At 54.6% G+C, this 57,671-nt stretch carries 55 protein-coding genes and 2 tRNA genes (1 of these 57 only partly in view); 28 read left to right on the plus strand and 29 right to left on the minus strand.

What is annotated here, in order from left to right:
* Positions 1–150: 150 nt before the first annotated feature.
* Positions 151–615 (plus strand): cytochrome c, encoded by a 465-nt coding sequence (locus tag FHI25_RS18720; RefSeq protein WP_210520368.1) that lies wholly within the window; start codon positions 151–153, stop codon positions 613–615.
* Between the two features lie 109 nt (positions 616–724).
* Here the strand turns inward: FHI25_RS18720 and FHI25_RS18725 are convergent, their stop codons facing one another.
* The gene (locus FHI25_RS18725; RefSeq protein WP_210520377.1) at positions 725–1,426 is read right to left on the minus strand and encodes a cytochrome b/b6 domain-containing protein; all 702 of its coding nucleotides are present in this window, start codon (positions 1,424–1,426) and stop codon (positions 725–727) included.
* 342 nt (positions 1,427–1,768) lie between these two features.
* Between FHI25_RS18725 and FHI25_RS18730 the strand changes: the two genes are divergently transcribed.
* The 4 genes from FHI25_RS18730 to FHI25_RS18750 all read left to right on the plus strand — a co-directional run bounded on the left by FHI25_RS18730 (position 1,769) and on the right by FHI25_RS18750 (position 7,218).
* Entirely contained in the window at positions 1,769–3,037 is a 1,269-nt protein-coding gene (locus FHI25_RS18730) for an imelysin family protein (protein WP_210520379.1), read from the plus strand.
* Between the two features lie 357 nt (positions 3,038–3,394).
* On the plus strand, positions 3,395–4,858 hold the full coding sequence (locus tag FHI25_RS18740; RefSeq protein WP_210520384.1) for a di-heme oxidoredictase family protein: 1,464 nt from the start codon (positions 3,395–3,397) through the stop codon (positions 4,856–4,858).
* 68 nt (positions 4,859–4,926) lie between these two features.
* Entirely contained in the window at positions 4,927–6,054 is a 1,128-nt protein-coding gene (locus FHI25_RS18745; RefSeq protein ID WP_210520386.1) for an imelysin family protein, read from the plus strand.
* Between the two features lie 24 nt (positions 6,055–6,078).
* Positions 6,079–7,218, plus strand: a complete 1,140-nt coding sequence (locus tag FHI25_RS18750; protein WP_210520388.1) for a DUF1513 domain-containing protein — start codon at positions 6,079–6,081, stop codon at positions 7,216–7,218.
* Between the two features lie 457 nt (positions 7,219–7,675).
* On the opposite strand, the gene FHI25_RS18755 is transcribed toward FHI25_RS18750, so the two are convergent.
* Genes FHI25_RS18755 through FHI25_RS18780 form a run of 6 tightly spaced genes read right to left on the minus strand, consistent with a single transcriptional unit; the run spans position 7,676 to position 11,864 of the window.
* Positions 7,676–8,434 carry an IclR family transcriptional regulator gene (locus tag FHI25_RS18755; RefSeq protein WP_210520389.1) on the minus strand — a complete coding sequence of 253 codons (759 nt, stop codon included), beginning with the start codon at positions 8,432–8,434 and terminating at the stop codon, positions 7,676–7,678.
* Positions 8,435–8,475: 41 nt separating this feature from the next.
* Positions 8,476–8,862: a RidA family protein gene (locus FHI25_RS18760; protein WP_210520392.1), complete on the minus strand. Its 387-nt coding sequence runs from the start codon at positions 8,860–8,862 to the stop codon at positions 8,476–8,478.
* Positions 8,863–8,879: 17 nt separating this feature from the next.
* Complete coding sequence (locus FHI25_RS18765; RefSeq protein WP_246879222.1) at positions 8,880–9,644, minus strand: amino acid ABC transporter ATP-binding protein; 765 nt, start codon at positions 9,642–9,644, stop codon at positions 8,880–8,882.
* A 10-nt stretch (positions 9,645–9,654) separates the two neighbouring features.
* Entirely contained in the window at positions 9,655–10,314 is a 660-nt protein-coding gene (locus FHI25_RS18770) for an amino acid ABC transporter permease (protein ID WP_210520394.1), read from the minus strand.
* 11 nt (positions 10,315–10,325) lie between these two features.
* Positions 10,326–10,988, minus strand: a complete 663-nt coding sequence (locus FHI25_RS18775; protein ID WP_210520396.1) for an amino acid ABC transporter permease — start codon at positions 10,986–10,988, stop codon at positions 10,326–10,328.
* Between the two features lie 27 nt (positions 10,989–11,015).
* Entirely contained in the window at positions 11,016–11,864 is an 849-nt protein-coding gene (locus tag FHI25_RS18780) for a transporter substrate-binding domain-containing protein (protein ID WP_210520398.1), read from the minus strand.
* 172 nt (positions 11,865–12,036) lie between these two features.
* On the opposite strand from FHI25_RS18780, the gene FHI25_RS18785 reads away from it, so the two are divergent.
* Both FHI25_RS18785 and FHI25_RS18790 read left to right on the plus strand, forming a co-directional pair.
* On the plus strand, positions 12,037–13,083 hold the full coding sequence (locus tag FHI25_RS18785) for a D-TA family PLP-dependent enzyme (protein ID WP_210520400.1): 1,047 nt from the start codon (positions 12,037–12,039) through the stop codon (positions 13,081–13,083).
* Positions 13,084–13,104: 21 nt separating this feature from the next.
* Complete coding sequence (locus FHI25_RS18790) at positions 13,105–14,016, plus strand: sugar kinase (protein WP_210520402.1); 912 nt, start codon at positions 13,105–13,107, stop codon at positions 14,014–14,016.
* A gap of 81 nt (positions 14,017–14,097) precedes the next feature.
* Here the strand turns inward: FHI25_RS18790 and FHI25_RS18795 are convergent, their stop codons facing one another.
* From FHI25_RS18795 to FHI25_RS18805, 3 genes are all read right to left on the minus strand, one after another.
* A complete protein-coding gene (locus tag FHI25_RS18795; protein WP_210520404.1) occupies positions 14,098–16,518 on the minus strand; it encodes a heavy metal translocating P-type ATPase in 2,421 nt (806 codons plus the stop codon).
* Positions 16,519–16,647: 129 nt separating this feature from the next.
* On the minus strand, positions 16,648–17,658 hold the full coding sequence (locus tag FHI25_RS18800) for a sulfotransferase (protein WP_210520406.1): 1,011 nt from the start codon (positions 17,656–17,658) through the stop codon (positions 16,648–16,650).
* Positions 17,659–17,711: 53 nt separating this feature from the next.
* Positions 17,712–18,146, minus strand: coding sequence for a metalloregulator ArsR/SmtB family transcription factor (locus FHI25_RS18805; RefSeq protein WP_210520408.1), 435 nt, complete (start codon positions 18,144–18,146; stop codon positions 17,712–17,714).
* Between the two features lie 177 nt (positions 18,147–18,323).
* Between FHI25_RS18805 and FHI25_RS18810 the strand changes: the two genes are divergently transcribed.
* The 4 genes from FHI25_RS18810 (at position 18,324) to FHI25_RS18825 (ending at position 20,524) form a co-directional block, all read left to right on the plus strand.
* Positions 18,324–18,878 carry a DUF2975 domain-containing protein gene (locus tag FHI25_RS18810; protein ID WP_210520409.1) on the plus strand — a complete coding sequence of 185 codons (555 nt, stop codon included), beginning with the start codon at positions 18,324–18,326 and terminating at the stop codon, positions 18,876–18,878.
* Positions 18,878–19,087, plus strand: a complete 210-nt coding sequence (locus FHI25_RS18815; RefSeq protein ID WP_210520411.1) for a helix-turn-helix transcriptional regulator — start codon at positions 18,878–18,880, stop codon at positions 19,085–19,087. The genes FHI25_RS18810 and FHI25_RS18815 overlap by 1 nt, the downstream gene beginning before the upstream one ends.
* Before the next feature lie 130 nt (positions 19,088–19,217).
* Complete coding sequence (locus FHI25_RS18820; protein WP_210520413.1) at positions 19,218–19,634, plus strand: MAPEG family protein; 417 nt, start codon at positions 19,218–19,220, stop codon at positions 19,632–19,634.
* A 131-nt stretch (positions 19,635–19,765) separates the two neighbouring features.
* The gene (locus FHI25_RS18825) at positions 19,766–20,524 is read left to right on the plus strand and encodes an SDR family oxidoreductase (RefSeq protein ID WP_210520420.1); all 759 of its coding nucleotides are present in this window, start codon (positions 19,766–19,768) and stop codon (positions 20,522–20,524) included.
* 227 nt (positions 20,525–20,751) lie between these two features.
* On the opposite strand, the gene guaA is transcribed toward FHI25_RS18825, so the two are convergent.
* Positions 20,752–22,305 (minus strand): glutamine-hydrolyzing GMP synthase, encoded by a 1,554-nt coding sequence (gene guaA / locus FHI25_RS18830; protein ID WP_063090262.1) that lies wholly within the window; start codon positions 22,303–22,305, stop codon positions 20,752–20,754.
* A gap of 290 nt (positions 22,306–22,595) precedes the next feature.
* On the opposite strand from guaA, the gene FHI25_RS18835 reads away from it, so the two are divergent.
* Positions 22,596–22,889, plus strand: coding sequence for a hypothetical protein (locus FHI25_RS18835; RefSeq protein WP_210520423.1), 294 nt, complete (start codon positions 22,596–22,598; stop codon positions 22,887–22,889).
* Positions 22,890–23,020: 131 nt separating this feature from the next.
* On the opposite strand, the gene FHI25_RS18840 is transcribed toward FHI25_RS18835, so the two are convergent.
* The 5 genes from FHI25_RS18840 to FHI25_RS18860 all read right to left on the minus strand — a co-directional run bounded on the left by FHI25_RS18840 (position 23,021) and on the right by FHI25_RS18860 (position 28,991).
* Entirely contained in the window at positions 23,021–24,358 is a 1,338-nt protein-coding gene (locus tag FHI25_RS18840) for an RsmB/NOP family class I SAM-dependent RNA methyltransferase (protein ID WP_008892167.1), read from the minus strand.
* Positions 24,359–24,556: 198 nt separating this feature from the next.
* On the minus strand, positions 24,557–26,023 hold the full coding sequence (gene guaB, locus FHI25_RS18845; protein ID WP_064782292.1) for an IMP dehydrogenase: 1,467 nt from the start codon (positions 26,021–26,023) through the stop codon (positions 24,557–24,559).
* 197 nt (positions 26,024–26,220) lie between these two features.
* Complete coding sequence (locus FHI25_RS18850; protein WP_040824713.1) at positions 26,221–26,745, minus strand: PAS domain-containing protein; 525 nt, start codon at positions 26,743–26,745, stop codon at positions 26,221–26,223.
* A 188-nt stretch (positions 26,746–26,933) separates the two neighbouring features.
* A complete protein-coding gene (locus FHI25_RS18855; protein ID WP_082923611.1) occupies positions 26,934–27,740 on the minus strand; it encodes an RlmE family RNA methyltransferase in 807 nt (268 codons plus the stop codon).
* Positions 27,741–27,800: 60 nt separating this feature from the next.
* Positions 27,801–28,991, minus strand: a complete 1,191-nt coding sequence (locus tag FHI25_RS18860; protein WP_349238035.1) for a Ppx/GppA phosphatase family protein — start codon at positions 28,989–28,991, stop codon at positions 27,801–27,803.
* Positions 28,992–29,236: 245 nt separating this feature from the next.
* On the opposite strand from FHI25_RS18860, the gene FHI25_RS18865 reads away from it, so the two are divergent.
* The 4 genes from FHI25_RS18865 to thpD all read left to right on the plus strand — a co-directional run bounded on the left by FHI25_RS18865 (position 29,237) and on the right by thpD (position 31,066).
* A tRNA-Gln gene (locus tag FHI25_RS18865) sits at positions 29,237–29,310 on the plus strand.
* An 80-nt stretch (positions 29,311–29,390) separates the two neighbouring features.
* Positions 29,391–29,464: transfer RNA gene (locus FHI25_RS18870), tRNA-Gln, on the plus strand.
* A 122-nt stretch (positions 29,465–29,586) separates the two neighbouring features.
* Positions 29,587–29,979 carry a GFA family protein gene (locus tag FHI25_RS18875; RefSeq protein ID WP_210520425.1) on the plus strand — a complete coding sequence of 131 codons (393 nt, stop codon included), beginning with the start codon at positions 29,587–29,589 and terminating at the stop codon, positions 29,977–29,979.
* Positions 29,980–30,154: 175 nt separating this feature from the next.
* A complete protein-coding gene (gene thpD / locus FHI25_RS18880) occupies positions 30,155–31,066 on the plus strand; it encodes an ectoine hydroxylase (RefSeq protein ID WP_210520428.1) in 912 nt (303 codons plus the stop codon).
* Between the two features lie 5 nt (positions 31,067–31,071).
* Here thpD and FHI25_RS18885 read toward each other — a convergent pair whose 3' ends face one another.
* The 3 genes from FHI25_RS18885 to FHI25_RS18895 form a co-directional block, all read right to left on the minus strand.
* Positions 31,072–31,743, minus strand: coding sequence for a 5-formyltetrahydrofolate cyclo-ligase (locus FHI25_RS18885; protein WP_210520431.1), 672 nt, complete (start codon positions 31,741–31,743; stop codon positions 31,072–31,074).
* Between the two features lie 140 nt (positions 31,744–31,883).
* Positions 31,884–32,090 carry a cold-shock protein gene (locus tag FHI25_RS18890; RefSeq protein ID WP_008892097.1) on the minus strand — a complete coding sequence of 69 codons (207 nt, stop codon included), beginning with the start codon at positions 32,088–32,090 and terminating at the stop codon, positions 31,884–31,886.
* Between the two features lie 200 nt (positions 32,091–32,290).
* Complete coding sequence (locus tag FHI25_RS18895; protein ID WP_210520433.1) at positions 32,291–33,016, minus strand: hypothetical protein; 726 nt, start codon at positions 33,014–33,016, stop codon at positions 32,291–32,293.
* Between the two features lie 544 nt (positions 33,017–33,560).
* Between FHI25_RS18895 and FHI25_RS18900 the strand changes: the two genes are divergently transcribed.
* The gene (locus FHI25_RS18900; protein ID WP_210520441.1) at positions 33,561–34,586 is read left to right on the plus strand and encodes a GGDEF domain-containing protein; all 1,026 of its coding nucleotides are present in this window, start codon (positions 33,561–33,563) and stop codon (positions 34,584–34,586) included.
* 217 nt (positions 34,587–34,803) lie between these two features.
* A complete protein-coding gene (locus FHI25_RS18905) occupies positions 34,804–35,838 on the plus strand; it encodes a hypothetical protein (RefSeq protein WP_210520444.1) in 1,035 nt (344 codons plus the stop codon).
* 82 nt (positions 35,839–35,920) lie between these two features.
* On the opposite strand, the gene FHI25_RS18910 is transcribed toward FHI25_RS18905, so the two are convergent.
* Both FHI25_RS18910 and FHI25_RS18915 read right to left on the minus strand, forming a co-directional pair.
* The gene (locus FHI25_RS18910) at positions 35,921–36,253 is read right to left on the minus strand and encodes a hypothetical protein (RefSeq protein WP_008892093.1); all 333 of its coding nucleotides are present in this window, start codon (positions 36,251–36,253) and stop codon (positions 35,921–35,923) included.
* Between the two features lie 130 nt (positions 36,254–36,383).
* Positions 36,384–37,007, minus strand: coding sequence for a LysE family translocator (locus FHI25_RS18915; protein WP_210520447.1), 624 nt, complete (start codon positions 37,005–37,007; stop codon positions 36,384–36,386).
* Between the two features lie 630 nt (positions 37,008–37,637).
* On the opposite strand from FHI25_RS18915, the gene FHI25_RS18920 reads away from it, so the two are divergent.
* The 7 genes from FHI25_RS18920 (at position 37,638) to rodA (ending at position 46,334) form a co-directional block, all read left to right on the plus strand.
* Positions 37,638–39,188, plus strand: coding sequence for a 2-isopropylmalate synthase (locus tag FHI25_RS18920; RefSeq protein ID WP_008892090.1), 1,551 nt, complete (start codon positions 37,638–37,640; stop codon positions 39,186–39,188).
* Between the two features lie 116 nt (positions 39,189–39,304).
* Positions 39,305–40,228 carry an alpha/beta hydrolase gene (locus FHI25_RS18925; RefSeq protein WP_210520449.1) on the plus strand — a complete coding sequence of 308 codons (924 nt, stop codon included), beginning with the start codon at positions 39,305–39,307 and terminating at the stop codon, positions 40,226–40,228.
* Positions 40,229–40,410: 182 nt separating this feature from the next.
* A complete protein-coding gene (locus FHI25_RS18930) occupies positions 40,411–41,451 on the plus strand; it encodes a rod shape-determining protein (RefSeq protein ID WP_008892088.1) in 1,041 nt (346 codons plus the stop codon).
* 126 nt (positions 41,452–41,577) lie between these two features.
* Positions 41,578–42,573: a rod shape-determining protein MreC gene (mreC, locus tag FHI25_RS18935; RefSeq protein ID WP_210520451.1), complete on the plus strand. Its 996-nt coding sequence runs from the start codon at positions 41,578–41,580 to the stop codon at positions 42,571–42,573.
* A complete protein-coding gene (gene mreD, locus FHI25_RS18940) occupies positions 42,570–43,085 on the plus strand; it encodes a rod shape-determining protein MreD (protein WP_008892086.1) in 516 nt (171 codons plus the stop codon). Before mreC ends, mreD begins: the two co-directional genes overlap by 4 nt.
* A 165-nt stretch (positions 43,086–43,250) precedes the next feature.
* Positions 43,251–45,167 carry a penicillin-binding protein 2 gene (mrdA, locus tag FHI25_RS18945; RefSeq protein WP_064781899.1) on the plus strand — a complete coding sequence of 639 codons (1,917 nt, stop codon included), beginning with the start codon at positions 43,251–43,253 and terminating at the stop codon, positions 45,165–45,167.
* Positions 45,168–45,170: 3 nt separating this feature from the next.
* The gene (gene rodA / locus FHI25_RS18950) at positions 45,171–46,334 is read left to right on the plus strand and encodes a rod shape-determining protein RodA (RefSeq protein ID WP_063090283.1); all 1,164 of its coding nucleotides are present in this window, start codon (positions 45,171–45,173) and stop codon (positions 46,332–46,334) included.
* A gap of 56 nt (positions 46,335–46,390) precedes the next feature.
* Here the strand turns inward: rodA and FHI25_RS18955 are convergent, their stop codons facing one another.
* From FHI25_RS18955 to FHI25_RS18975, 5 genes are all read right to left on the minus strand, one after another.
* Positions 46,391–47,857: a diguanylate cyclase gene (locus FHI25_RS18955; RefSeq protein ID WP_210520453.1), complete on the minus strand. Its 1,467-nt coding sequence runs from the start codon at positions 47,855–47,857 to the stop codon at positions 46,391–46,393.
* A 47-nt stretch (positions 47,858–47,904) separates the two neighbouring features.
* Positions 47,905–49,038, minus strand: a complete 1,134-nt coding sequence (locus FHI25_RS18960) for an ABC transporter substrate-binding protein (protein WP_210520455.1) — start codon at positions 49,036–49,038, stop codon at positions 47,905–47,907.
* A 260-nt stretch (positions 49,039–49,298) separates the two neighbouring features.
* Complete coding sequence (locus tag FHI25_RS18965) at positions 49,299–49,499, minus strand: hypothetical protein (RefSeq protein WP_008892081.1); 201 nt, start codon at positions 49,497–49,499, stop codon at positions 49,299–49,301.
* A gap of 237 nt (positions 49,500–49,736) precedes the next feature.
* Positions 49,737–50,078, minus strand: coding sequence for an Hpt domain-containing protein (locus FHI25_RS18970; protein ID WP_210520457.1), 342 nt, complete (start codon positions 50,076–50,078; stop codon positions 49,737–49,739).
* A gap of 88 nt (positions 50,079–50,166) precedes the next feature.
* Positions 50,167–51,060: a phytanoyl-CoA dioxygenase family protein gene (locus tag FHI25_RS18975; RefSeq protein WP_246879223.1), complete on the minus strand. Its 894-nt coding sequence runs from the start codon at positions 51,058–51,060 to the stop codon at positions 50,167–50,169.
* A 117-nt stretch (positions 51,061–51,177) separates the two neighbouring features.
* Here FHI25_RS18975 and cobD point away from each other — a divergent pair, with 117 nt between their 5' ends.
* The gene (gene cobD, locus FHI25_RS18980; RefSeq protein WP_246879224.1) at positions 51,178–52,278 is read left to right on the plus strand and encodes a threonine-phosphate decarboxylase CobD; all 1,101 of its coding nucleotides are present in this window, start codon (positions 51,178–51,180) and stop codon (positions 52,276–52,278) included.
* Between the two features lie 6 nt (positions 52,279–52,284).
* Here cobD and FHI25_RS18985 read toward each other — a convergent pair whose 3' ends face one another.
* Positions 52,285–53,895, minus strand: a complete 1,611-nt coding sequence (locus FHI25_RS18985; RefSeq protein WP_210520462.1) for a sigma-54 dependent transcriptional regulator — start codon at positions 53,893–53,895, stop codon at positions 52,285–52,287.
* A 182-nt stretch (positions 53,896–54,077) separates the two neighbouring features.
* Here FHI25_RS18985 and FHI25_RS18990 point away from each other — a divergent pair, with 182 nt between their 5' ends.
* On the plus strand, positions 54,078–54,383 hold the full coding sequence (locus FHI25_RS18990; RefSeq protein ID WP_063090454.1) for an STAS domain-containing protein: 306 nt from the start codon (positions 54,078–54,080) through the stop codon (positions 54,381–54,383).
* A gap of 3 nt (positions 54,384–54,386) precedes the next feature.
* Positions 54,387–56,447, plus strand: a complete 2,061-nt coding sequence (locus FHI25_RS18995; RefSeq protein WP_210520464.1) for a SpoIIE family protein phosphatase — start codon at positions 54,387–54,389, stop codon at positions 56,445–56,447.
* A gap of 12 nt (positions 56,448–56,459) precedes the next feature.
* On the opposite strand, the gene FHI25_RS19000 is transcribed toward FHI25_RS18995, so the two are convergent.
* Both FHI25_RS19000 and FHI25_RS19005 read right to left on the minus strand, forming a co-directional pair.
* Positions 56,460–57,071, minus strand: a complete 612-nt coding sequence (locus FHI25_RS19000; protein WP_210520466.1) for a hypothetical protein — start codon at positions 57,069–57,071, stop codon at positions 56,460–56,462.
* A 164-nt stretch (positions 57,072–57,235) separates the two neighbouring features.
* A protein-coding gene (locus FHI25_RS19005) for an EAL domain-containing protein (protein WP_210520468.1) crosses the window boundary here: on the minus strand, positions 57,236–57,671 show its 3' portion. It continues 1,517 nt past the right edge of the window; only the last 436 of its 1,953 coding nucleotides appear in the window; its start codon lies off the right edge, out of view — the gene reads right to left on this strand; it ends in the stop codon at positions 57,236–57,238.

A 57,671-nucleotide genomic window follows, 5' to 3' on the forward strand; every position in this document is an offset into this window, starting at 1 on the left:
GCTTGTGATTACAGTTTCGGGGGCACTGCTGGGACACTAAGCCTTGCGGCGGGCTAATGGCAATAACGTGCTTACATCTCAATATAAAAAACTAAACTGAACGCTGCACTCAGAGAGACACTTTAACGCGTTTTGGAGAGAGAACCCAAGATGAAGAAGCTCCTTTTTGCCGGTCTCCTCGGCACGATCTTAACTGCAGGTGCCGCATTCCCGATGATGGCACAGGCCGATGAAGCATCCGACAACGCCGCGGTTGAAAACCGCAAGATGCTGATGGATGGCATCGGCGGCGCGATGGGCACACTTGGCTGCTATATGAAGGGTGAATGCACCCTGCCCGATCCGGTTCTGGCCAACCTGGCCAAGGGCATTGCGTTTTCAGCGGGGGCTGCCGCGGCGGCGTTTGAGCCGCAAACCCCGGATGCATCCGTCAAGACAACGGCAAGTGCCGATATCTGGACCAACTGGGATGATTTCTCTGGCCGCTTCCCGGAAATGAAGCAGGCTGCGCTTGCGCTGGCCGATGCGGTTGGTGACAAGGGTGCGATGGGCGCTGCGATGGGCAATCTGGGCAAGTCCTGCAAAGGTTGCCACGACGAGTTCCGAACCAAGTAAAATTTGATCTTGCGGCCCTGCCCAGTCATGGGGTTTGCAGGCAACTCAAAAAGGCCAACGTTCCATCTGCAGAACGTTGGCCTTTGTCATTATTATCCGCAGCCCCGAACTAACCGCGCGCCAGCGTGACACCGCCCCAGACCACAAGTGCACAGACAATCAGGATCACAATCCCCAGCACCGGTGAGGCAAAACGGATGTTTGCAAAGCGCCCTGCCAGTTCGGCCGGCACGCGGCGGGTGCCAATCACAATCGCCCGGATCAGGTTTTCGCGTTTGACAACCAGATAAAACAACGCGGCAAAGACATGCAGGCCGACGGCCCCATAGATCAGGTTGATGTTGGTGTGATGGATCCAGTTCATGGTGCTGGCAAAATCGGAACTGACATAAGCCACAAGCGGCCCGTCAAAGAACAGGAAGGTATCCTCGCTGGCAAACAGGCCAGATACCGCTTGCACCCCGACCAGCAAAATCATGACCAAAACCATCCAACCACCGGCCGGGTTGTGCCCGGTATATGTCAGCTCAGAGGTCGAACCCTTGGGTAATTTTCCGAGATAACCGATCACATGGCGTGGACCGGTCAGGAAGTCGGCAAAGCGGGCGTTTGAGCTGCCGACAAAGCCCCAGATGATACGAAAGATCACAAGAGCAAGCACGCTGTAACCGGCGAGGGCATGGATATCAATCATCACCTGTCGATTGCTCCACCAGGCCGTCACAATGGCAACGACAAGAGCCCAATGAAACAGGCGAACCGGGAAATCCCAAAGTTTGACTTTCTTTTCGTCTGCGGACGGGGTGCTCATCGGGCCTCTCTCTTTGCACGAACAGGGGTTATTCATTTGCGGAAAATATCGCACAGCAGTTTCCGTCAAGAAACTTAAAGACAGATCAATTTTCCATACCAGTACAAATTGCCCGCGGATGCCGGGTCAACCAACGGTTATCACATTACCGAAACCTAAAACTTTGCGAATTGGCAATTCTTTAATTGAAAATCATTCTCACAAGCAGTATCAATTGGCGGAAGCAAAGTGATCAGGGTCACAGTTCCTGTGCGCGTCCATTCTTTGGGCGTGACGGATTTTCACCTTGATCGAAGGGGCTTTTGCCCTTGGCTCACCATTCAGGGATAGATGGGAACTCCTATGAAGATCGCAAAGATTCTGGGTACGGCCGCACTGGTCACTACCCTTGGCGCGCAGGCATATGCCGCACCGGCCGCCAAAGACGTGCTGACCACTTATGCCGATATCGCGCATGCCGGTTACGAAGATTCACTGATCACCGCCAAGGAACTGCGGGCGGCGATTGATGAGCTGGTTGCAAATCCGTCGGCCTCGACCTTTGATGCCGCGAAATCAGCATGGCTGGCGTCGCGCGCCCCCTATCAGCAGACCGAAGTTTACCGTTTCGGCAACGCGATTGTTGATGACTGGGAAGGCAAGGTAAATGCCTGGCCACTTGACGAAGGTCTGATCGACTATGTCGAAACCGGCCTTTATGGCGAAGAAAGCGAAGAAAACCCGGCTTACACCGCCAATGTGATTGCCAACCCGACCCTGACCATTTCGGGCGAAACCATTGATGCCTCGACCATTGATGCGGCTCTGCTTGAAAGCCTGCATGAAATCGACGACGTCGAAGCCAACGTTGCCACTGGCTACCACGCGATTGAATTCCTTCTTTGGGGTCAGGACCTCAATGGGACCGATGCCGGTGCTGGTGAACGCAAATGGACCGACTACGCAGCCGGTGATGCCTGCACCAATGGCAATTGCGACCGTCGTGGTGAATACCTTCAGGCGGCAGTTGATCTGATGGTTTCTGATCTTGAATGGATGACCGCGCAGTGGGCCGAAGGCGGCGAAGCACGCGAAACCGTTCTTGAAGGTGATGGCGTTCCGGGCCTGACCGCGATTGTGACCGGCATGGGTTCGCTGTCTTATGGCGAACTGGGCGGCGAGCGCACCAAACTTGGCCTGCTGCTGCATGATCCGGAAGAAGAGCATGATTGCTTCTCGGACAACACCCACAACAGCCACTTCTACGACGCACTGGGCATCCAGAACGTTTACCTTGGCCGTTACACCCGTGTTGACGGTTCGGTTGTTGAAGGTCCGTCGCTTTCTGATCTGGTTGCGGCCAATGACGCGGCACTGGACACCGAACTGCGCGCCAAGCTGGCAGCATCGGTTGTTGCCGGTAAAGTCATGGTCACCCGCGCACAGGGCGGCGAAGCCTTTGATCAGCTGATTGCCATGGGCAATGAAGATGGCAATGCCGTCGTTCAGTCCTTTGTTGATGCGCTTGTCGATCAGACCAAATCGATCGAACAGATCATTGCTGCGGTTGGCATTGACGGTATCGAGTTCGAAGGTTCTGACAGCCTCGACAACCCGGCTGCTGTCAACTAATCCTGATCATCAGGCACCTGCCTGACTGACTGTGAACGGCGGGGGATGAATTCTCCCGCCGTTTTGCTTTGGCTAGGGTCAGGACCTATTAATTTGATTGGAATGGCAGAGTTTATGTTTGTGATATCGAAGGAAAAGCCCGCTGGGCGGGTTGGTATCCCGCGCGAGGGGTTTGACGTCGGAGTTTGCAAACATAAACTCTGTCCTTCGGATCGCTCAGATTTGCACGGGCTACTTTGTCGCAAAACCTTGAAAGATATATATCTTCCGGCGGCTTCGCTCCGCGTATCCGCACAAATCTGAGCGACCATTCAAACCAAATTAATAGATCCTGACCCTAAAAATTAGAAGACTTCCATGAAACGTCCCGCACTCACGCCACTGTTTTCATTCCCGTTCTGGCTGGCATCCATTGGCCTTGCTATTGCGCCGATCGCCGTTAATGCACAGACCATCGGTGACCCGGCGATGCCCGGCGGCGAAACAAGCTGGACCGGGGCAAAGGGGCGCAATGCCTTCATGCACCAGTCAGCCAACATGAGCTTTGAAAAGCGGCTTGATTTCAAGCTGGGTGAAGCCCTTTTTCAAAGGTTATGGGTCACCGCCCCGACCCGGACCAAGGCAGCAGATGGTTTGGGTCCGCTGTTTAATTCACGCGCCTGCAGCGGATGCCACATCCGCAATGGCCGCGGCCATCCGGTTGACGAAAATGATAGCGAAGCCGGGGCAACATCGATGTTGCTGCGCCTGTCCATCCCGCCACAAACCGCCGAGCAACTCCGCGACCACCTGGAGGGCAAGCTGGCCACCCTTCCCGATCCGGTTTATGGCGGCCAGTTTCAGGATTTCTCGATCCCCGGCATTCAGGCAGAGGGACGGGTCAAGGTGACCTATACAACAACCGACGTTCTTGTGGCCGGGGGTGAGACGGTTACCTTGCGCAACCCAACCTACGAGATGACCGACCTCGCCTATGCGCCGCTGCATCCCGACATTATGGTGTCCCCGCGCCTTGCCCCGCCGATGATCGGGCTTGGGCTGCTGGAAGCCATTCCTGACAGCGCCCTGATGGCGGCAAGTGATCCGCAGGATGAAGACGGCGACGGCATATCCGGACGATTTAATCAGGTCTGGGACATTGCCAATTCCAAGATGGCGATTGGCCGGTTTGGCTGGAAGGCGGGGATGCCGAGCCTTGATCAGCAAAACCAGAATGCGTTCCAGTTTGATATCGGCCTTTCCACCCCGCTGTATCCAAATGCCAGCGGTGATTGCACGACTGCGCAAACGAATTGCATCACAGCGCCCGATGGCAATGATGATGAGTTCGAGGGGCTGGAAGTCCATTCGGTGATGACCGATCTGGTGCTGTATTACGCGCGCAACATTGCCCCGCCAATCCGAAAGAACGCCAATGATGCGGATGTTTTGGCGGGCGAAAAGATCTTTGACGCAGTCGACTGTGCATCCTGCCACACGCCGAGGTATGACTTGCCCGAACGTGCCGACATGCCAGAACAATCCGGGCAGGTGATCTGGCCTTACACGGACCTGTTGTTACACGACATGGGCGACGGCCTTGCCGATCACCGGCCAGAGGCACAGGCATCGGGCACTGAATGGCGCACACCACCGCTGTGGGGGATTGGCCATGCGCAGGAAATTGATCCGCGTGCCCGCTTCCTTCATGACGGCCGGGCGAGAACCATTCTTGAAGCGATCCTGTGGCATGGCGGCGAGGCCGAAACCGCCCGCGATGCAGTCACAAAGCTGCAACCATCGGAGCGCAGTCAATTGTTGGCATTTCTAAAGTCATTGTGACGCGGTATATGTCGCAAGACCGAACACCAAACCAGATACCAAATCACGTGAATATCGGGATAAGTCATATGTTCTGCAAACCGAGCTGGCGCACCTTGTTGCTTTCGACCACCACCGTTCTTGCTGTTGGTGTCATCAGCCCCGATGCCCGTGCCGATATTCCCGATGAAAACTACCAACCGGTTCTGGCGCACTTGCTGGGCACCGTGATGCCACCGAAGCTTGATGACTTCCACGCGGCAACGGAAAATCTGACCAGCGAGTTCAAGGATTTCTGTTCAGATCCCGATAAAGACGGACTTGAAGACACCCAAGCGGCCTTTCACGCGGCGATGGCTATCTGGCAGGAAATCCAGCCCTGGCGCATGGGGCCGCTGGTTGCCAATGGGCGTGATCAGCATATCGAATACTGGCCAGACAAACACGGCACGGCCGCCCGGCAGTTCCGCAAGCTGATGTTTGATAAACCGGCCGCCTATACCGATCCCGAAAAGCTTTCCGGTGCAAGTGCAGCACTTCAAGGCTTCCCAGCACTTGAGGAAGTCCTGTTTGCCGATGATCACGGCGATCAGATGATTGAGGCCGATGAAGATGGCGTGTTCCTGTGTCAGTACGGCACGGCAATTGCCACCAACCTTGGTACGCTTTCGGGAGAATTGCAGGCCGAATGGCCGGAATTTGCCACAGCGATGGAAAATGCGGGACCGGACAGCATGGATTATCCCACTGCCAAGTTTGCCGCGACCGATCTGTATCGTGCCCTGCATGAAGGGCTTTTGATCATCTCAAGCCAGAAGCTTGCCCGTCCGCTTGGCGATGGGGCCGAGGACGCCAGTGCAGGCCGTGCGGAAAGCCCGATTTCAAAACGTTCCCTTCGTAATATCGAACATAACCTGATTGGTCTGTTTGCTATCTATGACGGTGCCTGGGGTGATGTCGGTGAAGAAGGCAAAGGCCTGGCCGCGTTGATTGATAACAGCCTCCTGGATCGGTCATTCAAGCTTAACTGGCAGACTGTTGGCGACACAATGGCAGAGCTCCCGCCCTCTGTTGCCGAGGTGCTGGAACAGCCGAATGGCTATGCCGTGCTAACAGACCTTAAGGGGCAGATTGATTTCCTGACTATGCTGGTTGAAAACGATGTCGGCGGCAATACCCAGCTTGGTGGTGGCTTTAACGCGCTCGACGGTGACTAGGGCCCAGACGGCAGGAGATCAAAGATGGCATATCAACGTCGCAGCTTCCTGAAACTCATGGGTGTTGGCGGGGCCTTTACCCTGTTACCGGTGGGTCTTGCCCGTGCGGCAACCACGCCAAACCCCGAAGACCGCGCAGTTTATATTTCCGCCAGTGCTGGAGATGATGGCGATTATTATGTCAGCGCGTTTAATGCTTCGGGCAAAATCCTGTTTGAGCAGCCCCTGCCCGGCCGTGGTCATGATATCGGCCTGCGCCCAAACCATGTTGATGTCGCAGCCGTCGAACGCCGTCCGGGGCTTTATGGCCTGATCCTGGATCGCCATACGGGGGATGTGCGCGCCAAACTGCATTGCCCGGAAGACCGCCGGTTTTATGGCCATGCCATCTATTCCAATGATGGCCGATATCTTTACATCACTGAAAACGACTTTGATCATGCCCGCGGCGTTGTGTCCGTCTGGGATGCTGAGGATGGCTATCGCCGGGTGGCGGAGTTCGACAGTTTTGGCACAGGCCCGCATGAATTGCATCTGATGCCGGATGGCGAGCATCTGGTGATTGCCAATGGCGGATTGCACACCCATCCCGATCAGGATGGGCGCACGCCGCTTAATATCAGCTCGATGGAACCCAACCTGTCGATCATTGATCGCCGGACTGGCAAGCTTGTTCATCAGGCAGCGCTGAAGCATGACTGGCACAAACTTTCGATCCGTCACCTTGATGTGGCATCGAATGGCACGATTGCCGCTGGCTTCCAGTATCAGGGCGATCTGACCGATCAGGTGCCGCTTGTCGGTATCTGGCAACCGGGATCAGACATCCGCCCGATTGAGGCCCCGGATACGGTTCAGTACCGCATGCGGCAATATTGCGGGTCGGTGCGGTTTGATGCATCGGGCCAGGTGTTTGGTATTTCCTGTCCGCGCGGCGGGCTTGTGACCTTCTGGGATGCGCAAACCAATGACTTCCTGACCCATATCGCCGCCCCGGATGGCTGCGGTCTTGCCGCGACGGATCGGGCCGGTGAATTTGTTGGCACCAGCGGCCTTGGCAATGGCTGGCGGATGGATGCGATTCGCCGTAAACGCGTGGAACTGCCCGACGATTCTTTGAAATCGCAGCACTGGGACAACCATTTACGCCGGATCATTGCCTGAACCAACCCGACGATAAAGCCATTCAAAACCCGCACAAACACTGCGGATTTTCCTATTTCCGCCATCTGAAAATCGCGGAAATCCGGGCATAAACGCCGCGCTTAACCAACTGTTTTTGTCGGGATATTTATATCAGAAATCCATCAACCAAAAGTTTTTCGCAAATGAGAACGATTTTCACTTGCGTCGGTGTTTTTTCTTACCTATAACGGGCCTCGACACAGCCCGCGAATGAAACCCATTCGCACTTGTCCCCAAGCGGCTTGTCTCTCAGACCTATGGGTCCTCTCTCCCCATAGGCCTCTCAAGGTGGAAAAGCGGTGGTTATCGATGCGGGAAACGATAACCGCCGCTTTCTCTTTTCGGGCCAAATTCCACGACAACACCAAGACGCAAAAACAAAAACACCCGGACGATTGATCCGGGTGATGTGTTTAATGATCGGTGCCCTATGGGCTCAAACGGTTTTGGAAAGCTTGTCGCCCGCGCTCTGAAGCACGTTTTTATAGAGATCATAGTTTTTACGTGCATCGTCCTTGGGGGCGACAATACACAGCGTGGCAGAACAGATACCGCTTTGATTATAAACCGGTGCGGCAAAGCAATGGGTGAAGGTATCCACAATGCTGTCGAACGAGAAAAAGCGTTCGTCATGCGCACGGCGGATTTCGGCGATATAGGCAGCAATATCCATTTGACGCCCGTCGGGCAGGATAAAGTCCTCAGCCGGGATCAGATCGCGGATTTCCTGATCACTCAGGTGCCCCAGCAAAAGCCGACCTGACGCCGTCCATGGAATGGCGGTCCGTTCCCCGACATCAGCAGAAATGCGAAACGGGCGGCTGCCTTCGCGCTGCAGGGCCACGGTGTATTTGTTGCCATCAAGCATACAGAACTGGGAAGTTTCCTTGGTGCTTGCGGTGATTTCATCAAGCACCCCGGCCGCCTGCCGGGTCAGGTCGAAATAATCACGATAAGCAAGGCCGAGGAAATAAACCCGCCGTCCCAGAAAGACCGAGCCATTGGCATCGGTCACTTCAAGCATGCCATGATCAATCAGCGTGCCTATCAGATCGTAAACCGTCGAGGTCGGTGCGCCCAAGGCCTGGGCGATCTCAGCAGGACGCTGAGAGGTTTTGACATCACGCAGATGGTCCAAAATATCGAACGCACGATCAATGCCGCGCGCACGTTTTCGTATCTGCTGTTCTGTCATAAACCCCTCGCTTAACGTCTTACCGTAATAGTTGCAGACTGTTATGCCTTACGAAAGGCAATGCAGTCGACCTCTACTTTGCAGTCAACAACCATTGAGGACTGCACACAGGCACGTGCCGGCGGATTTTCGCTGAAATATTCCTCGAACACACCGTTGAAGGACCAGAAATCACGGGCATCATCAAGCCAGACACCAATACGCATGATGTCAGCAGCGCTGTAACCTGCATCTTCAACGATTTTGAGCATATTCTCAATCGCGATACGGGACTGTTCAACGATGCCGTTTCCGACAACTTCGCCATCCCGCATCGGGGTTTGTCCGGACACATAAAGCCAGCCATCGGCTTCTGTGGCCTTGGCAAATGGCAGTGCCTTCTGACCGTTGCCCTTACCTTCGCCCACACCGTGTCTTTTAATGCTCATAAAATATCTCCTGGTTCTTAAAATTCAGAATTTGCAAGGAAGCCCTGCAAGCGTTCGGTTTTCGGTGCACCGAAAATTTCTTCGGGGGTACCTTCTTCGTGAATACGCCCCTGATGCATGAAAACGACCTTGGTTGAAACATCGCGCGCAAACCGCATTTCATGCGTCACGAGCAACATGGTCATGCCCTCATTCGCCAGATCACGGACCACGGCCAGCACTTCGGCGACCAGTTCCGGATCAAGCGCAGATGTCACTTCGTCAAACAGCATGATTTGCGGGTTCATCGCGATCGCGCGCGCAATCGCCACGCGCTGTTGCTGACCACCGGAAAGTTGGCCGGGATAGTGATCACGACGCTGCGCCATACCAACACGCTCCAGCCATTTTTCGGCAATAGTACGTGCTTCGTCCTTGGCCATCTTCTTGGTCTTGATCAGACCAAGCATGACGTTGCGAACAGCCGTCATGTGCGGGAACAGATTGAACTGCTGAAATGCCATACCGGTCATCGCACGCTGCCGGGCAATTTCACGTTCTGGCAGACGGCGACGCTGGCCGCCGTCCTGCTTGTAACCGATGGACTGGCCTGCCAGTTCGATTGAGCCTTGCTCGAAATCTTCGAGAAGGTTCACACAGCGCAGAAGCGTGGTCTTGCCCGAACCGGACGATCCGATCAGCGACACCACATCGCCCTGCTGCATGGTCAGGTCGATGCCCTTAAGCACTTCGACCTTGCCAAAGCTTTTGTGAAGGCCGGAAATAGTCAAAATTGGGGACATGATTGCCTCTTTATGGGATCGAGATGCGGCGTTCGACGGCACGACCAGCCTGCTCGATCACGAAGTTCAAAAGGAAATAGACAAAGCCCGCAAAGAGATAGAACTCAAGGCTGAGATAGGTGCGCGAGATGACCTGCTGGGTCGCAAGCAGAAGCTCCACCACGCCAATGATTGAAAGCAGCGTCGATGCCTTGACGATCTCGGTCGCGGTATTGACCCAGGTTGGCAGTATCTGGCGCAACGCCTGGGGCAGCAGCACATAAACAAAGGTTTGCCCGAATGTCAGACCGACCGATTTGGCAGCTTCGGTCTGGCCCGCCGGAATGGCGATCAAGGCACCCCGGACGATCTCGCCGACATGCGACGAACAAAACAGCGTCAATGCCAAAACACCGGCCTGAAACGCCGTCAGGTCAAGACCGACGACCGACAGGATATAGAAGCATGCCAAAATCAGGACAAAGACGGGGGTTCCGCGCAAGAAATCAATATAGAGGCGCACGATAAAGCGCAGCCACTTCGCGCCATAGGTCATGGCAAGACCGATAAAGACGCCAAGGACAGACCCCAGCACAACCGAGGCCACAGAGATCAGGATTGTATCACCCAAACCCGAAAGCAGGCTCAGGCGCGCGTTCCACAGTTCTGTCAGGAAAAGAGAGAAATTCATCTGATACCCCTTTAGCGCGGAACTGCAAGGCGCAGTTCAAGACGGCGCAGCAGAGCTGCGATCACATAACAGGCAACCACATAGATCATTGACGCGACCATCCATGTTTCAATCACACGGAAGCTTTCGACATTGATCTTGCGCGCATAAAAGGTCAGTTCCGGCACCGCGATGGCCGCGGCAAGGGACGTGTCCTTGAACAGCGAAATGAAGTTGTTTGAAAGTGACGGCAGGACATTTCGAAACATCACCGGAATGATGATGTTGGTCTTGATCTTGAATTCTGTCAGACCAATCGCAAGCCCGGCTTCACGCAGTCCCTTTGGCAGTGCCATCAGACCGGATCGGAAAACCTCGGCCAGATAGGCCCCGGCATAGATCGACAGCGTAAAGATAAAGGACGAGATTTTATCGAGCGCGATGCCCAGTTGCGGCAAGGCAAAATAGCAAAACAGGATCAGAACAAGGATCGGGGTATTGCGGATCGCGGAGACATAAGTCACCGCGATCCAGCGCAAGGTTCTATGACGCGAAAGCATCCCGAACGCCGCCAGAAGGCCGATCCCGCATCCAATCGCAATCGAGACGATGGCCAGAAACAGACCCAGCCCGAGCCCCTCTGCGAGGAGATCCCAGTTACGCCAGATGACGTCAAAGTTGAAATCGTAATTCACAACGGAGTTCCCGAATGCTTGCGTTGATTACTTGTACTCGACAGGGAAGCCGATTTTCGGCGTTTCGAGCTCTTCACCAAACCAGGTTTTGAAGCTTTCAGCATAGAACGGGAATTCAACACCGGTCATGCCTTCATGCAGGACGGTATTGACGAAGTTCAACCAGCGTTGATCGCCCGGTTTTACACCACAAGAATAGCTTTGCGGGTTCCAGGCATAACCGGCGTCTGTGTAGCGGTCCGGGTTCTGAACCATGAACCAGCGAAGTGCAGACTGGTCGGTCGCTGCAGCTTCGGCACGACCGGAATTAAGCGCCTGATACATCAGATCGACGCTGTCATACTGATCAACGTCTGCTTCCGGCAAGGCTGCATGCACCATTTCTTCGGCATAGACGTTTTGCAGAACCGCAACGGTAACGTTGTCACCGGCCGCTTTGAGGGCATCATAATCGGCATAGTCGCCATTCGCCATCAGCAGCAGGCCAACACCTTCGCGATAGTAAGGAATGGTGAATTCGATCTGCTGGGCACGCTCGGCGGTGACCGTCATGAACTGGCAGGCCATATCGACTTTGTCGGTGACAAGGTTCGGAATGCGCGCGTCACCCGACTGCTGGACATACTCGATCTTGTCGGGATCGCCGAACAGCGCCTTGGCGACAAGGCGGCCCATATCAACGTCAAAACCTTTGAGCTTGTTGTCTGAATCAACAAAGTGCCATGGCGGGTTGGTCGATCCGGTGCCAAGGACCAGATAACCACGATCAAGGACCTGCTGAAGTTTGCTTGTTTCCTGGGCAGATGCAGTACCGACTGCCGAAGCCGCCGTCGCGGTCATGACCGTTGCGACCGCCAGAGTTTTAAGAAATGCCATTTTTGTCTCCACTTTCAAATGAGCCACACATTCTTGGATCGTTTTTTGTTTTTCCGTTATAACGGAACATATCCCGTTATTTCGGATTTACCCTAGCAGCGGCGTTCAAGATATGTCAATTTCGTTTTGCAAAAAGCTGAGAGCGCCAACCTCAAACCAATCAGGAACCAGCATGCTCGACACCCCCTGCCTTGTGATTGACCTGCCCGTCGTTGACGAAAACATTGCGCGTTTCCAAAACCTTGCCGATGCGGCGGACCTTAAGACACGCCCGCATATCAAGACGCACAAACTGCCGTTTTTTGCCAAACGACAGATTGAGGCCGGAGCAATCGGCATCACCTGCCAGAAGATTGGCGAGGCCGAGGTTATGGTTGAGGGCGGACTCCGCGACATATTGCTGACCTTCAACGTCATCGGTGATGCCAAACTTGATCGTTTGGCGGCACTGGCGCGCAAATGCACCCTGTCAGTCACCTGTGACAATCTGACCGTTGCCAAGGGGCTATCGGCGCGCTTTGCGGATGAAGAAACCGAGTTGACCGTTCTTGTGGAATGCGACACCGGTGCCGGACGGTGTGGTGTGCAAAGCCCGACTGACGCCGCCGAACTGGCATCAAAGATCAATGAACTGCCCGGACTACGGTTTGGCGGGCTGATGACCTATCCGCCAATGGATCACGCAGACGACGTCGACAAATGGCTGAGTGATGCCAAACAACGTCTCGAGGACGCGGGTATCCCCTGCCCGGTTGTTTCGACCGGTGGCACACCAAATCTGGACGCCCTGCCCGCATTTGATCACGCAACTGAACACCGCGCCGGGACCTATATTTACAATGACCGTTCCCTGATTGCGCGCGGCGCATGTGGCGTTGAAAACTGTGCCGCGGTCGTCAAGACCACCGTGGTTTCCCGCCCGACGAAAACCCGTGCCATCATCGATGCAGGATCAAAGGCGCTGAGTTCCGACTTGCTGGGCCTGGAGGGCTTTGGGATGGTTCGCGAAGCACCGGATGCATCAATTGTCGGCCTGTCCGAAGAACACGGCATCATTGAACTTGGTGACAGCGATTGGGCCCCGGTAGTTGGTGACGTGATTTCGATTATCCCCAATCACATCTGCGTCGTGACCAACCTGTTTCCAACCGTCTGGATCAAAGACCAGAACGGCGAAATGATGGAAATGCCGGTCGCCGCACGCGGCATGCTGCGTTAATCCGCATCAGGGAGTTTTACGATGTCTGTTGATGTCATTTGCATTGGCGAAGCCATGGGCGAGATTTCATTCGACCCGACAGGAAACGCCAGCGTCAAGGTTGGCGGTGATACGTTTAATACTGCGGTCTATCTTGGTCGCCTTGGGATCAAGTGCGCCTTTGCCTCTGCGGTCGGCGAAGACCCGTTTGGTGAACAGATCCGGTCCGTGCTGAAAGACAACCACGTCAGTGATGCATTCCTGATCAGCACGGATACGGCAAATACCGGGCTTTATTCGATCACCAATCGCACGGATGGCGAACGATTTTTCCACTACTGGCGCAATCAGTCGGCCGCACGCCAAACGATTTCACTGGCAAGCCCGGCCTACCTAAAGGCACTTGAAGATGCGCCCTGGCTGTATCTTTCCGGGATCAGCTTGCATGTGCTGGAAGATGACACCACACCTCTGTTCCAGACCCTTCAGGCCCACAAAGACAAGGGTGGCAAGATTGCCTTTGATGGCAATTTCCGCCCCAAGCTTTGGTCTGGCAAGGAAGATCAGGCGCGTGAGACATACGCCCGCATCACCGCCCTTGCCGATGTCATGATGCCGACGTGTGATGATGAACAGCTTCTTTGGGGCGATGAAACGGCGCAAGACACCGTAAGCCGGATTGCCAAGCTGAGCCCTGCCCTGATTGTTGTCAAACAGGGGGAGCAAGGTTGCATGCTTTATGAAGGTGGGGAAACCCGGCATATTCCGATCCCGGAACCGATCACCCCGATTGATACGACGGCCGCCGGTGACAGCTTTAATGCAGGCTTTATGGCGAGCTTGCTTAAAGGACAGAACGGCGTGACAGCAACCCTTGCCGGACACAAGCTTGCCAGCAAGGTCATCACCCATCGCGGGGCAATCATTCCAGCCGAGATGATGGCAGACCTTTAAGCACCGAAACACACCATTATCACAGCAAAAAGCCCGGCATTACGCCGGGCTTTATTTGTTATTGCCTGTATTCTTTGTGATCTATGCCTTGCGCAAGGCGATCAACAGTCTGAGCGAATTGATTGTCACCAGAACCGTCGCCCCGGTGTCGGCCAGAACAGCAAGCCAAAGACCGGTTAGGCCGGTGATCGATGTCACCAGAAAGACCGCCTTAAGCCCCAATGCAATCGTGATGTTTTCACGGATCACCCGGCGTGCCGCACGCGAAAGCTTCACCAGATTGACCACATCACCCAGCCGGTCCTTGACCGCCACCGCATCGGCGGCCTCAAGCGCGATATCCGTACCCCCGCCAATCGCGATGCCCACATCGGCGGATTTCAATGCCGGGGCATCGTTGATGCCATCCCCGACCATCGCGACCGGACCGGACCGTTTCGGATCATCCCGCAGTTCCGCCAAGGCATTCAATTTGTCTTCGGGCATCAGTTCGGCGCGATACTCCATGCCAAGCTCTGCGGCCATGCGTTTGGCAACCCGATCCGCATCGCCCGTTAACATCACAGGTGTGATGTTAAGCCTGTTAAGTTCGCCAAGCGCGTTCTTCGCGTCACTGCGCGCCACATCGCGCAAGGCCAAGGCACCGATCACCTGCCCGTCTTTCAGGATCACGACGGAAGTGCTGCCGTCATCTTCTTGCGCGGTCAGCCAATCGCCCATCTCGCCATCTGGCATACCGTTCAGACGTTTGGCCGAACCCACCTGATACAGCGCCCCGTCAATGCGGCCTTCGACACCGGCACCGGCGATGGTTCTGGCCTGTTCGACCACTGGCAGATCAAGATTGCGGTTTTCAGCAGCCGTGACGACAGCACGCGCAAGCGGGTGCGATGTGACGGCCTCAAGGGCGGCGGCAATCGTCAGAATACCATTCTCGCCATAACCATCGGCGGTTTTGATTGCGCTTAGTTTCGGCTTGCCTTCGGTCAGCGTACCGGTTTTGTCAAACGCCATGGTGCGCACAGCCCCGATCAGCTCCAGCGCAGCCCCACCCTTGACCAGAAGACCGATCCTGGTCGCGCGTGCCAAGGCCGAGGTAACCGCCGCCGGGGTGGAGATCACCAGGGCGCAAGGGCAGCCAATCAGAAGCAGGGCCAGACCGCGATAAATCCATTCTTCCCACGCCTGCCCGAACAACAGCGGCGGGATCATGACCGTGGCGAGCGCAAGCCCCATGATAATCGGGGTGTAGATGCGGGCAAACTTGGCAACAAAGCGTTCTACAGGTGCCTTGTGCTTTTCACTTTGCTCGACCAGCTCAATCACTCGGTCCAGCATGGTTTGACCCGCCGCACGGGTTACGCGAATGCGGACCGGGCTGTCGGTAACAATCGCACCGGCAAAAACATCTGTGCCGACGTCGCTATAGACCGGGACCGACTCACCCGTCAGGTGGCTGTTGTCAATCTCGGCCACACCACTTTCAATCACGCCATCGGATGGCACCCGTTCGCCCGGGCGGACTTCGATGATGTCATCAACAACCAGATCACGCGGCGTCACGGTCTCAAAACCCGCATCGACGACACGCCGTGCCTGCTCCGGGGCAAGCTTCATCAGCGCCTTAACGCCGCTTCTGGCCCGTCCGGCAGCCACACCTTCAAGTCGCTCGCCAATGGCAAACAGCAAGACTACCATCCCGGCCTCAAGGCTTTCACCAATCGCCACAGCCCCGATGACGGCAACCGACATCAGAAGTTCGATCGAGAAGATCGCCCCGCTTTGCGCCAACCGCGCAGCCTTTTTCATCACAGGCAGCGCTGCCAAAAGGGACGCCACAGACATGGCGTATGGCAACGTCACCGGGAAAATCGCAGCAATCAGCCCGCCGAGTGCAAGGCAAGTGGCGGCAAAGGCGATTTCGTCATTTTCCGACGACCATGGCGCAAAGCGGCGCAGAAGGCTTTGTTTGGGTGCATTTTGCATATCATCAGCAGGATTCACTGCCGCGTCATCGGCAGTACTCGAACCGCAACTGCTGCTCGCACAACAAGACGATTCGTTTGCCTTTGCAGCCGCCGGGGCATTCTTTTCCTGCGCCGGATATCCAAGCTTATTGAGCGTTTTGGTGATGTCTGCACGGGTTTCAGCGTGGGCTTCATCAATGCCAAGCGTCACGGTTTCGCGCATCATCGATACATCGATACATGAAACCCCCTCAAACTTGCCAAGGGCGGTTTCGATCTTGGCAACACATGACCCGCAATCCATGCCAGTGACATGCCATTGGTAATGAACAATGTCCGTTTCATGGTTCTTGAGGATTTCCTGAAAGATGGAGGCATCATCTCCTTCGAGTGGCAGCGGGGTAGAAATGCCTTGACCGTCATCGGAAAAACTTTGATGTGGTATTGCCTTAGCAAGCGCATTGACTAACGCTTCCCGGCATTGAGCACAGGAACCTACCGTCGGCATATCCGCCCATTTCGCGATGAAAGACATCCACAATCCCAAACAATCAAATTTCTATTCATATGTTAAGGTAAACGTATTTTGCAGGGTTGTCTCTGTCAAGAACATTCAAACAGGAATTTGAATGTTCTTGCTTCCAAACATCATGTATTGAGGTCGTCAGGCATAGTCGTGGCGTGCCATCCATGCCTTCAGGTCTTCGGATATTGCGGCCTGTATATCACGATCACTCTCAGAGCGCCCGATATGCGCGGCATCACTCTTGACAAGCTGCGAATTGAATTCATTGGAAACATTGAGAAATTCGGCAAGCGTTTCCAGAGTTTTTTCTGGTTGCTCCACCAAATCCTCCATCCGCACCGTCAAGGTCAAATGCTCAGGCAAAGCCTCAATCAGCTTTTCAGCTGCCAGCAAGTTGGAACAGATATACTGCTCAGCTAATTTGACATCATTTGGGAACCAGACTTGCTTTACATAGGAGCTGATCGTATCGGCCGGTGACCGGATCATGTTGACAAACCGCATTTCCGGGAACAGTTCGGCAAGGAAATCTACCGCCAGAGAGTTCGATGGCGTATCATCGACCCAGCGCAGTTGCGATATAGTGCCGTAAAGATCGCACAGGAAGTCCCGGGCAATATCCAACAATTCTGCTCGCTCAAACTGCTTCGTCACAAAAAACGGTTTCAGCAGTCCATCGGTATCAACAATCCCGTTCTGATCGATATGCACAGCCAGTTTTTTGACGAGCTCGTTCACGCACTTGTCATAGTTGTTAATCCCAAAGCCCTGCGCTATCGCGTGGACGGACCCACTTGCCTGAGGATTTTGTCGTTGCACATACTCAAACGCCTGATGAAATGATGCACCATGCTCGTTCATACGGTTTTGCACCTGCTGGTTTAACGCTACGTCGCGAAAAGCCAGATTACGAAGCTTTTGGGCCCGCGCGTAAAAATGCAGAATTGCGAAATGACGCCTCATCAAATCGGGTATGCCGGACAGGTCACGTATCAGATCGCGCAATCCCGCACGTTCGACAATGAGCTTGTTCTCGTGGACAGGCAGATGAAATGCGGGATGCGACCCGACTAAATCCCCCATGAGCGAGGTACCACTTCTACCGCTACCACCAACGAAAACAGGCAACGACAATTGACTTTGGCTCATAATTTTCCTGCATGCTTGTTTTGAGATGGCGCGAGACAAGAGTCATAGCACCCTCAATCATGTGTGACATGGGCAAAGGTATCGCGTACTACCCGCGAAATATGATCATCATCAATCTGATAAAGGATATGTCGCCCTCTACGCTCGGACGCGAGAATACGTTGGTCGCGCAAATGTCGCAAATGATGACTGCAAAGTGATTGCGACATATTCGTTGCCGCTGCCAATTCCGAAACAGTCTGGGGCTTTTCCATGCAGCGCAAAACAAGCTGAAGCCGCCCGGCATCCCCCAATAGGGAAAAGATTTTCGCTGCCGCCTCGACATCAGGCAAAGCCAAATTCGCGCCAACGGCCCGTGATGCATCGCGGGTGACGGCCTCGCCCTGTTCCGTGCTCAGACCAAGGCGGGCAGCCGCATCACATTCCTGGCAATCATCAGCATCGGTTGCGGGAACAGGCGTGCGAGGTTTTGTTTTGCTCTCTGACATGGCGACTATTTTCCACGCCTGCCCGCACAAGGCAAGCGACACATAAAAATTCGCGCAAATCGCCGTCGCTTTCGGCAGGCCAGAAACAAACCTGATTGACTCATTTCGATAATTTATTCATGTTTTACATGAATTTTATAGCTTGATTCGGAATTCCCCTATTCAGGAGCCCCACAGATGCCCTCCACCCAACACACTGATACGCTTAAGAATGTGCGCGCCATCAGCACCCTTCTTTACTGGGTCTGCGCGATTGCCATCATTTTTCAGATCCTGGTCGTGCCACTGGTCTGGTATGCGCCGGGCTGGGTCGAAGCCAGCACCAGTCAAATGACCGTCAGCCTTGCCGATCTGCACGCGCTCTCGGGTTGGCAGAAATACGTCACCATGGCGGTGATGATGATCCCGTCACTTGTTTTGGCCTATGGCCTGTATCGCTTGCGCAAGATGTTTGGTGCCTTCGCTCATAACGCCATTTTCCAGCCTGAACCTATCAGGCACCTCAAGGCATTTGGTATTGCCCTTCTGGCGCAAACCCTGATCAAACCGCTAACCGGTGCTGCCACCTCTGTCCTTGCGACTTTCCATCGCCCGGCAGGAGAACGGGTTCTGTCGATCGGGCTCAGTAATGCCGAGGCCAGCACGCTGTTTCTGGGCGGGCTGATCATTGTCATTGCCTGGGTACTGGGCGAAGCCGCCCGCATTGATGACGAAAACCGGAGTTTCGTCTAATGGGCATTATCGTTCGGCTGGACGTCATGCTGGCCACCCGCAAGATGAAGTCAAAGGACCTCGCCGCCCGGATCGGGATTAGCGAACAGAACCTGTCGCTTCTGAAGTCCGGCAAAGTGCGCGGTGTGCGATTTGAAACGCTATCGGCCATTTGCAAGGAGCTCGATTGCCAACCCGGTGATCTTTTGGAATATGAAACCGACAGCTAGGAACACATGCCGGAGGCGATCAGTTGCCTCCGGCCTTCCTAAATCCACGCTCGAATTATCCCGCCATGACTGATCTATCGCCTGCTTTGACAACGTAAGTCAGATACCGTTCTCAAAATCAGGATTTCCAGTGACTTACGAATTAACCATTCTGGTTCTCAATGCGCTTCTGTGCCTGGCTTTCCCATGGGCCTATAATTATGCCTATGCCAAGCAGCCCGGTGTCGGAGGCAAGCGCCTGATGGGCAACCGTGATTCCCTGCCCGAACGCACCGGGATGGCCGCACGCGGGGCACGTGCCCACCAGAACCATCTGGAAAACATTATTCCCTTTGCGATTATCGTTCTCACTGCACATGTCATCGGTATGTCCAATAGTGTTACCGTTGCGTGTGCTGCCATATTCCTTGCGGCGCGCATTACGCATGCAGGTTTCTATCTTGCCGGTATCACGCGCGTTCCGGGGATCAATGGCGTGCGCTCGATTGCTTATTTCGTCAGCCTGTTTTCGATGCTGGTTTACGCGTCCCAACTGTTTTTGGCCTAGGTCTCCGCAATAATCACATCCGCAATTGATCGCGTGCTTGCCGGGCGCTGTGAGTTTTGCCTTAATGAACGCCAATAATGCCGTGCACAAAGCAGTGGCAACAGGGAATGCTTCAGGAAAGGACGTTTTACATGACGCAGAAAGTCGCACTGGTAACCGGGGCCGCACGCGGGATCGGGCTTGCCACAACCAAACTGTTTATCGATCAGGGCTGGAAAGTCGCCATGATTGATCGCGACGGACCGGAACTGGATGCTGCGTCAAAAACCGTTTCGGATGCGGCCTCGGCCTTTGAGTATGACGTCTCAGACCCCGCACAGGTTGACCAGATGGTCGATGCCGTGCTTTCGGCCTTTGGTCGGTTAGATGCTGTCGTCAACAATGCCGGTGTTGCCGACTTCCTGCCGGTCGAGGAAACCAGCTTCGCTACCTGGCGCCGGATCATGGAAACCAACCTTGATGGGGTGTTCCTTGTTTCGCAGGCGACCATACCAGCACTCAAGGAAACCAAAGGGGCGATTGTGAATATCGGCTCGATCTCGGGCCTTCGGGCATCGACGCTCCGTGTGGCCTATGGCACTTCAAAGGCAGCCGTCATTCACATGACCAAACAGCAGGCGGCCGAACTTGGCGAATATGGCATCCGCGCCAACTGCGTCTGCCCGGGCCCGGTCAAAACCAAACTTGCCATGGCAGTGCATTCGCCCGAAATTATCTCAGCCTATCTCGACGCCATGCCGCTGGGCCGCTATGGCACAGAAAATGAAATTGCCGAAGTGATCCACTTCCTGTGCTCAGACAAGGCAAGCTTCGTCACCGGCCAGATCGTTGCCGCCGATGGCGGGTTCGAAACCACCGGCGTTGGCCTACCCGCCCTTCGCAGAGAGTAAAGGCCGCAATACCATGCGCCCGCTTCGCCTGATCATTGCATTGACCGCCATATTGGTACTGTCGTCCTGCCTGACCTTCAACTGGCAGCGCAGCGTGCAACAGGCATTGTCAAATGCATGTAATTCAACTGGCGACTGCGGGTCGGAAGGGCCAGGTTCGAACTAGACCAAAAGCAAAACGGCGCGCCCATTGGACGCGCCGTTTGTAGGTTCCGGTATCGGAAAACCTATTCCCACTCAATCGTTCCCGGGGGCTTCGAAGTGAAGTCATAGGTGACACGGTTAATGCCGTTAACTTCGTTGATGATCCGGTTGGCGATGCGGCCAAGCAGTTCCGGCGGGAACGGGAAGAAGTCGGCCGTCATGCCGTCGGTTGAGGTCACCGCACGCAAGGCGCACGCATAATCATATGTACGACCATCACCCATGACGCCGACGGTACGGACTGGCAGCAGGACGGCAAACGCCTGCCAGATGGCGTCATAGAGGCCGGCATTGCGGATTTCTTCGAGATAGATCGCATCAGCCTTGCGGAGCACATCGAGTTTTTCACGCGTGATCGGCTGGCCCGGGATACGGATCGCAAGGCCCGGTCCAGGGAACGGGTGACGACCGACAAAGCTGTCAGGCAGGCCAAGTTCACGCCCCAAATCACGGACTTCGTCCTTGAACAGTTCACGAAGCGGCTCGACCAGCTTCATGTTCATGCGTTCCGGAAGGCCGCCAACGTTGTGGTGTGATTTGATGGTGACCGACGGACCACCGGTGAAGGACACACTTTCGATCACGTCGGGATACAGCGTTCCCTGTGCCAGGAAGTCTGCACCACCGATTTTTTTGGCTTCTTCTTCGAATACTTCGATGAACAGACGGCCAATGGTTTTGCGTTTTACTTCCGGGTCGGTTTCGCCTTCGATGGCACCGATGAAAGTGTCAGACGCATCAACATGCACAAGCGGAATGTTGTAGTGATCGCGGAACAGGGTGACGACCTGATCGGCCTCGCCCGAACGCATGAAACCATGATCCACAAACACGCAGGTCAGCTGATCGCCAATCGCTTCGTGGATCAGAACCGCGGTAACGGAGCTGTCAACACCACCCGAAAGACCACAGATGACCTTACCATCGCCGACCTGTTTGCGGATTTTGTCGATCGCATCGTCTTTGTAGGCATTCATGGTCCAGTCGCCGGAACACCCGGCAACACCATGGGTGAAGTTCTTGAGAAGCTGCGCACCATGCGGGGTATGCACCACTTCCGGGTGGAACTGCACGGCATAGAATTTCTTGTCGTCATTGGCGATGGCGGCAAACGGTGCGCCTTCGGATTTACCAACAACGCGGAAACCATCGGGCAGCGCATCAACGCGGTCGCCGTGGCTCATCCAGACCTGTTCGCGGGCACCCTCGGCCCAGACACCTTTGAAAAGATCGCAATCCTCGATCACATCGACAAAAGCACGACCGAATTCACGATGGTCAGAGGTCGCAACCTTGCCGCCCAGCTGATTGACCATGGTCTGCTGACCGTAGCAGATGCCCAGAACCGGCACGCCGAGCTCAAACACCTTTGCCGGTGCCGAGGGGGCCTTGTCCCAATGGACAGATGCCGGACCGCCCGAAAGGATCACAGCCTTGGGGGCATATTCATCCAGGAACGCGTCCGAGATGTTGTTAAAAGGATGGATCTCGCTATAGACACCGCTTTCGCGCACGCGACGTGCAATCAGCTGGGTGACCTGGGATCCGAAATCAATAATCAGCACGCGATCAGTCATCGGGCCGTATCTCCGTCGAAGATTGGGTTGCGCCGTACATACGCCAAACCATCGTGATGGGCAACCCGGCGCAGATGGTCCCCCAACGATGCATTCAAAAAACTTGTCTTGTTGTTACGGGTGTCGCGGTGCAATTGCGGCGGATTTGCGCGCAGAGCACCCCGAAAACCCCACAATTGGTCCCTTTTTTCCGCGCAATGGGCGCGCAGTATCTGAGCTAACGGAACGCGGGAAACACCGCGTCCAAGCACGAGCATCAAACGATTAATCAACGCAAGGGACACATGATCATGAGCACTTCCACCGGTAGCAAAATCGCCATGGCCGTCGCGGGCCTTATTCTGATTGCCGGCACGGCAACCGCAATCGCCATGACCCAGAAAGACAGTGGCACCACCCTGCCCCTCATCGGTGCTGAGGAAACCGCACCTGCGCAAAATGGCAAAGACCTGATCCCCGATAGCGCCGAAGAAATCGTTCCGGGCATGAAGAACCTTGAGAACGGCGACGCATCCAAGGGAAGCGACGGTGGCGCGACCGGCACCGGCACCATCTTTGACGAGCCGGTACAGACCACCGAGTAACGCATAAGCGCGTTGACAGTTAAACAAAATTGGCCCTGCGAGCATCACTCGCAGGGCCTTTTGATTTGCAGGCAGAACAAGGGCGGTGTGAGGCTGGGACTGGGTTCCATATGCCATTACCGCCAGTGTCATTACTTTACCTTGCCTTTTGCAGTGCGTTCGAACACCGCAACAAAGAAACCATCCGTGCCATGGACGTTTGGCGACAAACGCAGCCACGGCTTGTCCTTGCCACCCGGTACAGGCACTGATTTTGGTGCATCCGGCCAGATTTCATTAACCGGCACCGGTTTGAAATCCTTGCGATCGCGCATGAAGGTTTCGATCAGACGTTCGTTTTCCTCGGGCATGATTGAGCAGGTCGCATAAATCAGGCGCCCGCCCTTGGTGACCTTGGCGGCACCGGCCTTAAGGATTTTGCTTTGTTCAGCCATCAGACCGCGCAGGTCACGCTGACCAATGCGCCAGCGCAGTGCCGGGTTACGACGCAGCGTCCCAAGGCCCGAGCACGGCACATCAAGCAACACCCGATCAAAGAAGCCCGACTTGTTACGAAGCCAGCTGTCACGTTCATCGGCAATGATGCGCTGTTGAATGCAATCCCCGGCCCCGGCACGACGTGCACGTTTGCGCGCATTGTCCAAACGACCGCCATGGGTGTCACAGGCAAGAATACGGCCCTTGCCGCGCATATCCGCTGCAAGACCAAGCGTCTTGCCGCCACCGCCTGCACACATATCCAAAATCGTCATGCCCGGCTTGGCGTCGACCAGATGCACGCAAATCTGCGATGCTTCATCCTGGATTTCGATCAGGCCGTCTTTATAGGCGGCCGTGACCAGCATGTTCAAACCAAGTGGCAAACGAAGGCCATTGGGTGCATAGGGCGTGCGTTCGATATCCTTGATACCATCAGCCTTCAATGACTTGATCGCATCTTCGACAGTACCGCGGAGACGGTTCACACGCAGATCAAGTTTGGCCGGCTGGTTATACGCCGCCATTTCGGCGGCAAGGTTTTCGTGATGCAGCTTCATCAGTTCGGTATAAAGCCATTTCGGCAATTCGGCCTTTACCGCACCGGGCTGCGCATCATGATCAAGTGTTTTGCCAGAAAGCTTGTTGATCAGATGCTTTTCATTCGGGCGCAAAATATCGGGGCAGAATTGTTCGCCACAGAAACGGTCTTCGATGTCGCTGGTTGTTAAACCGTCATGCAACACCAGATCGGCGATCATGCGCGCACGACCGTCCTGGAACTGATAATCGCATTCCGCCAGCCACCAGCCCAGACGCGCCTGATGACGGATCAGGTTATAGAAACGTTCGCTGATTTCACGACGATCCCCGCCGCCGATATACCGGCGTGATCCGAAATAGCCTGACACAACGCGGTCAGCGTCATCTCGGTTATGGGTCCAGCCATCGTAAAGTTCGATAACGGCTGCTATGCGGGCACCGGGTTTCAAAGCGTAAAATCCAACCTGTTTGCGGGTGAAAGACTGCTTCGCATATGGGAAGCCCCCAACACCTTACGATAAAAAAGCTGATGACGGCAGGAAGGCCTGCCGTCATCGAAATTTGAATGCGCCTCATATCATGGCAAGGACCATTCGCCAACAGCGTCAAACGCAAGGCTGGTCAGCCAATCAGCAGGCGCAAGTCCATCAGCCACCCGGACGATAGTTCGGTGCTTCGCGGGTGATGGTCACGTCGTGCGCGTGGCTTTCGCGCAGGCCAGCATTGGTGATGCGAACAAATTCTGCACGTTCGCGGAAATCCGCAAGCGTTGCCGAACCGGTATAGCCCATGGATGCCTTAAGACCGCCAACCAGCTGATGGATGATCTGACCAGCCGGGCCTTTGTAAGGAACACGGCCTTCGATGCCTTCGGGAACCAGTTTAAGGTTGTCTTGAACATCCTGCTGGAAATAACGGTCTGCCGAGCCACGCGCCATCGCACCGACCGAACCCATACCACGGTACGATTTGTACGAACGGCCCTGATACAGGATGACTTCACCAGGGGCTTCGTCAGTACCGGCCAGAAGCGATCCAACCATGCAAGTGCTGGCGCCGGCTGCCATCGCCTTGGCAATGTCGCCAGAAAACTTGATGCCGCCATCAGCGATGATCGGAATATCAAGCTTGTGCGCCATTTCACCACATTCAAGAACAGCGGTCAGCTGCGGCACGCCAACACCGGCAACGATACGGGTTGTACAGATTGAGCCCGGGCCGATACCGACCTTGACCGCATCTGCACCGGCCTCTGCCAGTGCCTTGACGGCGTCGGCAGTGGCGACGTTACCAGCAATAATCTGGGTATCGCCAACCTGGGCCTTGATCTGCTCGACTGCCTTGATCACGCCAGCCGAATGGCCGTGGGCGGTATCAATGACCAGAACGTCAACACCTGCCTCAATAAGGGCTGCGGCGCGTTCAAAGCCTGCCTCGCCCACGCCAGTTGCCGCGGCAACGCGCAGGCGACCGCTTTCATCCTTACAGGCGTTCGGGTGGAGTTTGGCTTTTTCGATGTCCTTGACCGTGATCAGGCCGGTGCAACGATAGGCTTCATCCACAACAAGCAGCTTTTCAATGCGGTGCTGGTGAAGGAGTTTCTTGGCTTCGGTGGTATCGACATTCTCGGTCACCGTGACCAGACCTTCGTGGGTCATCAGTTCGGAAACCGGCTGCGAACGGTTGGACGCAAAACGGACATCGCGGTTGGTCAGAATGCCGACCAGCTTGTTCGAACCACGTTCGACAACCGGAATACCGGAAATGTGGTTGGCATCCATCAGGTCGAGCGCATCTGCAAGCGTTTGATCGGGATGAATGGTGATCGGGTTGACGACCATACCCGATTCGAACTTTTTCACGCGGCGAACTTCTTCGGCCTGCTGTGCGATATCGAGGTTCTTGTGAATGACCCCCATGCCGCCATGCTGTGCCATGACAATCGCCATTGCACTTTCGGTAACGGTATCCATTGCCGAGGAAAGCAGCGGGATTCTGAGTTCAATATTCTTGGTAATGCGGGTGTTGGTCTGCACCTGAGCAGGCAGCACTTCTGATGCTGCGGGTTTGATCAATACATCGTCAAACGTCAGGGCTTCGGCAATGCGGGTCATCTGGCCACCTCGTTAATCTGAGTTGGCGCGGAATTTATACACGTTATGCCCCAAATGCCAAGTTTTGTGCGCCCATAACAGCCCTGTGATTTTATTGATGCTTTATTTTGCGCATTCCGTTAGAAACTGGTCGATGGGGCTGCCGTCAGGCGAGCCCCTTTTTCATTTCCGCAAATGCAAGCCTTGGAAACACAGACCTAAAGGCTAAAGACAAACTGGTCGTAATCCATGCCAGCGTCATTCAGCAGGTCAGTGACCATCTTGATCCCGCGCGCCATGCCTTCCTTGCGGTTGGCTTCCTTCGCCTCTTCTTCACACAGCGCCTTATAAAGCGGGATGACCTTTTCGACCGCATCTCGACGCGGCACGCGGCGGTTGGAATGATATCCGATGATCTTGCCATCCGGACCGAAGCTTGGCGTAACGTTTGCCAAGACCCAATAATGGTCACCATTGGCGCTGCGATTGATCACATAGGCGAAAATCTCGCGCCCGGCCTCAATGGTTTGCCACAGCAGGGCAAAGACCGACCTTGGCATATCGGGATGGCGGATGATGCTGTGTGGCTGACCAAGGATATCGCGTTCACGATACCCAGCGACACGCAGGAACGTGTCATTGGCATATGTAATCCTGCCCTTGAGATCGGTCTTTGAGACGATGATCTCATGCTCGTCAAAATGACGTTCCACCCCTGTCAGGCTAAGATTGTCCTGTTTCATCAGATAAACCCCACAAGCAATGGCCACCCCACATGGCCCGTTCCACCCGGAATGCAAGATTAACTTCTTGCCACCTTGATCATTAACGCCTTGGGCGCGATCAGGGTTTGATGTAACGCAACAATGCCTGAAGAATTATAACTATTCCAGTCTATCCCATTGTGGATATTGGAATAATTTATTGATGCCTATTCGATCGGCGACCAGTTGTCGTCTTCGCGGATTTCGGCATTCCTGATGTCGTCCTCTGCGTTATTCTGGCCGCGGAAACCGGTTGCGATCAGGTAGGCCTCGGGACTTTCGGGGCGGGATGCTGGCGGTTTGGCGTGCTTGGTCACCCGGAAGTTCTTTTTGACACGATCAAGAAGCTCGTTCTCGGTACCGCCCTTGAACACCTTGGCAATGAAAATACCGCCCGGTGCCAGAACTTCCTCGGCAAACAGCAAAGCATGTTCGACCAGATCAATAATACGAATGTGGTCGGTCTGGCGGTGACCGGTGGTTTCCGGTGACATATCAGAAATCACGGCATCAACCGCGCCCTGCAATTCGTGCTTGATCATGTCCGGCGCCTTGGGATCAAGGAAATCGGCCTGCAAACAGGTCGCACCCGAAATGCCTTCCCATTCAAGGATATCAAGGCCGACAACCTGACCCTTGCCATGTTTGGAGCCGACCATATCCACCGCCACCTGCGTCCATCCGCCAGGGGCCGCACCAAGGTCAACGATGCGCATGCCCGGTTGCAGCAGATCAAACTGGTTGTTGATTTCAATCAGCTTGAAGGCCGCACGCGAACGATAGCCAAGACGCTTGGCTTCCTGCACATACGGGTCATTGAGTTGGCGATCAAGCCAGCGGGTCGAGGAAATCTTGCGCCCCTTGGCACTTTTTACACGCGTACGCAGGCCACGGCGTGCGCCGGTGTCGATGGCTGCAATGGCCGAACCCTTGCGGCGGCGCTGCCCGCCTTTTCCGCTGCGATTGTCGCTCATGATTTATCCTGAACTGAATTCTGTTTTGGCCAGACCTGCCGGGACATCGATGTCAACCGATCAGGAAGAAGCCGGAATATGCGACACTGTATGACGGCGCGCGTCGCATGGGTCAATAGCGTGGCCGTCTGCGCGCATCAAATCGACGAGAATACCTTCACGCAGGCCACGATCAGCAACCTTAAGCGTCGCCAAAGGCCAGATATCACGAATCGCGGCAAAGATCGCCGCCCCGGCATCCATCAGTTCGGCGCGCTGATTGCCAATGCACGGATGGCCCTTGCGTTTGTCCGATCCCATGCGCAGCAAAAGCTCGGTCACGCGTTCCGCATCATCAAACCGCAGATCAGACCCATCAACCTTGTGACGCTCATACCGTTCAAGTCCAAGGGCAATGCCACAGAATGTGGTGACGGTCCCCGATGTGCCAACCATCTGGACCTTGTCATCATCAAGCATGTCCGAGCAGCAATTACGCTTGGCAAATTCTTCAAGACGCTGGCGGATTTCGGTGCGCATGGCTTCAAACCGTTCGCGGCGTTCCTCGACCGTGGCATAACGTTCGGTCAGGCACAGAACACCGCACGGCATGGACAGGGTTTCAATGCACTGGGTCTTGCCGGTCTTGTCGACCTTGATCCAGCAGATCTCTGTACTGCCACCGCCAATATCAAACACCACCGCATAGGGCCGTTCATCAAGAAGTGCCGAACAGGCCTGAAGCGCCAGACGGCTCTCCTCATCCGGATTGATGATATCAAGCGAGATACCGGTTTCATCGAAAACGCGACGAACGAACTCATCACGGTTATTGGCAGTGCGGCAGGCCTCGGTCGCAACGGCACGAAGCTTTGCCCCCGGATGACGGCGCAGTTTTTTCGCACAGACCCGAAGCGCATCAATCGCCCGATCCATCGCCGCCTCACACAGATAGCCCTTTTCACGCACACCTTCGCCAAGCCGCACCACACGTGAAAAGGCATCAATCACCTTGAAGCCATCATTGCACGGACGCGCGACCAGAAGCCGGCAGTTTGAACTGCCCAAATCAATCGCGGCATAAAGCGGGGCTGTGATGCAATCGACGATGCGCGATGACTTTACGCCACCGTCGGGGACCTGAACGGCGGTTCCCGGTTGTGGCATGCCCGGTTTATCGGGGCCATCAAGCACGGCATGCCCGCCCATTGCAGCGCCGCCTGCCGGGCTGCTGCCCCTGTGCGAGTTGCTATGGGGGGATTGGTGCTTCACCGTTCGAAAACCTGCCTTCTGTTACGCGCATAATTTCTATATTGCGGATCATCATGATATTTATGTGACGATCTCGCGAATCAACTATATGAGTGTAACGACAATCCCCGGCAAGGCAAATCCCGTATGCGGTAATCGCATGGTTGACCAGATGGAAACAAAAAAGGGGTTGCCAAAACCGGGCGGGTTTTATACATAGCGGCCCACACCGCGCCGCACGTCGCGCACGGTGGACCAAGTTTTGTTGGGGAATAGGTTAACGGTAGACCTACGGACTCTGACTCCGTCAGTCCTGGTTCGAATCCAGGTTCCCCAGCCAACCTTTCCGGACATCGCAGCGCATTCTTCGTCCTGCAATTTGTACGTTCCGGGCTATAAATGACGTACGCAAAGTTCTGTTGGGGAATAGGTTAACGGTAGACCTACGGACTCTGACTCCGTCAGTCCTGGTTCGAATCCAGGTTCCCCAGCCACTTTGCCCCAACCTTCCCACGACACTTTTCGACCAACCACAATGTCGCTGAATTGCAGCGCGAACACGTTCGATTTAAAGTGCCCGATCATTGATGGCATCTATTTTGGACGGGGACGTCGCATGAAAAAGGTTTCTGGTGGCTGCCTGTGCGGTAAAATCCGCTTTGAGACAGGAAGTGAACCGCTTCGGGTCGGGCTCTGTCACTGTATGGATTGCCGCAAGCATCACGGGGCGTTGTTTCACGCCTCGGCCATTTTCCCGGAAGCGGCGGTCGAGATCACTGGAAAGACCCAAAGTTATCAGGGGCGGCATTTCTGTCCTGATTGCGGATCGTCGGTGTTTTCATGCAGCGATGACGAGATCGAGCTTCATCTTGGCGCGATGGATGCCCCCGATCAGTTCATCCCGACCTATGAGCTCTGGACGATCCGGCGCGAAAAGTGGCTGCCGCCGCTCCCGCTTGAAGAGCATTACGAAAGAGATCAAACCGAGGATGGTCAGGACACCGTCTAAGCGATCCGACCAACACTCCAAGCCTCACTGGCAAAGTTGATTTTGCTCCGCTGCCCGCCAAGAGGAGATATTTTGCCATTAAGTGGAACCTGCCGCCGTGTTTTACGTTGGGGTACATACGATCTGTGACAAATCACAGGCAGCAAATGCACATTTGGCAACAAAGGAGCATGCGATGCTTACCGATATGTACCGATCCCGACACTCTTCCCAGCCGACAATCATTGATCGCGTCGATCCAGTAATCTGGTCGGACAAGGGCCGTTGCCCTGTGATCTCGACCGAAGATGAAAAATCCTACGAAAAGAACGGCTTTCTGTTTCTCAAAAATGTTTTCAACGAAAAGGAAGTCGCCGAGCTTAAACGAGAAGCTGATCGAGTTGAAAATTCGGATCCGACAGATGAGGAGGTTGTTTCAGAACCGGACAGCAAAGAAATTCGCAGCGTTTTCCGTGTCCACGATAAAAGTGACGTACTCGCGCGGTTGATGTCAGATGAGCGACTGGTCGCGGTTGCCGAACATTTTCTGGATGACGATGTTTACATTCATCAATCGCGGGTCAATTTCAAACCGCCCTTCAAAGGCAGGGAGTTTTTCTGGCATTCAGATTTTGAAACCTGGCACACTGAAGACGGGATGCCGCGCATGCGGGCCCTTTCGATGTCGATCACATTGACCGATAACTCGGCCCATAATGGCCCACTGATGCTGATCCCCGGTTCACACAAACAGTTCGTCTCCTGCGTCGGGGAAACACCCGACCAGAACTACAAAAGCTCGTTGAAAATACAGGAGATCGGCACCCCGGATCAGGATAACCTGTCGCAAATGGTTGACGAGAACGGGATTGTTGCACCAGTAGGCCCTGCCGGTTCCGTTCTGATCTTCGACTGCAATACTATGCACGGATCAGGCACCAACATTACACCCTACCCTCGGTCAAACCTGTTTTTCGTGTACAATGCGATGTCAAACCGGCTTGTCGCGCCCTTTGGCGGAACCAAGCCTCGCCCGAACTTCCTGGCAACGCGAGAGAACATTGTTCCGGTACGTTCCGGCCAACACAAAATACAGGCCGCTGAATAACGCGCTCAGGAAGATCGGAAACAGGGTGGTGATGATCCTTCCGCCCTGTTGAGTTCGCCGGTCGCCTTTTCGGTGACCGGGCTCATGCCCGCCTCGGTGAGGATAATGTCGACCGGGATGTCATATTCGTGCGGCAAAATATCAGCAAGGCGCGTCGCCGCGAAGCCGAGCCCGACGACCAGAGGCCGCACCTTCATCGCAGCAAGTGTCCGGTCAAAAAAACCGCCGCCATATCCCAGCCGGTAACCGCGATCGTCAAACCCGACAAGCGGTGCCACCATAACATGGACCGGCACCATCTCGGTCTCGACCGGTTCGGGGATCCGCGCAAAACCTGGCACCATTTCGGTATCGGGCGTCCAGTCATGAAAGATCATCGCCTGATCCTTGCCCGGAACCACCGGAAGGGCTGCCTTCCCGCCTGATTTGACATGGGCCTTGACCACCGGACGCAGATCAATTTCGTTCTGGATCGGCCAATAAAAACCGATCGTTGCAGCGGGCCGATCCTTGAGGAAGGTCGCGAAATGGCCACGGATTTGATCTGAAAGTTTTTGGTGGGTTTGCGCATCAAGTCCGGCGCGCCAGCCAAGCAAAGCCCGCCTGACCGCGTGGCGCCATTCCGACTGTATGGTTGCATCACCGCCAACAGGTGCGGCAGGAAGATCAAGGATCATGAATGCCCGAAGAGTTTGCGGGTTTGATAAAAGTCACGCGTTCAGGGAGACCAACAAGCGGGCCCCAAAAACGCATAACGCGCCGGAAGGCCGGCGCGTTAACGGTTGTCAGCAAAGAAAGCTGCAAGCCAGATAGAAATTTAGAGAATGGCGAGTTCTTCTGCCGACATGCGGCCGTTGCGACCTTCAATCAGCTCAAACTGAATTTTCTGCCCTTCATCAAGTCCCTGCAGACCAGCACGCTGAACAGCGGTGATGTGCACGAATGCATCTTTGCCGCCCTCGTCCGGGGTGATGAAGCCATAACCCTTGGTCGCATTGAACCACTTAACCGTTCCGGTAGCCATATCCGTAGTCGTCCTTAGTTTAGTATGCGCATCCCCAAAGTCAGGAATGCATGAAAACAGTCCCTGCATTACACCGACCAAAAGCGCAACCACCATCAACCAGAGAGCGACCACACACTTGAAAGATGCACTGCATCGTTTCAATAATTACCCAATTTTCGGCTTAGTGCAATGGATTCATGCATGAAGTTCTTTTTTCGCTACCACGCGTAATCGACCATGTGACGCAGGTCACCATGCGGCACCTGCCCGGAACCAGACACACCCATAGATGAATCAAATGCCGAAACGAATTCCCGTAAAGGTTCTGTGTCGCGGCAGATCAGCGAGATGTCGACGGTGATCACCGGGGGCAGCTCGGCCTCGATGATATCGGTGCGACCAAACATGCGGATATTGGTGCTGTCACCAATGATCCCGGTCAGTCGCCCGGCCGCAAGCAGCTCGACAGCCTGTTCGAGACTTCCGAGATCATGCCAGACGATCTCGCCACGCAGCGACAGACTCGGCCTTGGCAGATTGGCAAGGATTCCGATATCGACCTGCGGCAGGGTCCGGATATCGGCACCGATACGCTGGAAGACGCGAAGTTCGAAGCGAACCTTGCTTTTTGAGGCAATGGTGTCTTCAAAACGTGCGGGGTGGGATGCAAGAATACAGTCGGTCAGCCCCGCATCAAGCGCATCGCGAAAACGGTTATAGGGAAAAACATCAAAGGCAACCGGACGCTGTTGCGCGCCAAGCAGGGTAATGAACCGCCGCTGACCGGGAAGAGCATATCGGCTCCATTTGGTGTCAAACACGATATTGCTGGCAACGCGCACCGCATCAGCTGCGTGCGCACCAGAAACACCAAGACCGCAGACAACAGAAAGCCCGACAAACAGGGCTGCTCGCATCGCTATTCGGCTGGTAACAAGGATCAATTAAACGCCCTGCCCTCGTGGTTCTTACAGATGCCGTCACGCGCAAGCCGTTCCCGGGCAACATTCGACTAATAGCCATATAAGGTCGCCCGACCTGAATACCAGATAGTGATAATAGAAAGACTGCTCCGCTCACAGTCAGGAAGGATGAAATGAAGTTCTTGCGCCAAATTGGGGCAGAAGGCCGCACAGCCTGAAAATAGATAAAATCATCAGATTCTCATGGCAGGCAGAGTGACCATTCTCCGATCCGGCGTCGTATATGCCAGTACCGACTTTTCAGGCGTCAAGCACAAGACGCCGTTGTCACCTGACAATTATAAAGCCATTCATTCGGGATGTCTGAATTTGTCATTGTCTGAGGGGTAGAAGTGCGTGACAAAGCCCCTTGCTTTAGACGATGATAGAGCAAGCCTAATATAAAAAGTATATCTTGCACCCAAATGTGCACGGGCAACCTAGAGCATCGGTTAGTAGCGATGCAGGGTTTAAGTTGGGACACGCTTGACTGAATGGATATGATATTCGGATCGGATAACAGGAAGTGACAGCGACAACCAAGATCGCAAACCCACGCGACATTGCGCACAACGTTATGGCGCTCGTCAACGAGCTCAACTTGCAGCCGACGCCACAGGTTTACCATGTTTTCTACAGCTACCTGACAGACGAGGTGCCCGAACTCAGTCAGTTGATCAAGGTCTTGATCCGCAACACGCAGGATCTTGATGAAGAGACTGTTTTCCGAATTTACCACAAGTACCTCGGCACCCACGCGATGCAACAGCATCTGAAACAGGGGGTCGAGGGGCTGCAGTCTGCTGTCGAACGTGTCGAAATGGCGGTAACGTCGGTCATGCGGGAGACGGATACTTTCTGTGGCGATATCGAGGTCGCATCACAGCATTTGCTGGCCTCGGACATCACATTGGAGGACGCCCGGTCTGTCAGCCGTGGCTTGTCGGAAAGATCCAGCAAGGCGCGCGATACATATAGCTCCTTTAACGGCAGTCTTGAGGAGTATCACAAGGAAGTTCTCAGGGTCCGTACCGAGCTTGAGCTTGTCCGCCGGGATGCCCTGACCGACACCTTGACCGGGATTGCCAACCGCAAGAATTTTGACACCTCGCTGCGCGATGCGGTCACGACGACGATGGAGTCCGGCGCGCCTCTCTCGCTTTTGATGATCGATATCGATCACTTCAAGGCGTTCAATGACAATTTCGGGCACCGTGCCGGTGACGGGGTCCTGAAGGCTGTGGCGCGGGTGCTGGTCAGTTCGACAAAGGGTGCAGACACCGTTGCCCGTTATGGTGGCGAAGAGTTTGCGATCATCCTGCCCGACACCGCGCCAGAGAACGCGGCAAAGCTCGCCAACAAGTTGCGACAGAACGTGTCAAACCAACATATTATAAACAAAAAAACCGGCAAGGATTTCGGCAAGTTAACCGTTTCAATTGGCTTGACGGCCTATAATCTTGGAGAGAATATAATGGAGTTTGTGGACCGTGCGGACAAAGCGCTTTATATGGCAAAGCAGGACGGCAGGAACACCTGCGTCACGCAGTAGGAAGCGCTCTGGCGGACCACGTCATAACAGGGCATGAGTTAAGACATCTCTGAGAACAGAGAGCCTAGATAAAAAAGATCAAAAAAATCAACCAAGACACCGAGCCAACACACGTGTCCTAATAGGCCGAAAAGAACAGAAACGATGGTCTAACAATCGGGTCTGTCATGTACAACATACGTATGGTGTGCAGTGGCCTTGCAGGGCGGAGAAGCAGATGAAGACACCGAACAGCGAACGTAAAATCGAGCTAGAACACAAGATTTTCAAAACGTTCGAAGAATGCCACTTTCAGAAGTCTGATATCTCAGACGAAGCTCTTTTTGTCCTGAAAATGGCAGAAGGATCGGTTGTGTCTTTGCCCCTTAAGGCGATTTGCCGCGAATTCGATATTGATCCGGAATCCAAGGATGGCGATCTGATCAGCCTGATCGACAAGTCGCTTAACTTTGTCAACGTCCTGCGCCCGGGCGACAACCTGCCGCTTGAAGTTCTGACCGGTGAAGCATCATGGGCTGTTGACGAAGATCACAAGGCGATTGCCTATAACCGTATTACCATGCAGTTGGTAACCTGGATGTCGGGGAGCGAAGAACTCATCACCGACCCGGACCAACTGATGCAGATCGCCGAGGACCCGAACACCAAGAAGAAGATCAACCAGGCTTTTGACGAAGTTGCCGAAAAGCTGGGGTTTGGCAAAGAAAACCGCGAAGAAGTCGTCAATCTTGTGCATCAGGTCGCCGATGAGCTGTCCTATATCGAGACGCTGCGCGTTAAGTATCGCAAGATACTGATGGTGGACCGCAAGCTCCAGGACCTTCGCCGCATCTATGCACATGAAAAAGGTGTTCTCGAAACCGTCACACAGGCTATTCGCCTGCTTGATGATGCCAAGAAGAAGTTCGAAAACACGTTTGACGAACTGGATGCCAATACCGGCGAGATCATGTCAGTTCTGCGCAACTTCACGTCGCAGCGTCAATATATCCGAAGCCAGCGTGATGACCTTTACAAACGTCTGCGCGCCTGGGAACCACTGATCGAACAGTGGGAAGAGCTTGAACTGGAACGCGGTCCCAAGGCTGTCAATCTGGTCAAACAGACCTATCAGTTCCTGGCCCCGCGCTTCATGAAGGTCAAGCAATGGCTGCTGATGACCAAGGTGCAGGACGGTGTTTCCGAACAACACAGCTTCAAGAACGAAGACGAACGCATGGGCAAGCTCAAAGGCAAGATGATGCAGTGGTAGCCCTGCCGCCCTGCTGGGAATAGAAAAAGGCGCGCTGTTCAAGCGCGCCTTTTGTGTTTCTAAGCTGCCTTGTCGAACTGCGTTAGCGGGCCTTCTCACCGGTCATGGTGATTTTAAGCGCCACATGGTCATCCAAAACCGCAATCGACTTTGACGCATTTGCCGGCACGGGGACCTTGCGGTCAATGCAATAGGCAATCATCGCAGCCGCAAGTTCTGCGCCTGCGGTTGGCACAATCAGCTTTTGACCTTCATCAGAAGTAACCGTCATACGCGCGATGACTTCCGGTTTGCGTTCCACCTCAAAGCTGCTGATCTGACCGGGCGGCAGCGCTTTGCCGGTGCGTCGACCATGGGCCAGAATTGCCTTGATCAGTTCGCCGTCCTCGAAAACGATACAGCGTATCTCGCGCATGGTCGGAAATCCTCAAAACAGTTGTTTGATTACATATTGTTATGATGAAACAACAAAACAAACACCAAATTCAGGCAACGCGTTGAAATAATGCCCAAAGCACGCCCAAACGCCGCGAACAGCCACCAGATCAGCTGCTTGCCAACCAGACGCCAACGCCGATCATCAATGTTCCTGCAACCCGATTGAGGATGCGCACGTTACCGCTTTTTTCAAGGAAGCGACGCAACGACCGCCCACCGGTGGCATACATCGTCATGCAAATCAGCTCGGTCAGCAGAATGATCGCAACCAGCACCGAAAGCTGTGGCGCGATGGGATGCTGCAAACTGATAAATGGCGGCAGCAGGGAAATCATAAAGGCCCAGCCCTTGGGGTTGGCAATCGCGGTCACAAAGCCCTGTGCTGCCAGCCCGGCGGCTGTTGCTGTCTTGGCACCTTCGACTTCGCCGGAAATTGCCATGCGCCCGCGTGAACGCCACAACTGAATGCCAAGCCACGCCAGATAGGCCCCGCCGATATACTTAAACACCGCGAACACAGCCGGATATTGCAGCATGATCGCCGCCACGCCCAGTGCCGAGGCAACCACAACAATGCCCACACCGATCAGTTCACCCACCATCATCCAGAGTGTGCGTTTCAGGCCGATTGTCATGCCCAGGGTCAGCGCAAGTGTCATGCACATACCCGGCGTAATGGAGACAAAGAAGGCCGTGGGGATGAAGGCCCCGATCAACGACAAACTCAGCATAATGGTTCCTGTGGCTTGGATGGCGCTTCGCCCTGACCGTCACTATTGGGGGCGTGACGTCATCAGGGACGAAATCACTACCCGATTAGTCAAATTCCGACCAGTATCTTTTTGGTATGGCCGAAATGACATTTCGGTTGCCGTGTCGGCCCCCACCAAAACAGCATAATGGCCCGAATATCGTAACAGAAACGCACAAACCAAACCCGGCCCCGCTAAATTCCACTCAAAAAACAGACCAAAAGGTACAAAAATTACTTGACCTGAAGGGGCCCGCCGACGAAATTGGGGACGTCGCCAGCAACAGCTGGCATCCAAAGCCAATTGATGAAGACCGATGACCGCAGACATTTGCAACATTGATGCATATGCCGACCGTGCCGAAGCCACCGCTTCGCGCGCGCTTGCGCTGTCTGCCCTCAACCTAATTTCCGGTCTCCTTGGTCTAGCAGAGCTAGGCGCTCTACGACTTACTCGCCCCTGAGCGAATCATGCCGGTCCGGATCACACAAATAGCTTGTCGATCCATTTGCCGCAGCTCAGGGGAAAAAGTCGCGCCAGACGGCCCGCACTCCTTCCAGACAGAATTTACATACCGGGCAAAGACCCGTTTGATCAGGAAACAAGATAATGGCTAGTGCAAACGACAATCGCGTCATCATTTTTGACACCACCCTGCGTGATGGGGAACAGTCCCCGGGTGCATCGATGACGCTTGATGAAAAGCTGCGCGTGGCGCACGCACTGGCGGAACTGAAGGTTGATGTCATCGAAGCAGGCTTTGCCATTGCGTCGAACGGCGACTTCCAGTCCGTCCATGAAATCGCCAAGCAGGTCAAAGGACCGACCATCTGTTCGCTGGCACGTGCCGCCAAGGGCGACATCGAACGCGCGGCAGAGGCATTGGAACCGGCTGAAAACAAACGTATCCATACCTTCATCTCCACCAGCCCCTTGCATATGAAATACAAATTGCAGATGGAACCGGAACGCGTTCTGGAAAAGGTAATTGAAAGTGTGACGCTGGCGCGCAAGTTCACCGATGATGTTGAATGGTCGGCAGAAGACGGTTCGCGTACCGAACATGACTTCCTGTGCCGTTGCGTCGAAGCGGCCATTGATGCCGGTGCGACCACCATCAACATCCCCGATACGGTTGGCTACACCACGCCGACTGAATATGCCGAACTGATGACCATGCTGTTTAACCGCGTGCCGAACATCGACAAGGCCATCCTGTCGGTTCACTGCCACAACGATTTGGGCATGGCGGTTGCCAACTCGATCTCGGCGGTGAATGCTGGTGCGCGTCAGATCGAATGCACGATCAATGGCCTCGGCGAACGTGCCGGTAACGCCGCACTCGAAGAAATCGTGATGGCGATCAACACCCGTAACGATGCCTTCCCGTTCACCACCGGCATTGATACCACCAAGATCATGAACGCATCGCGTCTGGTTTCCGCTGTTTCCGGCTTTGTCGTACAGCCGAACAAGGCAATCGTTGGTGCCAATGCGTTTGCCCATGAAAGTGGAATCCATCAGGACGGCTTCCTGAAGAATTCCGAGACCTATGAAATCATGAAGCCGGAATCGATTGGCTTGAACAAATCAAGCCTGGTCATGGGCAAGCATTCCGGTCGTCATGCCTTCAAGGAAAAGCTCAAGGAACTGGGCTTTACCGATTTGGGTGATAACGCGATTGAAGATGCGTTTGCACGCTTCAAGGACTTGGCCGACAAGAAAAAAGAAGTCTATGACGATGACATCGTCGCGCTGGTCGATGACGGTATGCGCGACAACGAACATATCAAGTTTGTTGGCCTGACCGTCACCTGTGGCTCCAAAGGTCCGCAGACCGCAGAACTGGAACTGACCGTCGACGGTGAAACCCGCACGGCCAAAACCACCGGGGATGGACCGATTGATGCGACCTTTAACGCGATCAAGGAAATCTATCCGCATGACTGGCGCCTGAAGCTCTATCAGGTGCATGCCGTAACCGAGGGCACCGACGCCCAGGGCACGGTCACAGTCAAACTCGACGGCGAAGACCGTACGGTTGTCGGCAACGCATCGGATACCGATACCGTGGTTGCATCCTGCCTTGCCTATGTCACGGCAGTGAACAAGCTGATCGAAAAAAGCAAGAAAACCGCACCGGATGCGATGGCATCCTAAGCAAAGCTTATTGGTTTACATGCAAAGGGCGGCACCTGTGCCGCCCTTTTCTTATGTGTGAATGGTGGCAAAGCCAACGGTGTGATAGAATTTGACACCCGTGAATGGAGTTGCCCATGACCCGGCCAAGCAAAGCTCTGCGTGCGTTTCCATATGTTCTGATCGTTACGATTGCTGTGGCCCTGTCTGTTGGCATGGTGACAACCTCCACAAACGCGTTCGCACAAACGCCGACAATGCAGTCGGGTCAGCCTGTCACCGTACCGTCATTGCCCTACCCCAAAAGTGGTTTGAGGCAACGCCTGATTGCCGCCGGGAAAGCCATCCCTAGCGTTGATGAAAGCCTGCAAGCGGGTATTCCAGCTGTTTATTTCGAACCGGCTGCGGGCAATGGAGACACAAAGCCGCCTTACCCTGCCATGGTCGCCCTACCCGACTGTGACAATCATTTTCCGGAAACGTGGATCAATATCCTGCGACAAAGCGGATACGCGGTGCTTTTGATTTCGCCCCCCGATGCCCATCCGACGCAGGATTATTGTGGTGGCGGGGAACTTCAAACGCCAAAACACGGTCTGTCCTATTGGGCATTCGATGCCATCAGCGCACTTGATTACCTTGCCGGGGTAAAATCCATTGCGCCTGAAAACATTGCCGTCTTCGGATATGGCTATGGTGCTGGCGCAGCTCAGCTGGCGATTTATCGCGATGGGCATGCCAAACACTACCAACACCGATTTAAGGCGCTTGTCGGGCTAAGGCCGCAATGTATGTCGGAAATGGACAACTTTGTGCCCAGCCTGCTTGTGGCTGTCAAAAATGATCCGTTTAACCCGCCGGCATGGTGTGAATGGCGTATGGATCGCGACCTTTACGACGGGCGCGAACTCGTTAGATTTGAAGTCGTTGAAAGCAGCGAAATGATTGAAAAACAAACGACTCGCAAAACGTTGCAAATAGAAAACAGTCCGCTTGTAGTCTCACTGGTGACAGATTTCCTTTCTGCAATGGGCCTCTCAGAAAATATAGGACGAAATTGAATTTCTCCGCCAAGACCATATTACTGATCATGTTTTTGATGCCTTATTTCAGGAAAATTACGCGCCTTAATTATTCCTCAATCCCCTGAGCAGATTATTCGTGCATCGGCTTATTCCTTACGCTATCAAAGCCGGTACATTCGCTTTTGAGATTTTACTTTTAACCGGGGCATAGGGCAGGAATGTTTTCCAAGCTTCTTGGGGTTTTATCCTCCGACATGGCGGTGGATCTGGGCACCGCGAACACACTGGTTTACGTTAAGGGGCGAGGCATCGTTCTGAACGAACCATCCGTGGTGGCCATTACCGACGAAAAAGGCAAGAAACAGGTCCTTGCAGTTGGTGAAGAAGCCAAACAGATGCTCGGTCGTACCCCGGGGTATATTCAGGCGATCCGCCCGTTGCGTGACGGCGTTATTGCGGAATTCCACATCGCCGAGGAAATGATCAAGCACTTTATCCGCAAGGTCCATAACCGTCGCAACTTTGCCAGCCCGGAAGTCATCATCTGCGTACCGTCGGGTTCGACCGCAGTTGAGCGCCGCGCCATTCAGGAAAGTGCAGAAAGTGCTGGCGCGCGTAAAGTCTGGCTGATTGACGAGCCGATGGCCGCTGCCATTGGTGCCGGCCTTCCGGTGACGGAACCGACCGGCTCCATGGTTGTCGATATCGGCGGTGGTACCACCGAGGTTGCCGTTCTCTCGCTGGGCGGCATCGTCTATGCGCGTTCGGTACGTGTCGGTGGTGACAAAATGGATGAAGCGATCATTGCTTACATCCGTCGCACTCATAACCTTCTGGTCGGCGAAAGCACCGCCGAACGCATCAAGAAGGAAATCGGTTCTGCCTGCGCTCCGGATGACGGTGATGGCGCAACTGTAGAAATCCGCGGTCGTGACCTGATGAACGGCGTTCCGAAGGAACTGCTGATTTCTGAACGCCAGATCGCAGAAAGCCTTGCAGAGCCTGTTTCGGCAATCATCGAGGCGGTGAAAGTCGCCCTCGAACAGACCCCGCCGGAACTTGCTGCTGACATCGTGGACAAGGGTATTGTCCTGACCGGTGGCGGCGCGATGCTTGGCAACCTTGATTATGTTCTGCGTCATGCAACCGGTCTTCCGGTTTCGATTGCAGATGATCCGCTTTCCTGCGTTGCACTGGGTACCGGTCGCGCGCTGGAAGAGAAAAAGATGCTGCGTAACGTCCTGCACACAGCATACTGATAAAAAAGCGGCCTTGAATATCATCACCGGGTCGTATCCTTACTGGACGCGACTCGGTGATTTCGTTATGGTTGAATATCCCGCACGGGATGAAGAACAACCTTTTGGGAATTCGCGGGGAATACATTGGCACAGCATGGTGGTCCGCAGCAGCGTATCTTCTCGCCGTTACGCACGGCCCTTCACCGCTTCGCTTTCATACTGCTGATTTTATCGGCTTTTGGCCTGATGCTTCTGGGCAAGGCCGATACCGTTCTGATCGAGCGTATCCGCGCCGCGTCGGCTGATCTGGTATCGCCGGTGATGAACGTCATTTCCCGCCCTGCGGCCAGCATCAACGAGCTGACCGACAAGATTTACAACCTCGCCCATCTTTACGAAGAAAACGAGCGCCTGCGCCGCGAAAACCAGCAACTGCTGGCCTGGCAGCAAGCCGCACGTAATCTGTCACATGAGAATGCCCGGCTTCGTGATCTGGCAAGCTACACCTCCCCGCCTGCCCTGCATCTGGTAACCTCCCGCGTGATTGCCGATATGGGGGGTGCCTATGCCCACAGCGTGATGATTTCCGCCGGATCGCGCGACGGCGTTGCCAAGGGGCAAGCCGTGATTTCGGACGAAGGTCTGATTGGTCGCGTTGCCGAGGCAGGGTATCAGGCGTCACGTGTTCTTTTGATCACCGATATCAACTCTCGTGTGCCGGTCGTTGTGGAAAATTCGCGCGACCGTGCATTTCTTTCCGGTGACAACACCAACCGCCCGCTTCTGACCTTCCTGACTGCGGATGCGGCCGTGGCACCGGGTGACCGTATTCTGACATCCGGCCATGGTGGTGCGTTCCCGCCAGGCATTCCGATCGGGGTTGTATCATCGGTTTCCGAAAATGCCGTTCGCGTTGCCCCGATGTTCCGCCGCCATCAACTGGAATATCTGCGTGTTGCTGATTACGGTCTTCAGGGCATCCTGAGCGAGGACCGCATTCGCCAAAGCCAACCGTCCAACGATGCAAACATCACTGAAGTATCGCCGGATCTGCCTGATGGCGTCGGGATTGTTCCGGCAGGCCCGACCGGCAATGAAGGCACATCACCCTCCACCAACGCGGCAGGGGAAGCCCAGTGAAACCCGGCGTCTGGCATCGACTGGACATTATTGCCCGCGGCCTTTTCCCTGCCTTCAGTGTTTTCGCTCTGTTGCTGATTAATCTTCTGCCGCTCAGCGTGCCGTTGTTATCAACCGCCTCACCGGCACTGGCATTGATGGCTGTGTTTTACTGGTCGGTTAACCGCCCTGACCTTTTGACGGCTGTCACGGCCTTCCTGCTGGGCCTGTTGCAGGATCTGTTGATGGGCTTGCCGCTTGGCGTCAGTTCGCTTGTGCTCGTGCTGGTGCAGACCGGTTCGGCAAGTCAGGGGCGCTTTTTCCATAACAAGCCGTTCAGTGTGATGTGGTGGGGCTTTGCATTGGTGGCCATTCCGGCACTTTTGGTTCAGTGGCTGCTGAGTTCGGCCCTGATCGGTGCATTGTTGCCCTTCAAGGCCACCATGATCAGCTATGTGTTGACAGCTGCCTTGTTTCCGATTGTTGCCTGGGTTCTGGCGCGCGCACAAAATACCCTGTTGCGTTATGTCTAGGCTGCCATGCGCGATTGATGAACTGCGCAATATTGATGTTTTGGCAACGGCTACTAGCTATGATGGGGAAAGGCTGTTTTAATCCACGATCAACCGGGATAAAACGGGCCAGAAATTGAACACTCGGCCTTACGGCTACTGACGAAATACAGGTATCCAACGCCCATGTGGCATCGTGACTCAGACCGGTTCAGACTGTTTACCCGACGCGCCCTGATGCTTGGTGCGGGCAAGGGTGTATTGCTGACTGGTCTTGCCGCGCGCATGTACTACCTGCAGGTCCTTGAAAGCGACCGCTATCAGACGCTGGCCGATGAAAACCGTATTTCGCACCGCCTGCTGCCGCCACCGCGTGGACTGGTGACCGACCGTTTCGGTGCGCCGCTTGCCGTAAACCGGCAGAACTATCACATAATGATCGTGCGCGAACAGACACCCGATGTCCGCCGCACGCTTGAAATACTGGACCAGATCATCGAACTTGGCCCCGACACCATCGAGCGCGTCGAACGCGATGCGGCCCGTCGGCGTTCCTTTGTTCCGGTCACAGTGCGCGACAACCTGACATGGGATGAGGTCGCACGCGTCGGCGTCAATGCACCCGACCTTCCCGGCCTGATCATTGATGCCGGACGATCACGCGACTATCCCGAAGGACCGCACCTTGCCCACACGCTGGGTTATGTTGCCGCGGTATCCGAAAAGGAACTGACAGGCGATCCGCTTTTGGAATTGCCGGGCTTTACCATTGGCAAAAGCGGCGTTGAAAAGGTTTATGACCTGGCACTGCGTGGCACGGCCGGCACCAGCCAGGTAGAAGTCAACGCACTGGGTCGCGTTATTCGTGAACTTGAACGCGAGGAAGGTGACAGTGGCAACACGGTTGTCATGACGCTTGATCTTGAATTGCAGCGCTACACCAATCAGCGATTGTCGGATCAGGAAAGTGCCGCCGCCGTGGTTATGGACATCCATAATGGTGAAGTGCTCGCCCTGTCGTCACATCCGGCATATGACCCGAACGCCTTTACCAATGGCATTTCGCACAAGCTTTGGAACAGTCTGGTCAACAACCCGTATGCACCGCTTTCCAACAAGGCTGTGAACGGAACCTATGCGCCGGGTTCGACCTTCAAGATGTGCGTCGCACTTGCCGGACTGGAAGCGGGCATTATTTCGCCCAACCAGAAATTCTTCTGTAACGGGCATCTTGATCTTGGGAATGCACGTTTCCACTGCTGGAAACGCGGCGGTCATGGCTGGATGAACATGCATGACTCCATCAAGCATTCCTGTGACGTCTATTATTACGAAATTTCGCAGAAAATCGGGATCGACCGCATTGCGGCCATGGCAAACAAGCTGGGCCTTGGAGAAGATACCGGCATTGACCTTCCCAACGAACGTAGCGGCCTGATCCCGACCAAGGACTGGAAGGAAATCCAGCTTGGCAAACGCTGGCAGGGCGGTGAAACACTTATTGCCTCTATCGGGCAGGGATATGTTCTGGCAACGCCGTTGCAACTTTGCACGATGACTGCGCGTCTGGCCTCGGGCAAGGCGGTGCGCCCGCACCTGACGCGTGACAACGTTACCCCCGAAGGCGTTACCAGCCGCCAGGCGGAAGAATTCCCGGAACTTCAGGTCAGTCGCGCCAACCTGGCCCGAATTCGTGATGCAATGAACGGTGTGACCAACGAATTGCGCGGCACTGGCCATGGCGCACGGATTGCCATCAAGGGCATGGAAATGGCTGGTAAAAGTGGTACCAGTCAGGTTCGCCGCATCACCATGCGCGAACGCCAGACAACCGGGGTGCTCGATAACAATGACTTGCCGTGGAAATACCGTGACCACGCCCTGTTTGTCGCCTTTGCGCCGGTCGATAACCCGCGTTACGCCTGCTCTGTGGTCGTTGAACACGGTGGCGGTGGTTCGAGTGTTGCGGGCCCGATTGTACGTGACCTGCTGCTAAAAGCGCAGGAACTGCAATCTGCGCGTCAGGGTATCTCGGCGGCAGACCAGCCAAATAGTGCAAATCTCCGGCGCAATCCGGCCCATACCGATCAGGACGAGGGTTAAGCCATGGCAGGAAGCAGATTTCGCATTGGTGAAGACCCGGATTATGTGCCGATTGGCCGCCGGCTATTGTTGCTGAACTGGACGCTTGTTCTTTTGATCGCAGCCCTATCTGGCATCGGCTTTGCCATGCTCTATTCCGCGGCCAACGGATCACTGCAACCCTGGGCCGAACGCCAGATGATGCGTTTTGCGGTGGGTGCGGCACTGATGATCATCATCGCAGTAACCGATATACGTGTCTGGCTGAAGCTTGCCTATTTCTCGTATTTTGTTGCGCTGATTTTACTGGTAGCGGTCGAAATCAAGGGCGATATCGGCATGGGTGCACAGCGCTGGATCAATCTGGGTTTCTTCCAGTTGCAGCCGTCTGAACTGATGAAAATCTCTTTGGTTCTGGCACTTGCACGGTATTTCCATGGTTTGACGACCGAGGATGTCGGTCGTATCCCGCTTTTGATTCCGCCGATCTTGATGGTTCTTGCGCCCTCTGCCCTCGTATTACGCCAACCTGACCTTGGCACCACGTTGCTTCTGATTGCCGGGGGTGGTGTGATTTTCTGGCTGGCTGGGGTGCGCATCTGGAAGTTCGCGCTTGTTCTCGGCACGGCACTTGCGGCCATTCCGATTGGCTGGCAGTTCTTGCGCGAATATCAGAAGAACCGCGTTCTGACCTTCCTGAACCCGGAAAATGATCCGCTTGGTGCGGGCTATCACATTACGCAATCAAAGATCGCGCTTGGGTCTGGCGGGCTGTTTGGCAAAGGGTTCATGTTGGGTTCACAAAGCCATCTGAACTTCCTGCCGGAAAAACAGACCGACTTTATCTTCACCATGCTGGGCGAAGAATTCGGCTTGGTCGGTGGCATGGCGTTGCTGGGCCTTTATGCGCTGGTGATCACCTATGGCTATGTCATCGCACTGCGCTGCCAGAACCAGTTTGGGCGCCTTGTTGCAATCGGTGTGACCTCAACCTTCTTCCTTTACGTCTTTATCAACATCGCCATGGTGATGGGGCTGATTCCGGTGGTTGGCGTCCCGTTGCCACTTGTGTCCTATGGCGGCACGGTGATGATGACCATTTTGGTCAGCTTCGGCCTTTTGATGAGTGTATCAATCCACCGCGACATCCGGATTTCCCGGCAGGGCAATGACGACGGCCGGAATTAAAGACACGCATTCCTGACGCACATGCATCCGGCGTCGCACCGGAACTATCCGATCAATCAAATGTCAGACGGCAGCTGATCTTTGAATTCCAAAAGTGTGCTGAAGTCAGCCAGCTTGCATCGATTACGCCCGGTTGCCTTGGCATCATAAAGTGCGTGATCCGCCAATGAGTACAATATCCCCGGAATATCGGTGTTTTCCGAGTTCCTCAGAACATCAAATTGCGCGGCAACGTCCGGATCAAACTCAGCCATACCCTTTGCAGACGGCAAGCCCGACACCCCAAAGCTTGAGGTAAAGGAAAGTTTGCTAGCGCCATAGTCGACACTGTTCTGCTCCAGGCCCTTGCGCAAACGTTCGGCTAGGATCATCGCACCCTGCAATTCCTCACCCGGCAGCAACACAGCGAACTCTTCACCGCCCATACGCGCCGGAATATCAATGGAGCGCAGTGTTGTTCTAAGTGTGTCTGCCAAGGCAACCAGAACCGCGTCACCAGCCTGATGGCCATAGGTATCGTTCAGCGCCTTGAAACGGTCGATATCAAGAAGAATGAAGGATACAGGCGTGCCCCTGCGCCGCCAGACGGCAACAGCGTCTTCCAACCTGCCGAGAAAGGCACGACGGTTAGGCAACCCGGTCAGTGGATCCGTTGACGCGAGCACTTCAAGCTTTTGCATTGCGGAATTGAGTTCTTCTGTACGCAGCGCAACACGTTCTTCCAAAGTGATGTTCGCATTCTGCAGTTCATCGCGCGCTCTGCGCAGTTCCCCGATTTGCTTGCGGATCATTCCGAAAAGCCCGACCGTCACCGAACCAAGCAACTGAACCTCGTCGTCATGACGATGCTCCGGCGGCATCTGAAGCGGGCGACTATCGTCTGTTGGGTCCGCATTAACGATATAGTTTCCAAGCCGGATCACGGGTCGTGAGAAAACGAAGTAGCTCATTGCCGCAAAACAAAGGGCCATCACAGCCGCCAGAACCATGGTCGCAAGGAACGACCACGAAAGACGCGTCATGTAGGCGTCCACATAGACCTGTGGATTAAGCTCAATCACCATCTCGCCAATGGTGGTGACAGGTTTTCGTTCGGGGTCGCGCACCGGAACAGTGATTGTTTGTAGTCCGCCAAACATCTTCTCGGCCCAGCGCGAGACTGGTATTTCGCCTGCGGGTCGTTTTAGCTCAAAAAAGATACCGTCATCGGCGTTGGTAAGAATAACGCGCGCAATGGAACGATTGTTGAGCATCCCGCGCACCATAATATCGGCCAGTTCGCGGTCGCGCTTGATCATGACTTCAGTCGCGACAGGCGCACTGGAGGAAAAGATACGCTGGTTGCTCTGCTGATAGACACCTTCGAGCCAGAGATAATCCTGATATCCGCGAATGGCGACGATGATGAGGCCAAGAGCAACTGCCAGGAAAAGAGAGTACTTTAACTGACGAGCCGCAATTGTGCTGCCCAATCGCATCCCGGCAAGATCATCAAAATGCTTTTCGTCTGATTCTCGTGCCAAGCGTCTCGACCTTGTCTTTCTAAAGAGTTACCGGATGATGGCTTTTGCTATTCACGCAGGCCATCGCCGGGATGTAACACAAAGTTATACTCTGTGCCGAATGGGGAATTGGCAATACTAAAATCCTTAAAATCCAAGCTGTTCCAATCCCTGCTGCCCAGGACATCGACAAAGTGAGATATGTTTTCGCGTGTGATCGCCTCCATCCTGAAAGAGATTTCGGGATGATGGGAAAGAAATTCAACGCCATGTATGTAATCATGAAGCAATACCATGACCCATGCGCCAGCAAAGAAGTGCCCCCCGTGGGTCATGGTCATCTTGCCGTCTGCGACGTTGCGCAATCCCGCAGGTGACCAGTTCAACCCGCCGACAAAGACATCTTTCCCGGGTTTCCGCCCTGCTTTCTCCAGAGCCGCAATTGCACCCAGCGCAATATCATCATTGGCAGCCCAGACCGCATCGACGCACCCGCCCCGTCTAAGCCAGTTTTCTGTCTGACGGTATGCTTCGTCATATGACCAGTTTGCGACCAGACGACGCTGTTCGCGAAGAAGCGGAAAACGACTAAGCGCATGGTCAAGTCCCTGCAGTCGCTGAAGCGAGGCTGGCGTCTTGCTGTCCCCGGCGATGGATAACAGGCATAGCGGCACTGGTTGCCGATTTTCAGCTTGAAGACGTGCATTATCGATCAGGGACTTGGCGATGTCATAACCGGCACGCTCGTTATCCGGCGTCAGGGAGAATATCCAGTGATCAAAGTCCCTGCCCGGATAGCCATATGCGTTCTTCTGCTCTTTTGTCAGGTCATTGAGCAACATGATGACCGGGATGCCGCGTTCTTCTGCTTCCAGAACGATGCGCGTTCCCTGCTGATGTTCGTTAACGGCAATGATGTAATCAGGCGCGGGTTCAAGGGCAAAAACCTTCTGCGCACTTTCGATCATCATCTTGCTGTCGCGGTTGCTGTCGAAAACGATCAGTTCATAGCCAAACTGATCTGAAGCCGCCTGCATGGTGTCGCGCACATCCTTCCAGAAACCGCGATCACCATAGCCTGGATTGATAAAGGCGACGCGCGTTGGAACGTCAGTGGCGTCATGCTCCGTCGCTTGTGTGGTTGCCAGCGGCAAGCACCAAAGCACAAGCACGAAAAGCAAAACCACCGCGTAAGACTTCAAACCAATTTTCTGTTCTTGCTCTTTTTGCTGCGGGCTACAGCGTCGGACTAAACAACCCACTTAGGCATACCTCGATTTACAATACATCGCTTAAAACCGGCAAAGCGTGCATGCTCGCGCCACGCCACAGTTGCAAACGGTGGCGAAAGCAACAGGCGGCCTCCACCCCGACCGGCTAGTTATAATATACGATGGTATACAAACTTGGTATCAGGATGGGAACCGGTTCTTTGCAAAATCGAGGTAAAATAAACGCAATATCAGCCGCCGGTTGATTGCGTACGCTTCAACGCTTCGACCAATTCCTTGTTCGACATGTTTGCCCGGTTCTGTATGCCTTTCTGCGCGGCCAAATGATAAAGATCATCCCGACGCCACTTGTCGTAACTTGGCGCGCCGTGAAGACGCTGTGCAGAAGTTTCCTGATCTGTTTGCCCAGAAATTTTATTAAAGCTCGCCACTGTTGCCTCCATGTTGGGACGGTCACAAGCAGTCTTGGCACTGTATACAGTGCTGGTGGATGAAAATCCGTTCTAGATTTCATGTAGGGGTAATTGCCTGATTTTCTATTCCCCGGAACGCATTTTTCATCGCCAAGCGTCGTAACAAGCTGAGTAATCTTGCAAAAATATTGAAAAAGGCAGATCCAATTGATCTGCCTTTGGGGTTACTCACACCACTGAAGCAACAGATAACAGCTATGGCGTGGCAAGGAACGCACGCATGGCGTCAACTGTTCGCTGTTTTATCTCGTCGAGTTCCTTGATCTTGTCATCAAACGCGGGATCGAAATCACCTTCGAAACGCTCAAACGCCAATGCGGCTTCTGCAAGTTCGGGCGCCGCCATGTTTCTGGCCATCCCCTTGATGGCGTGTCCAGACCGCTTTAGACCATCAAGGTCCTTTGTCGCCGCAGCTTCGATTAGGCGGGCGCGCTCCTCGTCGTAGGAGGCCGGGAGCAAATTCACCAGCAGCAATACCTGATCCTTGCCAAGGGCCTGGCACAACTCTTCAAAACGGGCGTTATCAATCAATTCCATCAACCAACCTTTTCTGTGCAGCCCATGGCAGTATCACGTCTGGCACAACACCACTCAACCCGTACCAATGTCGGGGGCATTCCGGCTTTTACTGCATATGGTTAATCGTAGCACAGGCGTCCACAACGTCATTTGCCCATTTCAGGGTTTCGGCATCCATTGATTGCATATGACGGTATTTTTCAAACTGCTTGGCAATCAAGGCCAGACGCTCCAAAAACACCGGTGGATGATCAAGTCCCAACAATTGATCGGCAAGCGGATCAAAGGCGGCATTCTGAAATTCAAGTGACAGGCTGATCCTCGGTTCGCTGGCATACGGGCTTGCCCTTCCCCCCCAATGATAAAGATCCTGTCGCCAGCCCATCACCGCACCAGGCTCGGCCGGAAGGGCGCGAAGGTCTTGAAGGTGAACCTCCCCCGGTTCTGAAACCGGTGTCGGGTAACCTTTTTCGAAATTTCGGGGCAAAACATGCATACAGCCATTTTCAGGCGTGGCATTGCTTAGCGGCACCCAAAGAGAAAGGCTGATCAACATCTCATCGCCAATCGTACTTTCCCCCTGATAATCGCGATGCGGTGGCCAACCACTTCCATCGGCATCGGGATCGACATGCCACGCCCAGAAGTGCGGCAAAAGCGCAATCCGATCACCCAGAAAATGGGTCAGAAGCGGGCGTAACCGACGAAACACATCCCAAGCTTCATCGTAAAGATATATCAGCGCGGGTGACAGGCCGTTGGCAACAAGCACTTCAATCCCGACACGAAGTTTTTCAAGTTCGCCCGCCGGCAAAACATCGTGGACCAGGAAATATCCCTCATCCCAAAACCGTTCAGAAAGCGCGCCCCCGTCAAAACCACCTTTATCGGCACCAATTTCCGCAACATCGGTGCTTGGACTTACACCGTTGGAAATCGACAGTTGCGGGTTAAGCTTCTGCCATACCTGAATGTTGGTGGCATTTTGGGCTGTGATCATGGGAAAATGTCCGGTATTGAGGATGGCCGGACGATACGCAGCACTTTGCCCAATGGCAAGCGCGGAAACTTGATGCAAACCACAGACAGTTCACTTTCGATCAGGCCTGGCCCCATCATGACAAACAGCCATATCACGCCAAAACAACAACCGCCGATCAATCACGGTGGCGCAGTTGATTGGGCGGCAAGCAGATATGGCATTCCAACAAGCGACTGGTTGGATTTATCGACGGGTATCAATCCAATAGCCTACCCGGTTCCGAATATTGAAAACGCCCACTGGCAACGCCTGCCTCTCACCTCGGAGCTTGATGACCTGAAAGCGGCGGCCAAACAGTATTACAACCTGCCGACGACAGATCATCTCGTTTGCGCCCCGGGCACACAGGCCCTGATCCAGATGATCCCGTTCTGGCTAAAAGACCGGATGGCTGATCAGGCGACCAACAACGTCCATGTCATGGGCCCGACATACGGTGAACATGAACGGTGCTGGAGACGTGCCGGATACCACTGCCAAACCAACCAAACCAATCCGGCTGACAGGATTGCCAAGGCGACGGATATTCTAAGCACTGCCGAAACGGGAACCGTCGTTATCTTGGTCAATCCCAACAACCCGGACGGGGCCATGTTTGCCCCTGACGATATCTTCAGGCTGGGCAAACTTGCAGATGTGCGCAGTTGCTGGCTTTTGGTCGATGAGGCCTTTATGGATTGCCAACCGGACCAATCGGTTTGTTCGCGCATTGATCAGTTGCAAAACACCATTGTGTTGCGTTCATTTGGCAAGTTTTTCGGTCTTGCCGGGGCGCGACTTGGCTGTGCCGTCATGGGTCTTAACCTAGCAACTGATCTTGAAAACCGCGTTGGCCCGTGGGCCATTCCCGGTCCGACCATGGTCGTTGGCACGCAGGCTTTTTCCGATACGCAATGGCACCAGCGAAGCCGAACACGTCTGACGGCAGACGCAGCGCGGCTTGATGATCTCATCACCAAGAACAGCAGACTGGCTCTATCTGGTGGCACTGATCTTTTCCGCTACTACGATGGCGAGGATTGCGTTGCCTTGGCAGATCACCTCGGACACCGGGGTATTTTGGTTCGGCTATTTGATCATGATGCAAACAAGGTTCGGTTTGGCCTGCCCGGAACCGATGCAGACTGGAAACGCCTTGAAGACGCGATGGCAGATTGGCACAGCGCAGACCGCTAAATTGACCTAGAGGCCGCTTTCTTCCCAGGATTGCTTTTTACGATAGATTGTCGACGGGCTGACACCCAGGGCATCGGCTGCACGCGGGATGGATCCGCCACAACGCTCGATTGCCTCTTCGATTGCCTGCTTTTCAACTTGCCAAAGCGGCTTGATCTCGCCAAATCCCAGCCTTCCGGACCCGGATGCTGACGGCGACAATGCGGTTTGATCTTCGCCCCCAAAGTTGCCCCCCGCACCAGCACCAAGCAGTTGGTTACTGCGCCCGGAATTATGGTTTTCGACAACCTTGCGCATTTGCCGGGCACCGGCAAGAAAGGCCAGCGCCTCCGGATCACCGGCCCAATGACGTCCGGGACCGCCCGGCTCGTTTGAAACAACCGGATGGGGTGGCGGGGCTTCAATCGTCCCCGATCCGAACTGGTCACCGTCCGTGCCGCTATTGACCGGCCTTGGCACCATTGAAAGCGCCACCTCGGTCCCGTTATTGAGCACAACAATGTTACGGATGATATTTTGCAACTGGCGAATATTGCCCGGCCAGGAATACCGTGCAAACAGGGCGGAAACTTCGGGACTGAACCGTTCGAAATCGCGGCCTTCCTCGCGCGTGAAGCGTTGCAGGTAGAAATTGGCAATTTGCAGGATATCGTTATCGCGATCGCGCAGGGGCGGCATGTGCAGCGGAATAACGTGCAAACGGTAATAAAGGTCTTCGCGGAACCGACCGGAACGAACTTCTTCAAGTGGATCGCGGTTGGTCGCACAGACAAAGCGCACGTCAACTTTTTCTATCGAACTGCCGCCGACTTTCTGGAATGACCCGGTCTGGATAAACCGCAGAAGCTTGGTCTGCAGATCCAGATCCATTTCGCAAATTTCATCCAGAAACAGCGTGCCGCCATCCGCACGATGTGCTGCCCCTTCGCGGTCGGAAACAGCACCGGTAAACGCCCCTTTGACGTGACCGAAAATCTCGCTTTCCATAAGGTCTTTGGGAATGGCACCGCAGTTCAGCGGAATGAACGGATCCTTTGCCCGTTCCGAACGACGATGGATTGCCTCGGCGGCGAGTTCCTTACCCGTACCGGATTCACCGGTGATAAAGACAGTCGCACGGCTGGGGGCGGCATTTTCGATAATGCGATAGATATCACGCATGTTTTCCGACCCGCCGATGATGTCGAAATACATCTCGTCGGCATCGGGACTTTCCAGATCAATATCCGGGGCAGTCTGCAGGGCGGGCGCACCTTTGATCGCCTTTGTCACGGTGTCGCGTAACTTGTCTGCGGTGAAGGGTTTTAACAGGAAATCCCATGCCCCTTCGCGCATCGCCTCGACCGCGACATTGATCGACCCGTGGGCCGTGATAACAACAATTTTGCAATCCGGTGCGATTTGCGCGGCAGCGCGAAGAACCTCGCGCCCGTCCATATCGGGCAAAATAAGATCAAGAACAAGGACATCCGGCGGATCATGGCGCAAACGTTCTATGGCGTTTGTGCCGCTGACGACGTGATCAACAACGTGACCATCGGCACGCAAGTAATCCTGATACACGCGCGCCAGCGACAGCGTATCTTCCACAATTACAATGCGTGCCTGCTCTGGCATTTTCTTGTTCGTATCCCGATATACCAATGTAGGTCAGCATACCGATAGTGTTGCTCATCTCACAACTACTAACATGTATTGCAGTCACTACCCAAACCATACACAATCAGATTAACGTTAAGAAAAGCATAGTCTTGGCCGGGTTTCCGCCACTGGCCAAACGCTTCAAGGAGAGTCCAGACTTGAATTACAAGACAGATTTCGCCAATGGAACAACCACAGTCGAAGTGACCGGTCGCTTCACATTCGGCGATCATTCGAGCTTCCGCAAACTGATCGAAGAAGTTCGCGGACATGGCTCGTCCACGCTTGTTCTGGACATTTCCGGTGTCGATTTCATTGACTCTGCCGGTCTTGGCATGTTGCTGCTTGCACGCGACGAGGGCGAAAAATCCAACACAAACGTCATCCTGCGTGGCGCACAGGGACAGGTCAAGCGCATGCTTGAAGTTGCCCGCTTCGATACCTTGTTCCAGCTGGAAAACTAATCAATGCCTGTTGGCCGAGATTCACGTGCAAAGTACTTGGTTGCCGTGCCGCACTCCGTCGCGCAAGACGACCTTTCAAAGCTTGTCGCGGGGATAAACCTGTGGGACGCGACAGAAGCTGTTTCGGCCAAATACATATCAGGGCAATCGCCCGAGGATTTTTCCAGCCAACGGCGTTTTTCATTTTGTATTTTGCCTTCACAGGTCGGTCGCGACTGGCTTGGCAGCCTGATCCGTCTAAATTGCGACACCTTTGTTGAATGTTTCCCGGAACTCGACCTTGGCGACTTGGCGCCGCTGGTCGGTAAGAAATCACTGCCAAAACATGACCTGTTGGTCTGTCTTTCAACACGCAGCGCCTATCATTTACCGGTGGCGCGCAAATTTGTGACCAGCCTTCGCCATCGCAGTCTGATTGGTGATGGCGTCGCGTCCTCGGTTGAAATGGCCGTGCAGGAAGCATTCGCCAACTCGCTCATACATGGCAATCTCGAACTTGCAACCGGCGGCCATCTGTCGATGGATCGCTTCAAGGAGCTCGGCGAAGAAACCGAACGCCGCCTTGCATCCGGCCACCATGGCGCCCGTGCAATTATCCTGACAGCGCGTCGGCGCAAAAATGGCCAAGTCGTCATCACCATCAATGATCAGGGCAACGGATTTTCACCGCCTGATGCAAACGCAACCGCCCCGATTTCGCGTAAGGACACGACCTTTGGCCGCGGCCTCCCCCTGATCAGAAGCCTGTGTCACTCTGTGAATTTTCTGCGGAATGGCCGCACGATCGAACTGACTTTTGATGACAGTCAAAGCACGACGGCGTTGGGCGACACGGCATTCCTCAATGATCTTGAAACACGCCTGACGACGTCGCCCGATGCACTGCGTATTGCACAGAACGCAACGATCCTGATTGCCGACGACACCCTGTTATCGCGTGAAATCATTGCGTCATATCTTCGGGCTGACGGGTTTACCAATCTGGTTTTTGCCAAGGATGGTGAGGATGCGATTGCCCAGATCAAGGCGCATAATCCCGATCTGATCATTCTTGATATCATCATGCCGAAACTGGATGGTTATGCCGTATGCAAGGCCGTCCGTGCTGATCCTGCCTATGCAAAAACCCCGATCATCGCCCAAACCGCCCTTGAGGAGAACGAAGGACGCACGCGCATTTTCGATGACGGAGCGACGGACCTTATTCTCAAACCGCTCAACAAGGCAGAACTGATTGCACGCACCAAGATCCATCTCGAAAACCGGCTTTTGGTGCAGCAACTTCAGGCCTATCAGGCACGCACCCAGTCGGAACTGGAACTTGCGCGCAACATGCAGGAAAACCTGAACCCGACACCGGAACACTATCGTGGGGTCGGTATGGATTACGGCATGCGGATCAGTGCGACATTCCAGATGTCGTCCGAGCTTGGTGGTGATATGTGGGGGTTGGTACCGATTGATGCCCATCGGCTTGGCGTTTATATCGTTGATTTCGCAGGTCACGGGCTTGGTGCGGCACTCAACACCTTCCGCCTGCATTCCCTGATATGGTCCGAACAAGTCGACGATCAGACGCCAGATGTGTATTTGCAGCGGCTTAATCGTCATCTCAAGGGGCTTTTACCTGTCGGGCAATATGCGACAATGCTGTATGGCATCGTTGATCGGCAAAACAACACATTTGCCTATGCCAGTGCCGCCTGCACGTCACCTGTTCTGGGCAACACTGCGACCGGCGAGGCACGCTATCTTGATGGTTCGGGGGTGCCACTTGGCGTTATCAGGGACGCCCGCTATGAAACCCGCGAAGTCCCGTTCGACAAGGACAGTTTCCTGCTGCTTTACAGCGATGCACTGATCGAAACAACCTTGGACAATGGTCAGTTTCTCTGTGAGGCAGGCTTGCTCAAGATGTTGCAAGACACCGTTCTGGAAGGCGGTCGTGACATTGATCTTGCCGCACAGATTGCCGATCAGTTCATGGACCGTGCACCGGCAAAGCTTGATGATGATTTCACGATCGTTTCCCTGCAAGCAGCCAATATCCCGTCTGCTGGCTAGGCACCTGCAAGATTAGGAAACGCCACACCCACGACCAATGGTGGACTGGATCAGGTCGCCAAACGGCTCGACATCACCCCATATGACCTGTGCATGGTCAAATGTCGGTTGCGGTCGGGTCTCGCGGTCATCATGCGAAACGGTATGCATACGGCTTGCAACCACGGTCCGTATCAGGTTGGCAAGCCCTTTGCGCGCGCCGGCATGATCGGGTTCAGCAGCAAGAACAGCACCGAGTTGATCAAGTGCGCGCATCTTGTCCCGGCATCCCAGCAAATCAGCGGCAAGTACGCGCAACTCCCGCGCATCGGGGCGCAGGCTGATGGCGATTTCAAGATGTTCAAGCCCAAGGTCACGGCGGCCGGTCTGGATATAAACCCTTGTAAGGCCCAGATGCGTCGCCCCATCAAGATCATCAATCAGCAACGCTCGACCAAACGCATTCAGCGCAAGATCACAAAGACCAAGATCAAGCAAAACGTGGCCCAGCACACGAAGGCGGGCAGGCTGGTCGGGAAGACTGTCGATCAGACCGCGCAGACGGGTGCGGATTTCCGGGGCAAGATCAATATCGCCCGTAATCGCCATTGCGGATGTTTGCAAAATCTCTGTCTGCGACGACATGGTCAACGGCCTCGTTCCCGCCAAAAATCGGGACCGGTGGTTGTGCCATTTCACAATATACCGTTCCCGCTTTTGACAGAGTAGCGCCATCTGGTTGCAGGAAGATTAACCGAGTCGCAGCTTATCACATCCAGGGGCCTAGGTTTACGGCACTTGGCCCGCCGTCACTTGCCAACACCTTCGACCAACGCATCAAGTTTGACTTCGCGAACCGGGCGGGCAAAGAAATATCCCTGCATCAGTCGCCCACCCAACGTGATGATCACATCGCGCTGGCTATCGTTTTCGATCCCTTCCAGCACGCAATCAATGCCAAGGTTCTGGCACATATCTATCACCGTCTTGACGATACGGCGGCTGCGTTCGTTATGCGAGAGCGGGGCGACAAAGCTGCGATCAACCTTGAGCACGTCAAATTCAAGTTCGTGGACATAGCGCAGGCTGGAATAACCGATGCCGAAATCATCAAGGGCAATGCGCGCCCCATGATCGCGCAAATACCGGATGCTGGTTCGGGCAGCCTCAAAATCACGCAAGAACGCCGTTTCAGTGACTTCAAAGGTCAATCTTCCCGGGTCGATGCGATGCTTTTTGATCTCG

Origin of the sequence: Thalassospira sp. ER-Se-21-Dark (assembly GCF_017922435.1) — a bacterium.
Classification (GTDB): domain Bacteria; phylum Pseudomonadota; class Alphaproteobacteria; order Rhodospirillales; family Thalassospiraceae; genus Thalassospira.

What these genes read in the sequence shown, in the direction of transcription:
- FHI25_RS18720 (WP_210520368.1), top strand. Translation starts at nt 151, where the DNA reads ATGAAGAAGCTCCTTTTTGCCGGTCTCCTCGGCACGATCTTAACTGCA.
- FHI25_RS18745 (WP_210520386.1), top strand. Translation starts at nt 4,927, where the DNA reads ATGTTCTGCAAACCGAGCTGGCGCACCTTGTTGCTTTCGACCACCACC.
- FHI25_RS18885 (WP_210520431.1), bottom strand. Translation starts at nt 31,743, where the DNA reads ATGATCCTTGATCTTCCTGCCGCACCTGTTGGCGGTGATGCAACCATA.
- FHI25_RS18930 (WP_008892088.1), top strand. Translation starts at nt 40,411, where the DNA reads ATGTTTTCCAAGCTTCTTGGGGTTTTATCCTCCGACATGGCGGTGGAT.
- FHI25_RS18985 (WP_210520462.1), bottom strand. Translation starts at nt 53,895, where the DNA reads ATGCCAGAGCAGGCACGCATTGTAATTGTGGAAGATACGCTGTCGCTG.
- FHI25_RS18855 (WP_082923611.1), bottom strand. Translation starts at nt 27,740, where the DNA reads ATGAGCGACAATCGCAGCGGAAAAGGCGGGCAGCGCCGCCGCAAGGGT.
- FHI25_RS18760 (WP_210520392.1), bottom strand. Translation starts at nt 8,862, where the DNA reads ATGAGCATTAAAAGACACGGTGTGGGCGAAGGTAAGGGCAACGGTCAG.
- FHI25_RS18785 (WP_210520400.1), top strand. Translation starts at nt 12,037, where the DNA reads ATGCTCGACACCCCCTGCCTTGTGATTGACCTGCCCGTCGTTGACGAA.
- FHI25_RS18730 (WP_210520379.1), top strand. Translation starts at nt 1,769, where the DNA reads ATGAAGATCGCAAAGATTCTGGGTACGGCCGCACTGGTCACTACCCTT.
- FHI25_RS18805 (WP_210520408.1), bottom strand. Translation starts at nt 18,146, where the DNA reads ATGTCAGAGAGCAAAACAAAACCTCGCACGCCTGTTCCCGCAACCGAT.
- thpD (WP_210520428.1), top strand. Translation starts at nt 30,155, where the DNA reads ATGCTTACCGATATGTACCGATCCCGACACTCTTCCCAGCCGACAATC.
- FHI25_RS18740 (WP_210520384.1), top strand. Translation starts at nt 3,395, where the DNA reads ATGAAACGTCCCGCACTCACGCCACTGTTTTCATTCCCGTTCTGGCTG.
- guaB (WP_064782292.1), bottom strand. Translation starts at nt 26,023, where the DNA reads ATGACCCGCATTGCCGAAGCCCTGACGTTTGACGATGTATTGATCAAA.
- FHI25_RS18925 (WP_210520449.1), top strand. Translation starts at nt 39,305, where the DNA reads ATGACCCGGCCAAGCAAAGCTCTGCGTGCGTTTCCATATGTTCTGATC.
- FHI25_RS18795 (WP_210520404.1), bottom strand. Translation starts at nt 16,518, where the DNA reads ATGTCTTTCATCGCGAAATGGGCGGATATGCCGACGGTAGGTTCCTGT.
- FHI25_RS18780 (WP_210520398.1), bottom strand. Translation starts at nt 11,864, where the DNA reads ATGGCATTTCTTAAAACTCTGGCGGTCGCAACGGTCATGACCGCGACG.
- FHI25_RS18770 (WP_210520394.1), bottom strand. Translation starts at nt 10,314, where the DNA reads ATGAATTTCTCTCTTTTCCTGACAGAACTGTGGAACGCGCGCCTGAGC.
- rodA (WP_063090283.1), top strand. Translation starts at nt 45,171, where the DNA reads ATGGCAGGAAGCAGATTTCGCATTGGTGAAGACCCGGATTATGTGCCG.
- FHI25_RS18975 (WP_246879223.1), bottom strand. Translation starts at nt 51,060, where the DNA reads ATGATCACAGCCCAAAATGCCACCAACATTCAGGTATGGCAGAAGCTT.
- FHI25_RS18920 (WP_008892090.1), top strand. Translation starts at nt 37,638, where the DNA reads ATGGCTAGTGCAAACGACAATCGCGTCATCATTTTTGACACCACCCTG.
- FHI25_RS18835 (WP_210520423.1), top strand. Translation starts at nt 22,596, where the DNA reads ATGAGCACTTCCACCGGTAGCAAAATCGCCATGGCCGTCGCGGGCCTT.
- FHI25_RS18970 (WP_210520457.1), bottom strand. Translation starts at nt 50,078, where the DNA reads ATGGAATTGATTGATAACGCCCGTTTTGAAGAGTTGTGCCAGGCCCTT.
- cobD (WP_246879224.1), top strand. Translation starts at nt 51,178, where the DNA reads ATGACAAACAGCCATATCACGCCAAAACAACAACCGCCGATCAATCAC.
- FHI25_RS18875 (WP_210520425.1), top strand. Translation starts at nt 29,587, where the DNA reads ATGAAAAAGGTTTCTGGTGGCTGCCTGTGCGGTAAAATCCGCTTTGAG.
- FHI25_RS18890 (WP_008892097.1), bottom strand. Translation starts at nt 32,090, where the DNA reads ATGGCTACCGGAACGGTTAAGTGGTTCAATGCGACCAAGGGTTATGGC.
- FHI25_RS18790 (WP_210520402.1), top strand. Translation starts at nt 13,105, where the DNA reads ATGTCTGTTGATGTCATTTGCATTGGCGAAGCCATGGGCGAGATTTCA.
- FHI25_RS18725 (WP_210520377.1), bottom strand. Translation starts at nt 1,426, where the DNA reads ATGAGCACCCCGTCCGCAGACGAAAAGAAAGTCAAACTTTGGGATTTC.
- mrdA (WP_064781899.1), top strand. Translation starts at nt 43,251, where the DNA reads ATGTGGCATCGTGACTCAGACCGGTTCAGACTGTTTACCCGACGCGCC.
- FHI25_RS18750 (WP_210520388.1), top strand. Translation starts at nt 6,079, where the DNA reads ATGGCATATCAACGTCGCAGCTTCCTGAAACTCATGGGTGTTGGCGGG.
- guaA (WP_063090262.1), bottom strand. Translation starts at nt 22,305, where the DNA reads ATGACTGATCGCGTGCTGATTATTGATTTCGGATCCCAGGTCACCCAG.
- FHI25_RS18800 (WP_210520406.1), bottom strand. Translation starts at nt 17,658, where the DNA reads ATGAGCCAAAGTCAATTGTCGTTGCCTGTTTTCGTTGGTGGTAGCGGT.
- FHI25_RS18995 (WP_210520464.1), top strand. Translation starts at nt 54,387, where the DNA reads ATGCCTGTTGGCCGAGATTCACGTGCAAAGTACTTGGTTGCCGTGCCG.
- FHI25_RS18910 (WP_008892093.1), bottom strand. Translation starts at nt 36,253, where the DNA reads ATGCGCGAGATACGCTGTATCGTTTTCGAGGACGGCGAACTGATCAAG.
- FHI25_RS18755 (WP_210520389.1), bottom strand. Translation starts at nt 8,434, where the DNA reads ATGACAGAACAGCAGATACGAAAACGTGCGCGCGGCATTGATCGTGCG.
- FHI25_RS18765 (WP_246879222.1), bottom strand. Translation starts at nt 9,644, where the DNA reads ATGTCCCCAATTTTGACTATTTCCGGCCTTCACAAAAGCTTTGGCAAG.
- FHI25_RS18810 (WP_210520409.1), top strand. Translation starts at nt 18,324, where the DNA reads ATGCCCTCCACCCAACACACTGATACGCTTAAGAATGTGCGCGCCATC.
- FHI25_RS18815 (WP_210520411.1), top strand. Translation starts at nt 18,878, where the DNA reads ATGGGCATTATCGTTCGGCTGGACGTCATGCTGGCCACCCGCAAGATG.
- FHI25_RS19000 (WP_210520466.1), bottom strand. Translation starts at nt 57,071, where the DNA reads ATGTCGTCGCAGACAGAGATTTTGCAAACATCCGCAATGGCGATTACG.
- FHI25_RS18825 (WP_210520420.1), top strand. Translation starts at nt 19,766, where the DNA reads ATGACGCAGAAAGTCGCACTGGTAACCGGGGCCGCACGCGGGATCGGG.
- FHI25_RS18905 (WP_210520444.1), top strand. Translation starts at nt 34,804, where the DNA reads ATGAAGACACCGAACAGCGAACGTAAAATCGAGCTAGAACACAAGATT.
- FHI25_RS18915 (WP_210520447.1), bottom strand. Translation starts at nt 37,007, where the DNA reads ATGCTGAGTTTGTCGTTGATCGGGGCCTTCATCCCCACGGCCTTCTTT.
- FHI25_RS18850 (WP_040824713.1), bottom strand. Translation starts at nt 26,745, where the DNA reads ATGAAACAGGACAATCTTAGCCTGACAGGGGTGGAACGTCATTTTGAC.